Below are 47221 nucleotides of genomic sequence, written 5' to 3' on the forward strand. Positions count from 1 at the left end.
CTCCATGGTCACGGCTTGACCTTGCCGCGACGTCAGGGTTTGTACTGAGCCCATGAGAATCGCCGAGATCGCCGCTCTCGTCGGGGTCACCTCCCGTGCGGTGCGCCACTACCACCATGTCGGGCTGCTGCCCGAGCCCGCGCGCCGTCCCAACGGCTACCGCGACTACTCGGTACGGGACGCCGTTCTCCTGGCCCGGATCCGGCGGCTGACCGAGCTGGGGCTCTCCCTGGACGAGGTACGGGACATCCTCGCCGATGACGCCGGGCGCGAACTCACCGAGGTGCTGGGCGAACTGGACGCCGATCTGGCCCGCCAGGAGGCGGAGATCCGGGCCCGGCGGCGGCGGCTCGCCGAGCTGATGGAGTCGCCGCCGGCCGCCGACGGGCCGCTCTCCCCTGGGCTCGCGCGGTTCCTGCACTCCCTGCCCGCCGTCGACTCACCGGCCGCCGCCACGGACCGCGCGCTGCTCGTACTGCTCGACCGGCAGGACGGCGCGGACGGTACGGGGGACGAGAACGAGCGCGCCGGGCGCTTCTACGACGCGTTGCGTTCCCTGGCCACCGCCCCGGAGACCCTGGACCTCTACCGGCGGCTCGACGAACTCGCCGACGCGCCCGCCGACGATCCCCGGATCGCCCCGCTCGCGGACGACCTGAGCGCGCTCGCCACCGACGAGATCCTGGCCGCGATACCGGACGGGGACAGTCCGTCCCTCGACGGTTTCGGGGGCGCCCTGCTCGCCGAGTACAGCCCGGCCCAGGCCGAGGCCGTACGCCGGACCATGGAGTCGCTGGCGGAGCGGGTACGGGGGCAGGCGTCGTGAAGCGGATGGCCTGGTTCGCCGTGCCCGTGACCGTACGGCGGCTGGCCTCCAACGAGATACGGAGCCTGGGCAGCCTGGCGCGCTGGGCGGCGCGGCGGCCGCACGGGGTGGGCGCGGGCGACCGTCCGGTGCCGTACACCGGCCCGCAGACGGCGATGCTCTACGGGCTGCTGTTCGTCGCCGTGGTCGAGACGGTGGCACTGGCCCTGCTGATCCCCTGGCCGCTGGTGCACCTGATTTTCCTGGTGCTGGACGTGTACACGGTGCTGATGGTGCTGGCGCTCCAGGCGGGCTGTGTGACCCGGCCCCATGTGGTGGGCGCGGACGGCTCGTTGTGGATCCGCTACGGCACGCTCTTCGACCTGCGGATCCCCGCGGACGGCATCGCCTCCGTACGGGTCGACCGGCGGTTCCCGTCCGGCGGGCTCCTCCAGTACGCCCCGGCGGAGGACTGCGATGGGGACGGCGGCGGGGTGCTGGATCTCGTCGTGGGCAGCCAGACGACCGTACGGGTGGAACTGACGGCGCCCGTCCCCTTCGTACGGCCGCTCGGCGCGACGGGCCGGGCCCAGGTGGTCCGCTTCCACGCCGATCATCCGGAGGAGTTGGTGAAGGCGGTCAGGGAGGCGCTGCCGCCGGCCCCGGGCGTACGGGGGTGAGAGCGGGCGGGGCGGAGAGGGGACCCCTCGCGTTCACCTACGCTGACGCGAGGGGCGCTCCTTCGTGGCCGCGTCCCGTCCGTCCCGTCCGTCCTGTTCCGTTCGCGTTCCTCCGAGGAGAACCACCGTGCTCGTGCTGTTGCCGCCGTCGGAAGGAAAGGCCGCTTCCGGGCGCGGCGCTCCGCTGAAGCCGGAGTCGCTGTCGCTGCCCGGTCTGGCCGGGGCGCGCGCCGCCGTACTGGACGAGCTGGTGGAGCTGTGCGCCGCCGACCAGGACAAGGCGCGTGATGTCCTCGGGCTGAGCGAGGGGCTGCGCGGCGAGATCGCCAAGAACGTGGAGTTGCGGACGGCGGGCGCCCGGCCGACCGGGGAGATCTACACCGGTGTGCTCTACGACGCGCTGGGCCTGGCCACGCTCGAATCGGCCGCGCGGCGGCGGGCGGCGAAGTCGCTGCTGGTCTTCTCCGGGCTCTGGGGCGCGGTACGGATCGGCGACCGTATCCCCTCGTACCGCTGTTCTATGGGGGTGAAGCTGCCGGGGCTCGGCGCACTGGGCGCCCACTGGCGTACGCCGATGGAGTCCGTGCTGCCGGAGGCGGCGGAGGAGGCCGGGGGCGGTCTCGTACTGGATCTGCGGTCGTCGGCGTACGCGACGGCATGGAAGCCGAAGGGGGAACTGGCGGGCCGGACGGCGACGGTACGGGTACTGCACGCGCAGACCGATCCGGTGACCGGTGTGGAGAAGCGGTCGGTGGTCAGCCACTTCAACAAGGCGACGAAGGGCCGGCTCGTACGGGATCTGCTGACGGCGGGCGCCCGGCCGAAGGATCCCGCGCGGCTGGTGGAGACGGTGCGGGAGCTGGGGTACATGGTGGAGGCGACGGCTCCGGCGCGGGCGGGGCGCCCCTGGGCGCTGGATGTCGTCGTCACGGAGATCCACTGACGGGGGCTCGATACCCGGGCTCGATACCCGGGCTCGATACCGTCCGTTGCATTCTGCGCAACGGGCATTGCGTATTGTGAGTGCGGACGGCAGGATGACCCCATGACCTCCGTGCTCGACCTCGCGCCCGTGATCCCCGTCGTCGTCCTCGACGACGCCGCCGACGCCGTTCCGCTCGCCCGCGCGCTGGTCGCGGGCGGGCTGCCCGCGATCGAGGTGACCCTGCGCACGCCCGCCGCGCTGGACTCGATCCGCGCGATCGCGGCCGAGGTGCCCGACGCGGTGGTCGGCGCCGGCACGGTCATCACCCCGGGCGCCGTGACCGACGCGGTGAGGGCGGGCGCGCGCTTCCTGGTCAGCCCGGGGTGGACGGAGACGCTGCTGACCGCGATGCGGGACTCCGGCGTGCCGTTCCTGCCGGGGGTGTCGACGACGTCCGAGGTCGTGGCGCTGCTGGAGCGCGGGGTGACGGAGATGAAGTTCTTCCCGGCGGAGGCGGCGGGCGGCAGGCCCTATCTGAAGTCCCTCGCGGGCCCGCTCCCCGGGGCCCGCTTCTGCCCCACGGGCGGCATCACACCCGCCTCGGCGCCGGAGTATCTGGCCCTGCCGAACGTGCGCTGTGTCGGCGGCACGTGGCTGCTTCCCGCGGACGCGCTGGCGTCGAAGGACTGGGGGCGCGTCGAGGCGCTGGCGCGCGAGGCCGCCGCGCTGGGCGGGAAGCGCGGGGCCTGATCCAGCCTGTACGGCGGGCTGTTCAGCCGAGTTCCGCCGTGGCGTACTCCTCCACCGGGCGGTACCCCAGGCGCTGGTACAGTGCGCCGGCCGTCGGGTTGGCGTTGTCGGCGAAGAGCAGCACCTCGTCGGCGCCCGTCCGCAGGGCCGCCTCGCCGACCGCTGCGGTCACCCCGGCCGCGTAGCCCCGTCCTCGGTGGGCGGGCGGTGTGTAGACCGGGGCGACGCGGATCTGCCCGGCGACGAGCGGGGCATGGCCGGCCAGGGAGACCGGGACGCCGTCCACCTCCCAGAGGAGCAGCCGCCGTTCCTCGATCCGGGCGGCCGCCAGGGCCCTGCGGTCGCGGGCCGGCGGGTCCCCGATCTCCTCGGCGAACGCCGTCAGCCACTCCACCGCCAGGGGGATGTCCTGGGCTCCCGCGTACCGCGCGCGGCCCTCGGGCGCGGGGTCCGGCGGGGTGGGTTCGCCCAGCCGGAAGAGCCGCATGCCGTCGGAGAGCCGGTACGGGGGCGTGTCCCCCGCCCCGGTCCGCCGCGCCGTCCACGCGGCGCCGAAGGCCTCGACGTCGGCGACCCGGCCCCGTACGCCCGAGGGCGGGGTGCCGTGGCCCGCCGTGGCGGTGCCCAGCGTCCTGGCCAGTTCGGCGGCGGCCCGCGCGGGCATCGTGCCGAGGAACGGCGGGTGCGGCGGGGTCTCCAGGAAGGCGCCGGTCACCGGGGCGTCCGGGGCCTCCCGCCACCAGCCGAACCGTACGGGCCCGGCGTACGCCACGCCGCCGGTCCGCAGCGATTCGCCGACCGTGAGCAGGATGGTGTGACGCGCGGCATCGGCCGCCAGATACGGGTCCGCCGCGCGGCGGAACTCTTCGACGTCGTGGGTCAGTTGCCAGCTCATGCCGCCATCGTCCTACGGCGGACCCGGTCCGGGCCAAGCCTTTTGGGGCGAGGCTGCGTCAGCGGGTCACCGCAGGTGCGAGGTGTCGTTGAAGAGCCGCACCGACGCGTTGCCGTCCGCGTAGTACGCCACGACCGAGACCGACGCCGCCGACAGCTCCATGCGGAACAGCGACTCCTGCGGGGCGCCGAGGGCCAGCCGTACCAGCTCCTTGACGGGGGTGACATGCGTGACCACCAGGACCGTACGGCCCTGGTACCGGTCGAGCAGCGCGTCTCTGGCCGCCGCGACGCGGCGGCCCACCGTCGCGAAGCTCTCGCCGCCGCCGGTCGGCTCGACGTCGGGCGAGGCGAGCCAGGCGGTCAGATCGTCCGGGTAACGCTCCCGCACCTCGCCGAAGGTCAGGCCCTCCCACGCGCCGAAGTGCGTCTCGCGCAGGCCCTCTTCGACCCGTACGCCGAGACCGAGCCGGTCGGCGACGGCCTGCGCCGTCTCGCGGCAGCGGCGCAGCGGGGACGAGACGATGTCCTGGACGGTGCCGCGCGCGGCCAGCGCGGCGGCGATCGCGTCGGCCTGGCGGCGGCCGATGGCGGACAGCTCCGGGTCCGTGCCGCCGCTGCCGGAGAAGCGCTTGTCGGGGGTGAGGGCGGTCTCGCCGTGCCGCAGCAGGACGAAGGTGGCGGGAGGGCCGAGGTCGGCGGGGCCCCAGCCGACGGACGAGGCGGACTCGGAGGAGAGCGGGACGTCCTCCTCCGACGGGACGTCCTGCGGCGCGACATCCGGCGGGGCTGCGGGGCTTGCGGGACGCCGGCCGGCGAGCGCCGCGCGTGCCCTGGCCGCGCCCGCGGCGGCGTCCCCGGGCGGCCCGGAGGGGAGGTCCACGGAGGCGGCGGCGGCCGAGCGTGCCGCGCCCGCGTCCAGGGCCGCCGTGGAGTCGGACGCCTCCCACCGGCGGCCCTGCTTGCCCGCGTCCATCGCCTCGTTGGCCAGCCGGTCGGCGTGCTTGTTCCGCTCGCGCGGGATCCACTCGTAGGTGACCCGGCCCGGCGGCAGGATCCGGCCCGCCTCGGCGGCCAGGGGCTTCATGTCCGGGTGCTTGATCTTCCAGCGGCCCGACATCTGCTCGACGACGAGCTTGGAGTCCATCCGGACGTGCACCCGTGCCTCCGGGTCCAGCGCCTTGGCGGCCTTCAACCCGGCGACCAGGCCCTTGTACTCGGCGACGTTGTTCGTCGCGACGCCGATGAACTCGGCGGCCTCGGCGAGCGGTTCGCCCGTGGTCTCGTCGAGGACGACGGCGCCGTACCCGGCGGGCCCCGGGTTGCCCCGGGAGCCGCCGTCGGCCTCCACGATGAACGTCCGCATCAGTGCGTCACAGCCCCGAGTCGGCGGTGCGGACCAGGATGCGGCGGCAGTTCTCGCACCGCAGCACCGCGTCCGCGGGCGCCGCCTTGACCTCGTTGACCTCGGTGATGTTCAGCTCCAGCTGGCAGCCCTCGCAGCGCCGCCGGAAGAGCCGGGCCGCGCCCACCCCGCCCTGCTGGCCGCGGAGCTTCTCGTACAGCTTGAGCAGGTCCGCCGGGACGGACCCGGCGACGATGCCGCGCTCCTTGGTGACGGTCGCGGACTCGGCGTCGAACTCCGCGACGGCGGCGTCCCGGCGCGCCGCGGCGTCGTCGGTCTTGGCCTGGACGGCCGAGACCCGCTCCGTCAGCTCGGCGACGCGCTCCTGCGCGGACTCGCGGCGCTCCATGACCTCCAGGACGACGTCCTCCAGATCGCCCTGGCGCTTGGCGAGGGAGACGATCTCGCGCTGGAGGTTCTCCAGGTCCTTGGGCGAGGTGACCGAGCCGGAGTCCAGGCGCTGCTGGTCCCGTACGGCGCGCTGGCGCACCTGGTCGACGTCCTGCTCCGCCTTGGTCTGCTCGCGGGCGGTGTCGCTCTCCTCGGTCGTCGCGGCGACCAGCAGGTCACGGAGCTGGGCGAGGTCCTTGGTGAGCGATTCGATCTCGGCGTGCTCGGGCAGCGCGGTGCGCTTGTGGTCGAGCTGCGACAGCCGTACGTCGAGGGCCTGGACGTCGAGGAGTCGGATCTGGTCTGCGGGCGCGGCGTTCAGTTGGGGGCTCCTGAGGAGTGGTGGGCTGACCAGGGGTCGGTGACCGTCTTCGAGACGTGGACCCGCAGGTCCCAGCCGTGGCGGTCGGAAATCTCGTCGAGCTGGGCGGCGGCCTGCTCGCACCAGGGCCATTCGGTGGCCCAGTGCGCGGCGTCGACCAGCCCGAGCGGGCTGTGCTGCGTGGCCTCGGAGACCGGGTGGTGGCGCAGGTCGGCGGTGAGGAAGGCGTCCACGCCGGCCGCCCTGACCTGGTCGAAGAGGCTGTCGCCCGAGCCGCCGCTGACCGCGACCGTACGCACGAGGGCATCCGGGTCCCCGGCGATCCGGACGCCCTGCGCGGTGGCGGGCAGCCGGTGGGCGACGCGGGCGGCGAAGTCGCGGAGGGTGGCGGGGCGCTCCAGCTCGCAGATCCGGCCGAGGCCGCGCCGTCCGGAGGGGTCGGTGGCGTCCGGGACGAGGGGCCGTACGACCCGCAGGTCGAGGGCGCCCGCGAGGGCGTCGGAGACGCCGGGGTCGGCGCTGTCGGCGTTGGTGTGCGCGACGTGCAGCGCGATGTCGTTCTTGATGAGGGTGTGCACTACGCGGCCCTTGAAGGTGGACGCCGCGACCGTCGTCGTACCGCGCAGATAGAGCGGGTGGTGGGTGACGATCAGATCGGCGCCGAGCCGGACGGCCTCGTCGGCGATGTCCTGGACGGGGTCGACCGCGAACAGCACACGGGTGACCGGGGCGTCGGGATCGCCGCAGACCGTGCCGACGGCATCCCACTGCTCGGCCCGCTCGGGGGGCCAGAGGGCGTCGAGCGCGGCGAGTACGTCGGCGAGACGGGGCGCGGAGGGGACTGGAGGCACGGAGCAAAGGCTACCTGTCCTCGCTGTCGCGCCCACCACGCCTGTGGATACCGCCGGTACTCCCGCGCTCCGCGCTCGGCCGGCTCCGACGGCCGGCCCCCCCCATCCACTGGACGCCCGACCGGCCGTCCGGCCGTCGGAGCCGGCTACGCGACGAGATAGCCGCGCAGGTCGTCCAGGACCAGCTCGGCGGCCGTCACGCCCAGCCCGAGGTACCAGGTCTCGTCGTCGACGTCCTGGGCGTGGCCGTCCTTGACGGCCTTCAGGTTCTTCCACAGCGGGTTGGAGCGTGCGCTGTCGCGCTCGGTCTTCTTCGGGTCGCCGTACACCCCGGTGAAGATCCAGTCGGCGTCCGCGTCGTCGATCTTCTCCGGGCTGATCTCCACGGCCAGATCCTCGATCCGCTGGTTCTCCGGGCGCGGCAGGCCGACGTCGTCGAGGATCGTGCCGATGAAGGACGCCTTCGCGTACAGCCGCAGCCGGTCCGGCATGTAGCGGACCATCGAGACGGTCGGCTTGTCCGGGCCGATGCCCTTGCCGAGGGCCGCCGCCTTCTTGTCGTACGCGGCCAGCGCGGCCTTCGCCCGGGCGGTGCGGTCCAGCGCCTGGGCGTTGAGGAGGTAGTTCTCCTTCCAGGTGAAGCCGGGCCGGATGGAGAAGACCGTGGGGGCGATCGCCGAGAGCGCCTGGTACTTGTCCGCCGCACGGAGCTGGCTGCCGAGGATCAGGTCGGGCTTGAGTGCGGCGACGGCCTCCAGGTTGAGGTTGTTGATCGTGCCGACGTTCTTCGGGCCGCCCGCGCCCTTCTCCAGATAGCCGGGGAGCGAGGCATCGCCCTCGGTCGGGGCGTAGCCGACCGGCTTCACCCCGAGCGACACCACGTTGTCCAGCTCGCCGACGTCGAGCACGACGACGCGCTCGGGTCGCTTCTTCAGCTCCGTGGTGCCCATGGCGTGGGTGATCGTGCGCGGGAACTCGCCCGGCCCGGCGTCGGTACCGTACGAGGCGGTCTTCTTTGCCGCGTCGGCGAAGTCCTTGCCGCCCGTGGCGACGGCCGCCTTCTTCCCGCCTCCGTCACCGGAGCCGGCGTCGCCGGAGGAGGAGTCGCCGCTGCCGCAGGCCGCGAGGGAGAGTGCGGCGGCGAGAGCGACGGCGGCGGCCGTGCCACGGCGTCTTACGGACATCTTCAAGCTCCTGACAAGGTCAGTTAGGGTCGCCTTACCCTAAGCGCCGCTCTCTGTGCCAGCACATCCGGCCCCGCGCTTTCAGTCGAATCATGCGACGGCCACCCTTATGTGTGAAGTGAGAGGTCTCGTGTTGTTCGGCAGGAAGTGCGAAAACTAGCTTCTTCGCCGGAGGTGACGGATCGATGTCTGTCTGTGCTGTCGAGACGGCGGGGCCCATGGAGTTCACGGTCACGGCGGACGGCGCGTACGCCGCGCGGCTGGCCCACAAGGGAGGTGCGGGGGACGCGTGGTTCCCGGAGCGGTGGACCCTCGACGGGCCCGAGCCGTATGCCGTGCCCCTCCCCCTCGACCAGCCGGAGGAGCCCGACACGGAGGTGCTGCCGCTGGCCGACGGGCGGGTGCTGGTGTGCCGCCGGGTCGCGGACCGGCACGATCTCTCGCTGCTCTACCCGACCGGCCCGGGGACGGGTCAGCTCCCGGTGGGCTCGGTGCGGGACCCGGAGCTGACGCTGCTGCCGCCGTCGCCGGACGGCCGGCACGCGTACGCCCTGTCAGTGGGCGCCCGTTCCACCACGGTCTGGCTGGTGGCGGGCGGCGCCTTCGGCCCTGAGCGGGTCGCCGAGGTGCCGGGCAGGTGTACGGGCGGGGTCTGGCTCGACCGTACGGGACGGATGCTGGCGCTCGACCGGGAGACGGACGGTGTGGTCAAGGCCGTCGCCGTGGATCTGGCGCGGGGCGGCGAGGCGACGCCGCTGCTCCAGATCACGGAGGAGAGCAACGACCGTCTGCTGCTGGCGGATCCGGACAGCGGGCTGCTGCTGATCCGCTCCGACGCCCCGGGCCACGACCGGCTGGGCTGGGGGGTGCTGGGGAGCCGCCGTCCCGTGCGCTTCCCCGAGTGCCTGCGCCCCGCCGACCGGGCGGTGACGCCCTTCGCCGTACAGCCGGGCCAGGTGCTGATGCCGGAGAGCTGCGCGGTGGCGCTGCGGATCGACGGCGCTGCGGGGAGCTGGGTGGGAGTGTGGCGCCCGGCGGGCGGCCGGCTCCACGAGTGGCCCGCGCCACGGGGGTGGCTGGCGGGGGCCGGGCTGTGGACCCGCGAGGGGGTGCTGCGGCTGCCGTACGCGACGGACGCGGTGCCGTGCGGGGTGGCGTCCCTCCACGCGCCGGTGGACGAACCGGCGGACGTACGGGCGGACGTACCGGCGCCGGTCGGCCGTCCGCACCAGGACGAGGTCCTGGAACCGGCGCATCCGGATCGAACGGAATCCGCCGACCGGGAACCGTCCGGCGCTCCACGGACTCCTGCCCTGTGCAGGCCGGTGCCGTTGCAACAGGCGCCGCTCACCGGCCGTGGGGCACCTGGATAGACTTTCTCCCGGGCCCTTGTGCCACAGGACAAGAAGCGAACACAACGGGGTGACTTCCCACATGTCTGAAACCCGAACCGACACGACGCAGCAGCGGCCGCGGGGAACGGCGACCGCCGACAGCGGCGACCACGACGGTCTCGGTAAGCACCGCGGAGGCGCGGCACCGGCGGAGGACTCCGCGTCTCCCGCCTACGGCCGCCACCGCCGCCAGGAAGCGGAAAGGAACGCGGCCTGACCCAGGCAGCGTCGCACAACCCGCACGACCCGCACGACCCGCACGACCCGCACGACCCGCACGACCCGCACGACCCGCACACGCAACGTACAGCCGAGAGGCCGCCATGGAACGCCCGTGGCGGCCTCTCGCCGTATCCGCACACCACGCCGGCCGCCGAGCCGCCGGAGAAGACGTCCCTCGGCCAGGATATTTGTACCGGTCGAGTCCGTACATCCGCCTCTGCCGGGCAGCCGCGCCGCTCCGTAGCGTTCTCGGCATGACGCGGACAGCGGAGAAGAGGTTCATGGTGAGGAAGAAACGCTGCACGGGACGGCGCACGGGCAGGCCGGGACCGCCGCCCGGTTACGCCCTGCTGCCCTGGCTGCTGCTGGGGCTCGGCTCCTTCTCCAACATCCTCCAGGGCGAGACACCCGACCCTTGGATCGGCGGTATCGGTCTGCTGGTCTTCAACTCCCTCTACATCTCCGTGGTGTTCCGCGCCTTCGACCGGACCACCCGGGACAGCCCCGCCACCCGGTGGTCGCTCGTCGTGATGGGCGTGATGACCTTCGGGCTGGCCGGGGCCTACGGTGGGAGCTGGCTGCTCTTCCTCCCGCTCTTCGGACTCGCCTGCGGCAGTGTGCTGCGGGGCCGTGCGCTGGCCAGGGTGGGGATCCCGGTGAGCGTCGCCGCGGCGGTCACGGCGGCGTACCACGACGGGTGGGGCGCGGTCGGTGTCGCGTACGGCACGTTCATCTCGACGATGGTGACCGCCGCGCTCCTCACGCTCTCCGAGACGGTGATGGAGCTGCGCGACACCCGGCTGGCGCTGGCCCGTTCCGCCGTGGACCAGGAGCGGCTGCGTTTCTCGCGCGATCTGCACGATCTGCTGGGCCACACGATGTCCGTGATCGTCGTCAAGGCGGAGGCGGCGCGCAGGCTGGCGCCGCGCGATCCGGACGCGGCCCTGGGCCAGGTCGCGGACATCGAGTCGGTCGGCAGACAGGCCCTGGCCGAGATCCGGGAGGCTGTCACCGGCTACCGGGAGGGCAGTCTCGCCACGGACCTGGACCGGGCGCGCTCGGCGCTGAGCGCGGCCGGGATCGCGCCGGCCGTACGGCGGTCGGGGCCGCCGCTGGAGCCCCAGGCGGAGGTGCTGCTGGGCTGGGTCGTACGGGAGGCCGTCACCAACGCCGTACGGCACAGCGGCGCGGCCCACTGCGCGATCACCGTGGACGGCACGGCGGAGCGGGTACGGCTGACGGTCCTGGACGACGGTACGGGCGACGGCACGGGCGGGGCCGGGAAACGGACGGAGTCCGCGCACTCGACGGGCGGCGGCGACGGGGGCGAGCCGGCCGGCGGTACGGGGCTGAAGGGGCTGGCCGAACGTCTCGTGGCGGTCGGCGGGTCGCTGGAGGCGGGCCCGGCACACGGGTCGGGCACGGCACCGGAAGCCGGCACGGCACCAGGGGCGGGGTTCCGTGTCGTCGCGGTGCTGCCGGTGGACCCCCTCTCGGCCACCGGGCGTCCGCTGGACGACGCGCCCGCGCGGCCGTGAACCGGGCCGCGGCCGTGAACCGGGCGGTCGTCCACCGGGCCGCCGCCGTCGCGGCGCCGCGGGGCGGTCACCGCTCTAACCTGTGCTCGTGACGGAGATGCCCCGGGACCAGCGTCCCGCCAAGTGCGTACGTGTCCTCCTCGCCGAGGACCAGGGCATGCTGCGCGGCGCCCTCGCCCTGCTGCTCGGAATGGAGGCGGACCTGGACGTGGTCGCCCAGGTGGCACGGGGCGACGCCATCGTGGACGCGGCGCTCGCCTCGCGTCCCGATGTGGCGCTGCTCGACATCGAACTGCCCGGTCTGAGCGGGCTGGACGCCGCCGCCGCGCTCCGCACCGAGGTGCCGGACTGCCGGGTGCTGATCCTGACGACCTTCGGCCGGCCCGGTTATCTGCGGCGGGCGATGGAGGCGGGCGCGGCGGGGTTCCTCGTCAAGGACGGCCCGGTGGAGGAGCTGGCCGCCGCGATCCGCCGGGTACTGACGGGCGAGACCGTGATCGACCCCGCCCTGGCCGCCGCCGCGCTGAGCGCCGGCCCGAGCCCGCTCACCGCGCGGGAGCGGGACGTGCTCAACGCGTCCGTGGACGGCGCGACGGTCGCGGACATGGCGGAAGCGCTGCGTCTGTCCGAGTCGACGGTACGGAACTACCTGTCGGCGGCGATCGGCAAGACCGGCACCCGTAACCGGATGGAAGCGGTACGGGCGGCCCGCCGCCAGGGCTGGCTCTGACGGGCCGTTCCCGGCCCGCGTCGTCCCGGTCCCGTCACTCGTCGGACGAGGCGCGCGGCAGCCACAGCAGCATCAGCGCCACCGCCCCGAGCAGCACCCCGCACCCGGTCCTGAAGGCGAGCGCGTACCCCTCGGTCAGCGCCTGGGGCCCCGTGCCGCCCGCCGTGCGGGAGGCGGCGACGGTGGAGAGGACGGACAGGCCGAGCGCGCCGCCCATCGTGCGGGAGGTGTTGACCAGCCCGGAGACCAGGCCCGCGTCGCCGGGTGTCGCGCCCGCGGTGGCGAGGGCGGCCAGGGGGGTGGTGGCCAGGCCCAGGCCGGCCATCATCAGGATGCCGGGGCCGAGGATCACCGAGAGGAACGTTCCGTCGGCGGTCATCGTGGACTGCCAGCCGAAGCCGGCCGCCGCCACCAGCGTCCCGGTCACGGCGAGCGCGCGCGCCCCGGTCCGCGGCATCAGCCGCGGCGCGAGCTTCGAGCCGAGCACCACGCTCAGCGAGCTGGGGACGAGCGCGAGCCCGGCCTCCAGCGGCGTGTGGCCCAGGATGTTCTGGGCGTACACCGTCATGAAGAACCACATGCTGAAGGAGGCCGTGCCGCAGACGAACATCGCCGCGTTGGCCGCCGACACGGCCCGGATACGGAACACCCCCAGCGGCATCAGCGCCTCCTTCGTCCGCGCCTCCACCCCCACGAACGCCCCGAGCAGCAGCACCCCGCCCACCAGCGGCAGCAGCGTCGGCACCTGGCCCCAGCCGCGCTCCTCGGTCTGCACGATGCCGTACGCCACCGCCGCGAGCCCGGTCGTGACCAGCACCGCGCCCGGCAGGTCGAGACGGCGACCGGTGGTGTCACGGGACTCGGTCAGCCAGAGCGCGGCGCCCGCCAGGACCAGGACGCCGACCGGCACGTTGATCAGCAGCACCCAGCGCCAGGAGAGCAGATCGGTGAGGAGACCGCCGACCAGGCCGCCCGCCGCGCCGCCGCCCGCGCCGACCGCCGACCAGGTGCCGATCGCGCGGGTCCTGGCGGCGCCCGCGGGCACCGCCGAGGTGAGGATGGTGAGGGTCGCCGGGGCGAGTACGGCCGCGCCCAGCCCCTGTACCGCGCGGGCGGCGATCAACTGCCACCCCTCCTGGGCGAATCCGCCGGCCGCGGACGCGAGCGTGAAGACCGCGAGCCCGGCCAGGAAGGTCCGCTTCCGGCCGAAGAGATCGGCCGCGCGCCCGCCGAGCAGCATGAAACCGGCGAACGCGATGGCGTAGGCGTTGAGGACCCATTGGAGCCCGGGGGCGGAGAGCCCGAGGTCCGCGCGCATGGACGGCAGGGCGACATTGACCACGGAGACGTCGAGGACGACGAGGAACTGCCCGGCGCAGGCGGCCAGGATCACGGCCCAGGTGCGGGCCCCCGGTCCGGTGCGTCCGGGAGGGGCGGATATGGAGTCGGCATCGGTTTTCGCATCGCGTCGTGACTCTGAGGAGGCTCGGACCATGGCCGTCATGGTCGCAGTCGACGAGTGCCCCGTACATGGATATTTCGCCGGGCGGGAGTCTCCGGGCGGCCGGGGCCGGCCCGTTCACCCACCGTTCACCGGAAGATGGCCGCCGCGGCCGGAATACGGCGGCGGCGCCCCGGGTTGGACTGAGAAGCTTTCATGGTGCACGCACTTGACGGCCGGCCGGGTCGTGTCAAGGGCCGCACCGGGCCCGCACCCCGGCGCACACCGCGTCACACACGCCTGACGCACGCACACCCGACCCTCGTACGCCTGACGCACGCACGCCCGACGCACACATGCCCGACCCGCGCGTACGCACCCCGCACGCCCAGCTACACACACATACGTACATACCGTTACTTTCTTCTGCCCCGGAGGCCGCACATATGCCGCAGACGACGACCGATCAGCACGCCGGGGATCTCCCGGATCCGCGCCCCCGCACCCCCGGCGGCATCGTCCCCGTCCTCGCCTTCGCGGGCATCACCGTCGCGGTGATGCAGACCCTGCTCGTTCCGGTCATCAAGGACCTGCCCACCCTGCTGGGCACCGCGCCCGCCAACGCCACCTGGGTCATGACGGCGACCCTCCTCGCGGGCGCCGTCTCCACCCCGATCATGGGGCGGCTCGGCGATCTCTTCGGCAAGCGGCGCATGCTGCTCGCCAGCCTCGCCGTCATGGTGGTCGGCTCGCTGATCTGCGGTGTCACCGACGACCTGGTGATCATGATCGTCGGCAGGGCGCTCCAGGGCTTCGCCATGGGCGCGATACCCCTCGGCATCGGCATCATGCGCGACGAGCTGCCGCGCGAGAAGCTCGGCTCGGCCATGGCGCTGATGAGTTCGTCCATCGGCGTGGGCGGCGGACTCGCCATGCCCGTCGCCGCGGTGATCGCCCAGAACGCCGACTGGCACGCGCTGTTCTTCGCCGCCGCCGGTCTCGGCGCGCTGTCGATCGGGCTCACCGTCGCCTTCGTACCGGAGTCGTCCGTCCGCGCCCCCGGCAGCTTCGACTGGCTCGGCGCGATCGGGCTCTCCGCCGGGCTGGTCTCCCTGCTGCTGCCGGTCACCAAGGGCAGCGACTGGGGCTGGACCTCCGGCACCACGCTCGGGCTCTTCGGTCTGGCCCTCGTCATCCTGCTGCTGTGGGGCGTGATGGAGCTGCGCAGCGCCGCCCCGCTGGTCGACCTGCGCACCAGCGCGCGCCGCGAGGTGCTGCTCACCAACCTCGCCTCGATCATGATCGGGGTGGCCTTCTACGCGGTCACCCTCGTCCTGCCGCAGCTTCTCCAGCTCCCCGCCTCGACCGGGTACGGCCTGGGTCAGTCGATGGTGGTCGCGGGCCTGTGCGTGGCCCCGCTCGGCCTGACGATGATGCTCACCGCTCCCCTGTACGCGCGGATATCGGCCCGTCGCGGCCCGAAGGTCACGTTGATCATCGGCATGCTGATCATCGCGCTGGGGTACGGGGCGGGCCTCGGCCTGATGAACGCCGCCTGGCAGACCGTGATCATCTCGGTCGTCCTCGGCGCGGGCATCGGACTCGCGTACTCCTCGCTCCCCGCCCTGATCATCGGCGCCGTCGACCCCTCGGAGACCGGCGCGGCCAACGGTCTGAACACCCTGATGCGCTCCATCGGTACGTCGATGTCGAGCGCGGTGATCGGCATGGTGCTGGCCCACACCTCCGTCCAGGCGGGCGGGGTGGCGCTGCCGTCCATGCACGGCTTCCGTATCTCGTTCCTGATCGCCACCGGCGCGGTGCTGGTCGGGCTGGTGCTCGCGGTGTTCCTGCCCGGGCAGCGGCCCGCCGCCCGGCCGGAGCCGGCGGCCGCCGGCGAGGAGACCGGGTACGGGGCGGCCGAGCACCGGACGACCCTGGTCGCGGGCTCCGGCGGCTTCACGGGGCGGGTGCTCGACGCCGACGGTACGCCGGTCGCGCGGGCGAACGTCACGCTGATCGACCGGCGCGGCCGGCAGGCGGGCCGCGCCACGGCCGACGCGGAGGGCCGCTACACACTGCTGCCGCCGGGCGCCGGGCCCTATGTCCTGGCGGGTACGGCTTCGGGGTACGCGTCACACGCCTGCCCGGCGGAGTACCGGGGCGACGGGATCCCGGTCGCGGTCGACCTGGTCCTGGGCCAGGGTCAGGGCGCGCAGGAGCACAGCTCCGCCGTCACCACCTGACGGCTCCCGGGCGCGGGCGTGGTACGGCAAGGAGGGGGCCGGGGCGCGCGGCCCCGGCCCCCGCTCCTGGCCGGCCCCCGCTCCGGCCCCGGCCCCGGAACGGGCACGGCGGTACGGCACGATGGACGCGCCCGGCGTCCCGTCCGGCGGACCGCCGGATCGTCCGAGGAGAGAGCCCCATGACCGAAGCGGCCGCCCCGTCCGCAGCGACCGAAGCGCCCGTGCCGGGCCCGGCGCCGGGACCCGCGCCTGACGTCCTCGCCGCCTTCGAGGCGGCGAAGGGCTTCATGCCCGTCCACGAAGGGCTCGCCCTGTACGCGGCGGCCACCGAGGCCGGTGCGCTCGGCCTGCCGCTCCTGGAGATCGGCAGCTACTGCGGGCGCTCCACCCTGCTGCTGGCCGCGGCGGCGCGCGCGGCGGACACCGTCGTCGTCACCGTGGACCACCACCGGGGCAGCGAGGAGCAGCAGGAGGGCTGGGAGTACCACGACCCGGAGCTGGTCGACCCCGCCTCCGGTCTGATGGACACGCTCCCCGTCCTCCGCTCCGTACTCCACCGGGCCGGTCTCGAAGACCAGGTGATCGCGGTCGTCGGCCGCTCGCCGAAGGTGGCACGCGCCTGGGGCGACGGGCGGTTCGGCCTTGTCTTCATCGACGGCGGCCACACCGACGAGCACGCGGCCGGTGACTACGAGGGCTGGGCCCCGCGGGTCGCCGAGGGCGGGCTGCTCGTCATCCACGACGTCTTCCCCGACCCGGCGGACGGCGGCCAGGCCCCGTACCGCGTCTGGCTCCGGGCGCTCGCGTCCGGCGACTTCACCGAGGTGTCGGTGACCGACACGCTGCGCGTCCTGCGCCGTACGGCACGGGGCGCCGACGGTCCCGGCGACTGACGACGGGCCCGGCGACGGAGGAACACCGGAACCCCCGACGGGCTTCTCGGCGGCCCGCCAGGCCCCCGTCCGCACCTGGGGCGGTCCGGCCCGTCCACGGGGTTCGCCCCCGGCTCTGACCCGTCGGAGGGGTCCCCGACCCCTCCGTGGGCCCGCCCTGACCCCGATCGGCCTGTGGGGCGTCTAGCATCGCGACGTGTCGTACGACGAGAGCCCGCAGCCCGCACGCCGCCGCTTCGGCCGGCGCCCTCTCACCGTCGCGGTCGCCGCGCTGGTGCCGACCGGTCTGGCGGGGTGGCTCGTGTGGCAGGGGCTGGGCGGATCCGACGGCGCCGGCGCCTCCGCCGCGACCGCCGGGTCCGCCCCCGCCGCCTCCGCGCCCGCCTCCCCCACCGCCCCGGGCGACGGTGCCCCCGGCGGCGCCGGTCCGGCCGGGCCGCTGGCCGGCAAGGTCGTGGTGATCGACCCGGGCCACAACCCCCGTAACCGGGACCACACCGCCGAGATCAACGAGACGGTCGACATCGGTACGGCCACCAAGGAGTGCGACACCACCGGCACCGCCACCCGGTCCGGTTACGCGGAGGCCGACTTCACCCTCGACGTCTCCCGGCGGCTGCGTACGCTGCTCACCCGGGAGGGCGCCACGGTCACCTTCACGCAGGACGACGACCGCCCGTACGGCCCGTGCGTGGACGAGCGCGCCCGGATCGGCAACAAGGCGAAGGCCGACGCCGTGGTCTCCGTGCACGCCGACGGCTCCGCGGCCGGCAACCGCGGCTTCCATGTCATCCTGCCCGCCCTGGTCAAGGGCGGCGCCGCGGACACCGCCGCGATCGTCGGCCCCTCCCGGGCGCTCGGCGAGCGCATCGTCGCGGACTTCCGCCGGGAGACCGGCACCGCCCCGGCCAACTACCTGGGCGGCGGAACGGGGTTGGACGTCCGTGACGATCTCGGCGGTCTCAACCTTTCGACCGTCCCGAAAGTCTTCCTGGAGTGCGGCAATATGCAGGATTCGGCCGACGCCGCACTGCTGTCCGACGCGGAATGGCGAGAGAAAGCGGCGCGGGGACTGGCGGCCGGCATCAGCGGTTTCCTGGAGAAGTAAAGAAGAAGAAGTGAATCGCTGTGAGACCGCTGTGAGGAAGTCGCCGAAGGAGTCATGAAGAAGTCCGCGCGGCGGTCGGTGGGGCGGTTGGTGCGCACGTCAACGCAGGGGGCGGGAGCGGGGCCTGTGACGGTCCTTCGATGTCGTGGAACCGCATAACGGACCCTCGTAACGGCCCGGTACCAGGCCGGATACCCGGCAGACGACCCGATCGGGCAGACGATAGATTCATCCGTACGATAGGGAGCCGCCCCCGAGCTTCGCACCGTGCACCGCATCCTGAGCGGCCCGCGACGACCGCCCCGACGAGACGACTGACGAAGGATTCTTCACGTGAACATCCGCTCCCTCACTAGAGGCGACGGCGTGGTGATCGGAGCAGCGGTGTTGCTGTTCATCGCCTCGTTCCTCAATTTCTACGACTCGACGAGCTTCAGCAGCGGGCCGAAGGCATGGGACATCCTCGGCGTCGTGATGAGTGTCCACATCGCCGGTCTCATCGCCGCGGCCCTGATCGTCGTCTCGCGCGCGCTCCCGCAGTCCCCGAAGAAGATCGCGGGTCTGGACCTCGGCCAGTTCGGGGTCGCGCTCGCCATCTTCGTCGCCTGGACGTCCCTCTGGTACCTGCTCGGTGACGGCCGGGCCGGCGGCGGCCAGATCCTCGGCTTCTTCAGCGCCCTGGCCCTCGCGGGCGCCGCCGTGGCGGGCCCGCTGGTCCCCGCGCTGAAGGTCGCCCTCGTCGGGCCCCCGAAGCCGCAGACGCCGCAGCCGTACGGCGGCACTCCGGGCGCCCCGGGCGACCCCGGGCAGGGGTACGGCTACCCGGGCGGCCAGCAGCCGTACGGGACGCAGGGCCAGCCGCAGCCGTTCGGCGGCGCCCAGCCGGCCGCGCAGCAGTCCCAGCCCTCGCAGGGCGGGGCGGCCCCGGCGGGCGACTTCGCGCCGTTCTGGTTCGCCGTACCGGTGGCGCGTCCGCTCTTCGGCGAGGACGGCTCGCCGTCCCCGATCGCCGAACTGGCGCCGGGCACCTGGTACTTGGCCGTCGAGCAGCGCGGCCCCAGCCTGGTGGCGCAGACCCAGGACGGCCGCCGCGGCGTCCTCCAGGACACCTCGGGCATCCAGCGCGGCTGACCGCTCACGCCGTCAGGCGTACGGAAGAGGCCCCGGCTCCGGAACATCTCGTTCCGGACCGGGGCCTTCCGCGTAGGTGCCGCCGGTCGCAGCCGGCGTCGCCGGTCAGCCGGCGCCGCTGGTGAGCTGCGACAGTGAGGGCACCTTGTCCTTCACCGGCGCGCCCGCGCTCTCGCCGGCGCTCTTGATGCCCGTGATGGACTTCTCGAAGCTGCTGATGTCCGTGCCGCTCGCGTCGCCCTTGCGGAGCTTCGTCGCCATCCCCTTCAGCGAGGCGATCCCGGCCGTCAGCGGTGCCACGGCCTTCGACAGCAGCGGATCCCCCTTGGCGTTCTTCGTCGCCGCCTTGAGCCTGTTGTACGTGAAGGCACCGGCGAGCGCCGCCTTGACCAGGGCGAACTTCCGCCCCTTCGCACCCTTCTTGAACTTGCCCGCCTTGTACGGCTTGATGATCCACTGGTACGTCGCCCCGGCCGCGAGACCGGCGTTGGCGACGAAGCGGGTCTTGGCGAACTTCTGCTTCTCGGCGGAGCCGGTGGGCGAGGCCGCCGCCATCTCGGCGGCCGAGGTCACCTGGGCGGCCCCGGCGGCCTTCCCGGCCTTGGGCGACGAGGCGCCCCCGCACGCGGCCGTCGTCAGCAGCAGGGCGCAGGAGAGCAGCAGGGCCAGTGCGGCCCGGCGTACCGTGACGCGGGGTGCGCCCGGTATGTGAGGGGTGTCGGACATGGGAACCTCCCTGGCAGACTGCCTGTAGCCTCACCGGCGCCGGGTCCCGCCGCCACGCGGACTGGGCCGTTCGGGTCAGGCGGTCACGGGCGGTGGGCGCGGGCGGTCACGGCAGGTCTGCGCAGGCCGGCGCAGGCCGGCGCAGGCCGGGTCAGACGGTCACGGCAGGCCGGCGCGGGCTCAGCGGCAGCAGTCCGGTTCCAGGCCGTGCGGCAGCCGCTCGCCGCCGAAGACGGCGGTCGTCGCCTCGTCGCCGCCCAGAGCGGCCACCGCCAGCAGCAGCGAGCCCGCCGTCCAAGTGGTCAGCTCCGCGGGCCACATGCCGCGTTCGGCGCCCTCGAAGACGTACCCCGTCCAGTACATCCCGCCGTCCGCGCGCAGATGCTGGATGGACTGGAGCACGTCCAGCGCGCGGTCGGACTCCCCCATCACCCAGAGCGCCAGGGCGAGTTCACAGCTCTCGCCGCCGGTCACCCAGGGGTTGGGCAGCACGCAGCGCACCCCGAGCCCCGGCACCACGAAGCGCTCCCAACCCGCCTCGATCCGGGCGGTGGCCGGCGCTCCGGTCACCGCGCCGCCGAGCACGGGGTAGTACCAGTCCATCGAGTAGCGGCTCTTGTCGAGGAACCGCTCGGGGTGGTCGCGGATCGCGTGCGCGAGCGCACCGGCCGCCAACTCCCAGTCGGGCTGCGGTTCTTCGCGCTCCTCGGCGATGGCGAGCGCGCAGCGCAGCGCCTGGTGCACCGATGAACTGCCGGTCAGCAGCGCGTCGTCGAGCGGGGTGCCGTCCGCCTCGCGCTTCCAGCCGATCTGCCCGCCGGGCCGCTGGAGTTCGAGGACGAACTCGACCGCCGCGTGGACGACGGGCCACATCCGGTCGAGGAACGCGTCGTCGCCGGTGGCCAGGTAGTGGTGCCAGATACCGACGGCCGGATAGGCGCAGAAGTTGGTCTCCCGGCCCGCGTCGGCGGGGCGGCTCACCCCGGTGTCCGCGTCGGCGTAGGCCGCGTACCAGGAACCGTCCTCGTTCTGGTGCCGGGCCAGCCAGTCGTAGGCCCGCGCCGCCGCCTCGTGCTCGCCCGCCGCGTCGAGCGCCATGGCCGCCTCGGTGTGGTCCCACGGGTCGAGGTGGTGGCCGCGGAACCAGGGGATCGCGCCGTCGGGCCGCTGCACGGCGAGGATCCCGGCCACGGTCTGCGCGGCCTCTTCGGCGGTGAGCACACCGGGCAGGACGAGGTGTTCCGTGGCGCCGGGGCCAGGGCCGCGGCTGGGCAAGGTCACTTGACGGCCGCCGCTGAGGCGTCCGCCGAGGCCGCCGGCGCGCCGGGCGCGGGCAGGTGCGGTTTGGTCGCGTACGCCACGAAGCTCTTGCCGACGACGGGGTTGAGGAGCTGCTCGGCGACCCGGGTGGCCAGCGGCTTCTTCATGATGTCCCAGACCAGCAGCTTGTGGTACGCGCGGACCGGCAGCGCCTGGTCGTTGTCGACCCCGAAGGCGCACTTGAGCCACCAGTACGGTGCGTGCAGCGCGTGCGCGTGGTGGGTGCCGTACGGCTTGAGCCCGGCCTCCCGCATCCTGCCGAGCAGTTCGTCCGCCTTGTAGATGCGGATGTGGCCGCCCTCGACCTCGTGGTACGCGTCGGAGAGCGCCCAGCACACCTTCTCGGGGCCGTAGCGCGGCACGGTGACGGCGATCCGGCCGCCGGGGCGCAGGACCCGGACCATCTCGGCGAGCACGCCCTTGTCGTCGGGGATGTGCTCCATCACCTCGGAGATGATCACGACGTCGAACGACGCGTCGGGGAACGGCAGGTTGAGCGCGTCGCCCTCCATGGCGGTGGCCGTGGCGCCTTCCGGGGCCTCGCCCTCCGCCTTCATCGCGGCGAACCACCTGGCCACCTCGCGGATCTCCGCGCCGTTCCGGTCGAGGGCCACGACCTGTGCGCCGCGCCGGTAGCACTCGAAGGCGTGCCGGCCCGCGCCGCACCCCAGATCGAGCACACGGTCGCCCGCGGCGAGCGGGAAGCGGGTGAAGTCGACGGTCAGCACAGGGTCGTCCTGCTTTCGCGGTCGAGGGGGCGGTGGGAGCGGAGGAGGCGCGGGCGGCTACGGAGGAACGGGCCGGCCATCAGCGGTGACCCCCGCCGGGGGCGGGTCGGTCCGTACCGGGGCGGCGGGCGCGGACGCGGCGGCGGCCCGGGGGCCCCGTCTCCCGTGCTCCTGCCGGGCGATGGCCTCGCGGTACAGCTCCGCCGTCCCCTGTGCGGCCCTGGCCCAGGTGAAGCGCGCGAGGACCCGCTCGCGGCCCGCCGCGCCGAGCCGGGCGCGCAGCTCCGCGTCGTCGAGCAGCCGTCCGAGGGCGGCGGCGAGCGCGCCCGCGTCGCCCGGCGGTACGGCGAGGCAGGTCTCCCCGTCGGCGCCGGCGACCTCGGGGATCGCCCCGCCGGTGGTGGCGACGAGCGGGGTACCGGTGGCCATGGCCTCGGCGGCGGGCAGCGAGAAGCCCTCGTACAGCGACGGTACGCACGCGATCCGCGCGCCGCGCACCAGATCGACCAGTTCGGCGTCGGAGATGCCCTTGACGAACTCGACGGCGCCTTCGAGCCCGTACCGTTCGATGGCCTGCGCGACCGGGCCGTCCTCGGCGCGTCTGCCGACCACGACGAGGTGCGCGTCGGGGTGCTCGGTACGGAGCTTGGCCAGCGCCTCGACAAGATGGACGAGGCCCTTGAGCGGGACGTCGGCGCTGGAGGTGGTGACGATCCGGCCGGGGATCTCCCGGACGGCCGGGTCCGGCGAGAACAGCTCCGTGTCGGCGCCGATGTGCACGACCCGGATGCGGTCGGCCCGTACCCCGAGATGGTCGGTGATCTCCTGCCGGGAGGAGCCGGAGACGGTGAGGACGGACGGCAGCCGTCGCGCGACACGTTTCTGCATGCGGGTGAAGCCGTACCAGCGGCGTACTGAGGCCCGGCGGCGCCAGTTCTCGGCGGCGTCCAGATCGAGCCGCCGGTCGACGGTGATGGGGTGGTGGATGGTGGTGACCAGCGGCGCGCCGAGGTCGCCGAGCAGCCCGTACCCGAGGGTCTGGTTGTCGTGGACGACGTCGAACTGCCCGGCGCGGGCGGCGAGATGGCGCCGGGCGCGGAGCGAGAAGGTCAGCGGCTCGGGGAAGCCGCCGGTCCACATGGTGGCGACCTCGACGGCGTCGATCCAGTCACGGAACTCGTCGCGGCGCGGGGTGCGGAACGGGTCGGGCTGCCGGTAGAGGTCGAGGCTGGCCAGCTCGGTGAGCGGGATGCCCTCGTCGAGTACGGGGTAGGGCTGGGCGCCGATGACCTCGACATGGTGGCCGAGGCGGGCGAGTTCGCGGGAGAGGTGGCGTACGTAGACGCCCTGGCCGCCGCAGAAGGGGTTGCCCTTGTAGCTGAGGAGCGCGATACGCAGCGGCCGGTCGCCGTCGCCTGTGTCGGCTCTGCCGCCTTCGCCCCGGTCGTCCTGGGATTCCGGCCCGGTGCCCGCCGCCATGGCCTCAGCGGTCACACTCGGCCCCCTTCATCACTGCGCTCATCCTTGTCGGGCAGGTTCGCCGGAGCGTAACCGCTGTCGACAATCTGGAACAAGTTCCAGACCCGGCCGCCCACAGCCCTCGAATCTACCGGCAGGTAGCGTCGGCGCACGAGCTGGAACAGGTGATTCGCGCCACGGCGGGCGTCTGCCATGCTGTGCGCCCGGAGAGTTTCGAAGGGAGCGGCACCGATGGCAACGGCCTCGCGTCCCTGTCCGGCCGCGCTGACGGAACGCCAGGAGGCCCGGCGGCGGCGCATCCTGGACGCCACGGCGCGGCTCGCCTGCCGGGGCGGGTTCGACGCCGTGCAGATGCGCGGGGTCGCCGAGGAGGCGGGGGTGGCGCTCGGCACGCTCTACCGCTACTTCCCGTCCAAGGTCCATCTGCTGGTCGCGACGATGCAGGACCGGCTCGACCGCCTCCACACCACGCTCCGCAAGCGGCCGCCGGCCGGTGACAGCCCGTCGGAACGGGTCGCCGGGACGCTGCTGCGGGCGTTCCGCTCGCTCCAGCGCGATCCGCAGCTCGCGGACGCGATGGTCAGGGCGCTGACCTTCGCGGACCGGGGGGTCAGTGCCGAGGTGGAGACGGTGTCGCGGCAGACGACGGCGATCATCCTGGACGCGATGGCGCCCCAGGCCGCCTCCCGGACCCCCACCGCCCGGACGCGGCGGCGGACGCCCGGGGAGCCGGCACCGGAGTTACTCTCCGCGGTCCGGGTCGTCGAGCACACCTGGCACGCCACCCTCATCGCCTGGCTGTCGGGCCGCGCCTCGGTCGCGCAGGTAAGGACGGACATCGAGACGGCCAGCCGGCTGCTCGACCCGCCGGCGCGGGGCGGCCAGGAGCCGGCGCGGGGCCCGTCCGGCACGTAGTTCCGCCCGGCCCACGGTTCCGTCCCGCACACAGTCCGTCCGGCCCATAGTCGGTCGGTGGCCGGAAAGTGGCCGTAACCGGGGCATGAGGGGTGCGTCCGGGTGAGGAGACGTCAACTCCACGTAGCGGGCGGTGTACCGTGCTCGGTCGTTGTTGCGTCCGCCCGTTCACCGGAGGAGTGAGGTCCCCCATCACTGCTGTGCCGCCGTACGCCCCTCTCAGCGTCGAGATCGTCAACGGCCCGGACCGCGTTCTGGTGCAGGTCAGCGGCGAACTGGACTGCGACACGGGCCCCGACCTCTTCGCCGCCCTGGCCCCGCTCGCGCACCGGTATGTCGAAGTGGACTTCAGCCAGGTGCCCTTCATGGACTCCACGGGCCTCAGCCTCCTTCTCAGCCAGCGCCGCGCGAGCCGCAGGGCGGGCGGTGACCTGTCCCTGCTCCGCTGCTCGCCCCCGGTACGGCGGGTCCTCGACGTCACCCGCACCTTCGCGCATCTGACGGCCCCGTGCGACACCGCATCCGACCCCACGGGACCCGACCCCTTCTGATTCCGGCCGGTCACGACCCGTCATCATCCGTCACCCGGATCGTATGACTGTTCAATTGGCGCATGTTCACAGCAAATGCGCCGGGATCCGGAGCCGTCACCCCGCGCCGTTCCGTCACCGTCTGGCTGATCCCGATGCTCTGGACCCACTGCCTCGGTCTGTGGGGGCTGTCCCGGCAGAACAGTGTGTGGCGGGACGAGGCCGCGACCTGGCAGGTGGCCCGGCGCTCCACCGCGGAGACGGTCCATCTGCTGGAGAACGTCGATGTCGTGCACGGGTGCTACTACCTGCTGATGCACGGGCTGTTCACCTGCTTCGGGCCCGGGACGACGACGCTGCGGCTGCCCTCGGTGCTGGCCATGGGGGTGGCGGCGGCCTGTGTGGCGGTCATCGGGCGCCGGCTGGCCGGTTCGGGTGCGGGCCTGGCGGGAGGGCTGGCGTTCGGGCTGCTGCCGGCCGTGCAGTTCCATCTCCAGGAGGGCCGGCCGTACGCCCTGGTCACGGCCGGGGCCGGGATCGCGACGCTGCTGCTGGTGACCGTGGTCCAGGGGCGGGCCCGGACGGTGCACTGGGCCGGCTACGGCTCCACGGTCCTGGTGTGCGGGCTGCTCAACTGGCTCTCGCTGCTGATACTGCCGGCCCATCTGGTGACGCTGGTCCTGACGCGGGCCGGACGCGGGGTCTGGATCCGCTGGGCGATTGCTTCGGCGGTCGCGGTGGCGGGGGTGGCGCCGCTGGTCCTATTCAGCCGGAGCCAGGCCGCGCAGGTGTCCTGGATCCCGCCGCTGACCTGGCACATGATGATCGGCCCCGCGGTCCTGCTGCTGATCGGTGGCGCCGGCGCCGTACTGGACCGGCCCCGGGCGGGCCGGCCGTCGGTGGCGGCCGTCGGACTGCCGCTGCTGGCGGTGCCGCAACTCGGCCTCCTCGGCGCTTCCCTGGTCCAGCCGCTCTTCCTGGACCGGTACATCCTCTTCAGCATGCTGGGGCTGGCGCTGCTGATCGGTACGGCCGCCGGCTCGGCGGTACGGGCGGCGCGGCCCCGCCTCCCGGAGGTGTCCCGGTGGCTCCTGCCCGCGATGGTCGCCGTGGCGACGGTGGCGCTGCTCCCGCAGTCGCTGGCCAAACGCTCCCCCGAGAGCCGGGTGGACGATGTCCTGGCCATAGCGTCGGATGTGCGCCGGCTGAAGAAGAGGACCGGCGGCGCGGTGCTCTTCGTACCGGCGGCGCGCCGGGACACCGCGTCCGTCTCCCCCGGCGCCTTCACCGGTCTGCGGGACATAGCGCTGGCGCGGAGCCCGGAGAAGTCCGGGACGCTGAAAGGTGTGGAGGCGGCCCCGGACCGGATACGTGAGGCGATGCTCGCGCAGCGACGGATCCTGCTGGTGACGGACGCGCCCGCAGTGGCGACGCCGGTGACGGCCGAGCGGGACCGGGTGAAGGTCTCCGTGCTGCGGCAGCACTTCACGCCGGTCGCCGACGAGCAGGTCCGCGGCCGGCGGGTCACGGTGTACGAACGGCTCGTACCGGCCCGCTGACCCGCCGGCCTCCGTACGGGATGTGGCGTGCGGGGGCCCCACGCACGGGGCCTCCGCACGCCACCGGCGCAGGCGGGTCAGCGGATGCGGACCACCTGCGGGTCGTGGTCGCTCGCCTGGTCGGCGAACTCGGCATTGATGTGGACGACCTCGTAGTCGGGCTTCTTGACGCCCGCGCTGACCAGGATGTGGTCCAGCGTCTGCGAGTTGCCGTCGTACACGTAGCTGTAGCGCTCGTTCTTCGGGAGCTTGTCCATCAGGTCGGTGAGGACCTTGCCCTTGGTGAGGGCGGCGACGGGCGCGGAGAACGGGTAGTCGTTCAGGTCACCGAGGACGACGACCTTGGCCTTCTTCTCCTGGGCGAGCAGACCGGTGACGAAGGTGTTGACCTCCTTGGCCTGCGCCAGGCGCTGGGTCTCGGAGCCGAGGACCGGCGGCTGGAAGCGGCTGTGCAGCGACTGGTCGCCGCCCTTGGAGTTGAAGTGGTTGCCGATGACGAAGACCTGCTCGCCCCGGAAGGTGAACTCGCCGACGAGCGGCTTGCGGCTGCTCTTCCACGCGTCGGAGGTGGGGTTGATCCGGCCCGGGGAGACGGACAGGGTGATGCCGTCCTTGCCGCCCTTGCCCGTCCTGGGGGCCTTGACGACCTTCGTGGCGGTCGTGGCGTCGCCGCCAGGACGGTCCACGAAGCTGACGCGCTTGGGGTTGAAGAGGAAGACGTTACGGATGTTGCCGCCGGGCTCGCCGCCGTCGACCTTGTCCTGCGGGTCGACCGAGCGCCAGTCGTACGTGGGGCCGCCCTGGGCCTTGATCGCCGCGATGAACTGCGCGAGGGTCTTGTCGGCGGCGACCGTGCCGTCGTCCTTGGCGCCGTTGTTGTCCTGGATCTCCTCCAGGCTCACGACGTCGGGCGAGGAGAGGTTCTTGACGACGCCCTCGGCCAGCCGGTCGAACTTCGCCTGCGGGTCGGTCGGGTCGAGGTTCTCCACGTTGTACGTGGCCACCGCCAGCTCGTCGGCCTTCGCCTTCTTCGCCACCTCGGGCTTGAGGCCGCCGGACGTCACCGTGCCGAGCGTGGTGGCCTGGAGGCCGTAACCGCCGTAGTTGGAGTAGTCCAGCACTCCGGTCGTCGCGCCGGTGAGCGTGTCGCCCACGTTGGCGGCGGCCTTCTCGCCGGTGAGCGAGGCGACCAGCAGACGGCCCGAGTTGGGCTGGGCGTAGGAGCCGTAGAGCGTGCCGCCGCGCGCGGTGGCGTTCTGCTGGGGCTTGGTGGTGACCCACGTCTCGCCGTACGCGTTGGAGGCGCCGACCACCCTGGTGTTCTTGACCTGGAGGAGCATGCCCTCGCGGGACTCCAGCCAGTCCAGGGCGAACGTGCCGGGCTTCAGGGCCAGCGGCTCGATGTTCGCGCCCTTCGCGTCGGGCGCGTAGGCCTCGGGCAGTGTCTTCGCGTCGATGACCTCGGCGGCGGGCAGCGCGTTGCCCGAGGACAGGACAGTGGAGGTGGGGCCGGTCAGCTCCGTGACGGACTGGTTGCCGCTCGCGGCGCCGCCCGGGTAGTACTCGGTGACCTTGCCGCTGACCAGGACCGAGTCGCCGACCTTGACCTGCGGGGTGGCGGAGCCGGTGAAGACGAACACGGCCTCGCTGGTCGCCGGGTCCTTGTCCGGATTCGGATCCTGGAGCCAGTAGCCGCGCGAGGAGCCGGTGGCGCGTACGGCGGTGACGATGCCGGGCACGTCGGTGACGGTGGCCCCGGCGTGCGGGGAGATCCGGGTGGCGCCCTGGATGTCGTGGACGCGCAGCTCGCCGGGGGTGGTGCTGGTGGGCGAGGGGGTCGGGGAGGGCTCCGAACCACCGCCGCCCTCGCCCGCGCTGTTGCGGGGGGAGGGCGTGGCGCCGGTGAAGTCGGCGGAGTTGTTGTCCGTGTCGGTGAGCGCCGCGTTCCTGGCCACCGAGGTGGTGTTGCCCGCGCCGGTGGCCGGGGTGGTCTCCCGTACGACGGCGGTGCCGAAGCCGACCACGTCCTTGACCGTGGCGTCGGCCGTGCAGTCGGCGGCGGTCAGGCAGGTCAGCGCGGTGGTGGAGTGGACGAGTGCGACGGTGCCGCTGCTCGCCGACATCGCGATCGTGCCGGCCGCGTCCGGGGTGGGCAGGGCGGTGTCGCCGCCCGCGCCCTTGCCCTCCTCGACGAGATAGCTGCCGCCGGCGGGGATGGCCCCGGTCAGCGGGGTGACCTGCCACTTGGAGGTGGCGGTGGGCGAGCCGCTGAGGTACTGCACGGACCAGCCGGTGAGGTCGAAGGCGCCGTCGCCCGCGTTGCCCAGCTCGATGAAGTCGTTGGTGAGGGTGGCTCCGGAGTTGCCGCCGCCACCGAAGACCTCGGCGATCACGGCGTCCGGGGACGGGGTCGCCTGGGCGGTGAAGGGCAGGACGACGAGGGAACCGGCGAGACCTACGGGGAGCGCCAGCGCGACGATCTTCGCGCGTCGGCCCCGGAAGGCCGGGGGTATGGAGGAAGGCACGAGTGACTCTTTCTGTTACTTGGGCTGCGACTTCCGGCGGGCCCCCCGTGGGTTCCTTCGGTGACGTCGCGGATGAGCGTGATGGCGGAAAAGTCGGCTCAAGATACGCGCGTAGATCCTGCCCGAACAAGAGGTACCGCACACCAAGAGGCAAGTGTTTCCCGAGTGTTCGCCGGATTTAACCTGGTTGTCGGGAAGGAGCGCTCCGGGGCGCCGCACCGGCCGGCCCGGCGACGGGGAGTACGGCGGGCCGGGGCCGGGGAGGCCGGCGGGAGCGGGCCGGTAGAGTGGGCGGGTCGTCATCATGCCCGTATGGAGGGAAGCCGGTGCGAATCCGGCACTGACCCGCAGCCGTGAGCCGTCGTCACCGGCGGCGAGTCGGAATGCTTCGTACGCGGTCGTGACCGGCTCATGCCACCGGCAACCGCCGGGGCAGGCATCGTCGAGGTACACGAGGCCGGAGTCTGGTGCCTGAGTGTGCCTGGTGTCCGGCTCGCGCAGGAGAGGCCCAGCAGCCCATGACCACCGTTCGCCGCTGCACCGCGGCGCTCGCCGTATCCGCCGTGCTCTGCGTGGTGTTCGCCCCGGCCGCCTTCGCGGGCGGCGACGTCCCTCCCGCCTCCGGCTCCTCGTCCGCCCCCTCCGCTTCTCCTTCGGCGTCCGCGCCCGCGCCGGCGCCGGCGGTGAAGGTGCCGCACGGGCTGTACGGGGAGAAGGACCCCACGTACGACGGTGTCTGGCGGCAGTCCCTCGCCCTGCTGGGCCAGGCCGCGGCGGGTGTCAGGCCCTCCGACGACGCCGTGCGCTGGCTGAAGAGGCAGCGGTGCGCGAACGGCGGGTTCGCGGCGTTCCGCGCCGACCCGGCCGCGCCCTGCGACGCGGGCACCCTCGTCGACTCCAACTCCACGGCGGTCGCCGTCCAGGCGCTCTCCTCCCTCGGCGACCAGCGGCCCTTCATGGCGGCGAGCGTGGCCTGGCTGCGCTCCACCCAGAACAAGGACGGCGGCTGGGGCTACACCCCGGGCACGCCGAGCGACGCCAACTCCACCTCCCTGGCGATCGGCGCGCTGACCTCCGCCGGTGTCCGGCCCACCTCGATGCGTGTGCCGCAGAGCGACCCGGACGGCAAGCACGCCTACGACGCGCTCGTGGATCTCTCGATCCCGTGCGACGCCGGATCGGGCGCGGACGCCGGGGCCTTCGCGTACCAGCGGGACAAGAGCGGCAAGCTGACCGCGAACGACGACGCCACGGCGGCGGCCGTACTCGCCGGGCTCGGCAAGCGGCTGGTCAGCGCGCCCGTCACGGCGGGCCCCGCACCCACCTGCGTACCGGCCACCGGCTCGAAGCGGCCCTCCCCCGAGCGTGCCGCCCGTAACGGCGCCGCCTATCTGGCCGGGGTGCTCTCGGCCACCGGACATCTCGACCAGCCGCCGCTGCCCGGTACCGAGGGCGGCGAGGCCGCGCCGACGCCGGACATCGGGAACACGGCGGACGCGGTGGTCGCGCTGACGGCGGCCGGTTACGGGGACCAGGCGACCGGCGCCCTGGAGTGGCTGAAGAAGAACTCCGGGACCTGGGCCCAGCAGCAGGGGCCCGCCGCGTACGCCCAGTTGATCTTCGCCGCGTACGCGACCGACACCGATCCGCGCAACTTCGGCGGGATCGATCTCGTGGAGCGGCTGAACGCGACCGGCCCCACCCCCAAGTCCGTGGCGCCTACCGAGCCGCGCCCCGGTAACGCGGCGGAGAGCGCGATCGCCGACAGCGGCGCCTCGGTGCTCCTGTGGGTCGCCGGGATCGGCCTGGCCGCGGCGCTCGGGACGGGGTTCCTGCTCAGCCGCAGGAAGACCCGGCAGCCGTGATACGCGTACGGTGCGCCCTCGCTCCGGTGGTGGCGCTGGGGCTCGTGCTCGGTTCCGGGGCGGGCGGCGCGCAGGCCGCCGGTTACCGCTACTGGTCGTTCTGGCAGACCACCGGCGGGAGTTGGGCGTACGCCACTCAAGGACCCGCCGTGCTCAGGCCCGCCGACGGCACCGTCACCGGCTTCCGCTTCGCGGTGAGCGCGGACAGCGGGGACGCGGCCCGGCCGCGCACCGCGCCGGACTTCGCCGCGGTCTGCGCCGCCACCCCGGCACGGGACGGCGCCAAGCGGATCGCCGTCGTCGTCGACGCCGGTACGGCGGCGGACGCCCCGGCCGGGGAGGAGCCGCCCGCGCCCCGCGCGCGGTGTGCCCGGGTCGGCACGGACGCCACCGCCGCCGACGCGCTCGCCGCGGTGGCGAAGCCGTTGCGGTACAACAGCGCCGCGCTGCTCTGCGCGATCTCCGGCTACCCGGAGTCGGGCTGCGGGGAGCAGGTGCCGACCCCGGGAGACACGCCGTCCTCTGGAAACTCGCCGTCCTCGGGGGACACGCCGTCCTCGGGGAACCCGCCCTCCCCCGGAGCGTCCTCCCCCACGTCCGGCGCCGACCGTACGGGTGCCGCCGGCCCTGAGCGGGACGGCGGCGGTCCGTCGCTCGGCCTCTTCGCGGGCCTCGCCGCCGTGGCCGTGCTCGCCGCCGCCGGGGTGTGGCAGGCGCGCCGCCGGCGCGGCTGAACCGCCCCATGGACCGCACGACACACCGCCCCGCGGACTCCGCCCCGCCCCGCCGTACGGCGCGGGCGCCCGAGGCGAACCGGTTCAACGCCCTGCACGCCGGGGCCTGGTGGCTCTGGGCGCTCGGGCTGGCGGCGGCGGCCTCCCGTACCACCAACCCCCTACTGCTCGGAGTGCTCGTCGGGGTGGCCGGCTATGTGGTGGCGGCCCGCCGTACGGACGCGCCCTGGGCCCGTTCGTACGGGGCCTTCGTCAAGCTGGGGCTGGCCGTGCTCGCCGTCCGGCTGCTCTTCTCGGTCTTCCTCGGCTCGCCGGTGCCCGGCTCGCACGTCCTGTTCACGCTGCCCGAGGCGGCGCTGCCCGGCTGGGCGGCGGGGGTGCGGATCGGCGGCCGGGTGACGGCCGAGCAGGTCGTGTTCGCGCTGTACGACGGCGCGAAGCTGGCCACGCTGCTGATCTGCGTGGGCGCCGCCAACGCCCTCGCCAACCCGGTCAGGCTGCTCAAGTCGCTGCCGGGCGCGCTCTACGAGGTGGGCGTCGCCGTCGTCGTGGCGATGACCTTCGCGCCGAACATGGTCGCCGACGTCGCGCGACTGCGCACCGCCCGCAGGCTGCGCGGCCGGTCCAGCGGCGGGATCGGGGCGGTGCTGCGGATCGGACTGCCGGTGCTGGAGGGCGCGCTGGAGCGTTCGGTGGCGCTCGCCGCCTCGATGGACGCCCGGGGGTACGGCCGTACCGCGCAGGTCCCGCCCGCCGTACGGCACACCACCACCGCGCTCACCCTCGGCGGGCTGCTGGGCGTCTGCGCGGGGGTGTACGGGCTGCTCTCCACGGCGGGCGGCGGATACGGCATCCCCCTGCTGGCGGCCGGGGCCGTCGCCGCGGCGGCCGGGCTGCGGCTCGGCGGGCGGCGCTCGGTCCGTACCCGCTACCGGCCGGACCGCTGGGGCCCCCGCGCCTGGCTGGTCGCGGGGTCGGGCGCGGCCGTGGCCGCCGTGCTGATCGCGGCGGGCGCCGCCGATCCGGCGGCGCTGCACCCCGGCGTCGTACCGCTGGAGGCCCCGACGCTGCCGCTGTGGCCGGCGGCGGGGATGCTGATCGGGCTGCTGCCCGCGTTCGTCGCGCCCGCCCCAGAGCCACCGCTGTCCGAGGAGCCGACACCGTGATCCGATTCGAGCAGGTCTCGGTGGAGTACGCCGACGCCACCGACAGCGGCCGGCCACCGGCGATCGGCGGGGTCGACCTGACCGTGCCCGAGGGTGAACTGGTGCTGCTCGTCGGCCCGTCGGGGGCCGGCAAGTCGACCCTGCTGGGGACGGTCTCCGGCCTCGTCCCGCACTTCACGGGCGGCACGCTGCGCGGCCGGGTCACCGTCGGCGGCCGGGACACCCGTACCCACAAGCCGCGCGAACTCGCCGATCTCGTCGGCACCGTCGGCCAGGACCCGCTCGCCCACTTCGTCACCGACACCGTCGAGGACGAACTGGCGTACGGCATGGAGTCGCTGGGCCTGGCGCCCGACGTGATGCGGCGCCGCGTCGAGGAGACGCTCGACCTGCTGAGCCTGGCCGAGCTGCGCGGCCGGCCGATCGCCACGCTCTCCGGCGGGCAGCGGCAGCGGGTCGCGATCGGCTCCGTACTGACCCCGCACCCCAAGGTGCTGGTGCTGGACGAACCGACGTCGGCGCTGGACCCCGCGGCGGCCGAGGAGGTGCTCGCGGTGCTGCAACGGCTGGTGCACGACCTCGGCACGACGGTCCTGCTCGCCGAACACCGGCTGGAACGGGTGGTGCACTACGCGGACCAGGTCATCCTGCTGCCGGGCCCCGGTCTGCCCCCGGAGATCGGCGCGCCGGAGCGGATCCTGGCCGTGTCACCGGTGTATCCGCCGGTGGTGGCGCTCGGCAGGCTGAACGGCTGGGATCCGCTGCCCCTCTCCGTACGGGACGCGCGGCGCCGGGCGGCGGGGCTGCGCGCACGGCTGGCCGGGGCGGCGCCGGTGGCGGTCCCTCCCGTACGGACGCGGCCGGACCCCGGCGCTCCGCGACCGGCGGTACGGCGCGGGCTGGGGGATCTGCTCCACCGGCGCCCCGCGCGGGCCGGGGAGGAACGCGGCGCCGGCGCTGTCGTGGCGGTCGACGGACTGCGGGTACGGCACGGGCGGACCGAGGCGCTGCGCGCCGTGTCGCTGACCGTCGCGCCCGGCGAGACGGTGGCCCTGATGGGCCGTAACGGTGCGGGCAAGTCCACGCTGCTCTCCGCCCTGGTGGGGACGGTCGTGCCGACCGCCGGGACGGTACGCGTCGGGGGCCGCGCCCCGCACCGTACGCCGCCGCGCGAGATGGTCCGGCACGTCGGTCTGGTGCCGCAGGAGCCACGCGATCTGCTGTACGCCGAGACGGTCGCCGCCGAGTGCGCGGCGGCCGACGAGGACGCGGGCGCGCCGCCCGGCCGCTGTCTGGCCCTGGTCGGGGAGCTCCTGCCGGACATCGCGGGCACCACGCATCCGCGCGATCTCTCCGAGGGGCAGCGGCTGGCGCTGGCGCTCGCCGTGGTCCTGACGGCACGGCCGCCGCTGCTGCTCCTGGACGAGCCGACGCGCGGTCTCGACTACGCGGCGAAGGCCCGGCTGGTCGCGGTGGTGCGCACGCTGGCGGCCGAGGGGCACGCGGTCGTCCTGGCGACGCACGACGTGGAACTCGCCGCCGAACTGGCCCACCGGGTGGTGATCCTGGCCGACGGCGAGATCGTGGCGGACGGCCCGACGCCCCGGGTGGTGATGGCGTCGCCCGCGTTCGCGCCGCAGGTCGCCAAGGTCATGGCGCCGCAGGAGTGGCTGACGGTGGCACAGGTGCGTACAGCGCTCGACACGACGGCGGAGACCCCGTGACCGGCCGGGCCGCACCGGCGGCGGCCCCCGGGCGGGTACGGGCGGTACGGGCGAGGCGTGCGGTGCGCGCGGTGCGGCTGGGGCCGCGCGCGGTCTGCGCCCTCGCCCTGACCGGCGCGACCGGGGTGGCCGCCTTCGGCTGGCCGCTGCTCGCGGCGCCCGGCTCCGGACTCGCGCACTCCGGCGACGCCCCGTGGCTCTTCGCCGCGCTGCTCCCGCTGCTCGTGGGGGTGGTCGTGGCGACCATCGCCGACTCCGGTCTGGACGCCAAGGCGGTGGCGATGCTGGGGGTGCTGGCCGCCGTGGGCGCCGCGCTGCGGCCCCTGGGCGCGGGGACGGCCGGGCTGGAACCGATGTTCTTCCTGATGGTGCTGAGCGGCCGGGTCCTGGGGCCCGGATTCGGTTTCGTGCTCGGCTCGGTGACGATGTTCGCGTCCGCGCTGCTGACCGGCGGGGTCGGTCCCTGGCTGCCGTTCCAGATGCTGGCGATGGGCTGGTTCACGATGGGCGCCGGGCTGCTGCCGGGCCACGGGCGGCTGCGCGGCCGGGCCGAAGGGGCGATGCTCGCGCTGTACGGGGCGGGCGCGGCGTTCGCGTACGGCACGGTGATGAACCTCCAGGGGTGGACGTACCTCGGCGGACTGTCCTCGGGCATCTCCTTCCACCCGGGCGACCCGCTCCAGACCAACCTGGCGCGCTTCCTCGCGTACTGCGCGGCGACGTCCTTCGGCTGGGACCTGGGCCGGGCCGTACTGACGGTCGTGCTGACGCTGACGGTCGGCCCGGCGCTGCTCAGGGCGCTGCGCCGGGCCACGCGCCGGGCGGCGTTCGACACGGAGGCGGTCTTCGAGGGCGAGGCGGTCCCCGAGGAGGAGGGGGCGGGAAAACGGGCGGAGAGGCGCGCGGCGGACGGGGACGCCTCCGTCCGTCCCTGAGCCCCTCCCCCTCCCCCGCCGTCCCTCACTCCCGCGCCGCGCCCGCGGTCCTCACCGTCACCCCGGAACCGGGGCCCGCGCCGTCCGGGGCCGGGGTCGCGTCGTCGGCGGCCTCCCGGCTCCTCGGGAACGGGTCGGCCTTCGGCACCGCCCGGGGCAGCAGCCGCCGCGGCCCCGCCAGCAGATACGTCAGTGCGAAGCCCGCGCCCACGACCGCGGCGCCGCCCACCGCGTCCAGCACCCAGTGGTTGGCGGTGGCGACGATGGCGCACACCGTGAAGAGCGGGTGGAGCAGCCCGAGGAGCTTCATCCACATCCTGGGCGCGAGGACCACGATCACCACGCCGCACCACAGCGACCAGCCGAAGTGCAGCGACGGCATCGCCGCGTACTGGTTGGTGAGCGCCGTCAGCGCGCCGTAGTCCGGGTTGGTGAGGTCCTGCGGGCCGTGCACGGTGTCGATGAACCCCATGCCCGGCATCAGCCGCGGCGGCGCCAGCGGGTAGAACCAGAAGCCGACGAGCGCCAGGACGGTGGCGAAGGCGAGGGAGGTACGGGCCCAGCGGTAGTCGGCGGGACGGCGCACGTACAGGACACCGAGGATCGTCAGCGGCACCACGAAGTGGAACGACGTGTAGTAGAAGTTGAAGAAGCTCTCGGCCCACTTGATGTCCACGACCGCGTGGTTGACCCAGTGCTCGATGTCGATCCCGAGCGCGCGCTCCACCCCGTGGATCTGGCGGCCGTGCTCCTCCGCCGCCTCCCGGCCGCCCGTCGCGGCGAGCCGGATGTGCGAGTACACCGAGTAGCCGACGCGGATGGCCAGCAGTTCGAGCAGCAGGTTGGGGCGGCTGACCAGCCGCTTCCAGAACGGGACCAGCGGGACGCGGCTCCAGCGGGCCGGCTCGGCGCGCGCGTACTCGGTCGGGACCGGCCGGTCGAAGTAGGGCGAGGCGCGCGTCAGGAACGGCACCGCGCAGGCCGCCGCGAGCGCCGCGATCAGTGGCACGTTCTCCCGGAGCGGGGCGAGCACGGCCATGTTCGGCAGCATCATCCGGCCCGGCAGCGTCATCACCAGCACCACCACCGCGGGCCACACCAGCCGGTCCCCGGCCCGGGTGCCGACCCGGCCGACCAGCGCCAGCAGCACCCACAGGAGCTGGTGCTGCCAGGCCGTCGGGGAGACCGCGATCGCGACGCAGCCGGTCAGCGCGACGGCCAGCAGGAGCTGTCCGTCCCGCGCGTAGTGGGCCGCCCTGCGCAGCCCGAGCACGGTGACGGCGGCCGCGAGGACGATGACGAGCACGACCTCCAGCGGCCCTTCGAGACCGAGCCTGAGCAGCGCGCCGTGCAGGGACTGGTTGGCGAGGCTGTCGGCGCGCTCGCCGAGCCCCGCGCCGGCCACGTGGTGCACCCAGTACGCCCACGAGTCGTTCGGCATCGCCGCCCACGCCAGCGCCGTCAGCGCCGCGAAACTCCCCGCCGAGGTGAGCGCGGCCTTCTTGCGCCCCGTCAGCCACAGCAGCGGCGTGAAGAGCAGAACGGCCGGTTGCAGCGCCGCGCCGAGGCCGATGAGCACGCCGGACGCGCGTTCGCCGCGTACCGCGAAGCAGCCGAGAAGCACCAGCAGGACGGGGATGATGCTGGTCTGCCCGAGGGAGAAGCTGTTGCGCACCGGCAGCGAGAGCATGAGCAGGCTGATCGCGACGGGCGCGGCGAGCAGCCCCGTACGGCGCGTCAGCTCCCCCGGCAGCGCGCGGCGTGCCACCACCAGGCCGAGGGCCACGACCAGCAGCAGGGTGCCGAGGGTCCAGGCGACACCGAGGCTCTGCTCGGCCGACCTGGCCAGGGGTTTGAGGGCCAGCCCGGCGAACGGCGTCCCGGTGAACCTGCCGGTGTCGTAGAGCGATCCCGTCACATGGAGGACGCCGTTGTCCCCGATCCAGGTCTCCAGATCCGTGAGCCGTTCACCGGGCGGCTGTCTGAGCACCACCGCCGCCTGCCGTACCGCCAGCACCGCGGCGAGCAGCCAGAGCACGATGCGGGCCGTACCGAAACCGGTCCCCGCCGTACCTGCCGCCACCCCGCCGTGCACGCTGTGTTCTGCATTCACCACGCCGCGCCGACCCTCCGTCCGAAAACCCCGTCCTTGGGGCATAGAGCGTCGCACTGCCCCGTGGAGAAGACCACGGCAACCCCCTCTTCACCTGACCGTCATCCCTGTTTCCGTACGACGCACGGGACATCGGAGGTCGTGGGAGATGCGTGGGAGGTACGAGCGGGATCAAGATGAGGCCGCACGTACATCACACCTACCGCCCGCCTACCGCCCACCTCACGTACACCACGCACATCACACCCACCGCACACCTCACGCATCTCCGAAACGATTGAGAGGCCCGTATGTCACAGGGAGACCAGGGAGTACAGGGAAACCAGGGACAGCAGAGCCGGTGGAACGCGGTCGACCACTACTTCACCGACCAGCTCGCCCCCGCCGACGAGGCGCTTTCCGCCGCGCTCGCCGCGAGTGAGGCGGCCGGTCTGCCCGCCATCAACGTCGCCCCGAACCAGGGCAAACTGCTCCAGCTCCTGGCCCGGACGCAGGGCGCCAGGACGATCCTGGAGATCGGCACGCTCGGCGGCTACAGCACCATCTGGCTGGCCCGCGCGCTGCCCGAGGACGGCCGGCTGGTCTCCCTGGAGTACGACCCCGCCCACGCCGAGGTGGCCAGGGCCAATCTGGCGCACGCCGGTCTCGGCGGGATCGCCGAGGTACGGACCGGGGCCGCCCTGGACACCCTGCCGGTCCTGCTGGCCGAGGGCGCGGGCCCGTTCGACTTCGTCTTCGTCGACGCGGACAAGCGCAACAACCCGCTGTATGTGGAGTGGGCGCTGAAGCTCACCCGGCCGGGCAGCGTCATCGTCGTCGACAACGTAGTACGGAGCGGGGCGGTCGCCGACCCGGACGCCACGGACCCCTCGGTGCTGGGAACCCGGCGGATGATCGAGGAGATGGCGGGCAACCCCCGGCTGTCGGCGACGGCGGTGCAGACGGTCGGCACCAAGGGGTACGACGGGTTCGCGCTCGCCCGCGTCCTGGGCTGACGGGGTCACGGCGCCGCCCGCCCGGACACGGGTGGAGGCGGCGGGCCGTCCCTTGCCCGCCGCCTCCCGTTCTCCGTACGGGTGGGTCAGACCCGTAGCAGCCGCTGCGTCATCTCGCGGTAGCTCTGGAGGGCGAGCCGCAGCTCCTCCGTGTCGGAACCCTCCGCCGCGCGGGCGTCGCGGTCGCCGTCCCAGCCGGCGCGCAGCGAACGCGGCCGCTCCGCGAGCGCGGTCGTGAGCTGCCGCGCGGCCTCTTCGAGCACGCCCGCCGCCTCCTCGACCGAGCGGCGCGGCCCGTCGACGAAGGAGTTCAGGGCCTCCTGAAGACGCTCGGAGAGCCGGTCGCTCTCGGCCCGGGGGAACAGCCGCCCCTCCCCTTCCAGGGCCACGGCCGCCCGCCCGGCCTTCGCCGGGGGCGCGGCGGACGCCTGCGTGGACGGAGCCTGCGCGGGAGAGGCCGAGGGGGCGTGCGCCGGGTCCTGGGTGGGCGGGGGCTGCGGGGTCCTGGGGGTCCGGGTGGCGCCGGCCGCCGCGTCGGGCGCGTGGAGCGGCTTCACCGGGGTCACCGACGTCGCCGCGGGCCGCGGTGTCACCGGGGGCGCCGGGGGCGACTGCGTGTGGGGCTCGGGTGTCTCGGGTGTCTCGCGTGTCTCGCGTGTCTCGTGGTCCTTCGTGTCACTCTTCCGCTGGTCGTTCATCACGCACCACTCCCTTTGGGCCGCAGTGAGAAGTTCCGGTTCCGCCCGGTGCCCCGGGACGCGCGGCCGTCGCCGCCGTCATCGTCCGGGTGGGCGAGGATCAGTCGTTCGAAGAGCTCCCGCGCGCCGACCATCGCCTCGCGCAGCTCCTCCGTACTCGTACCGCGGCCCTCGTCCGAGACCGCGTGGTGCACCCTGCGGTAGCCGTCGACCGCGTGCGCGTGGTGGACGGAGAGGGCGTCGATCTGGGCGTCGTGGTCCGTCTCCGCGGGGTAGCCGCGCTCCTGCGCCAGCCGGGCCACCAGACGCTCGGCCTGGGCCACCGCCTCCTGCGGCGCGTCGACGAACCGCTCCTGGAGACCGGCCCACTCGGCCACGTACTGTTCGCGCTTCTCGTCCGGGAGAGGCTGGTGCCGCAGCCGGCCGTGGCGCTCGACCCGCTCGACCAGCTCACGCTCGGCGGCCTTGGCGTCGCCGTCGTGCCGGGCCAGGACACGGTCGTACTCCGGGCCGAACCGCCGCTTCAGGGCGCCGCGTCCGCCTGCCTTGCCAGGTCCCGTGTAGAGGACCGCGGCGACGATCGCCACGAATCCCACGATCAGAGCGACGACGATCAGAACAGTGGACATGTGTGCCTTCCTGGTTCCCGGCCGGCTCGTGCCGCGCCGTGTCGTGTCGGCTCTTGCTCGTGGAGTCGGGTTGCCCGTAATCCACTGGCCAAACGGCGCCGGACGCCGGTAGGAAGACGACCATGAACTGGTCGGTCCGCCCCGAACCCTTCGCCACACCCGACGCCACCCGGCTGCGCCGGGACTACTACGCCGAGGTCGCGGGCCGGTACTGGCGGCGGCCCGCGACGGAGGCGGAGATCGACGAGGGGCTGGCGGACGACCCGCCCGACCACCTCGCCCCGCCCACCGGGGAGTTCGTGGTCGGACGGTACGGCGACGGGGGCGTGGCCGCGTCCTGCGGCGGGGTACGGCTGCTCGACGCGGCGACCGCCGAGCTGACCCGCGTGTACGTGAGCCCCGCCGCGCGGCGGACGGGCGGCGGGGCGGCGCTGCTGGCCGCCCTGGAGGACGCCGCGCGGCGGTTCGGGGCACACCGGCTCGTCCTCGACACACGGCTCGACCTGGTCGAGGCGCGGGGGCTGTACGCGAAGCGGGACTTCCGGGAGATCCCGGCGTACAGCTCGGGACCGTACAGCGAGATCTGGTACGGCAAGGAGCTGACGGTGCCCTCCGGGCGGTAGAAAGACGCCGACCGTGCCCTCCTGCGGGTGGACCGGCTCAGGCGGCGTGGTCCCTGGGCGGCGGGGCCAGGGGCTGTTCGCCGTCGGAGCCGCACAGTTCGCCGTTCAGCTCCTTCACCAGGGCCACCAGATCGGTCGGCCGGTCGGCCCCCCACCAGTCCCCCAGCAGTTCGGCGAGCGATTCCTCCCGGGCCGCGGCCAGCGCCTCGGCCGTCTCCGCGCCCCGCTCCGTGAGCGTCAGTTCCACGCCCCGGCGGCGGGTCAGCCCGCGCTCCTCCAGCTGCCGGGACGCGTCGGTGACGGTCCGCAGCGACACGGTGGCGCGCTCGGCCAGCGCGGAGGGCTGCACGACACCCTCGCGCCGGACCCGCAGCAGCAGCCAACTGGCGGCCGGGAGCAGGTCGTACCCCGCCTTCTCGGTGATCGTCTCGTAGACGCGGCGGCGGCCCTCGCGCGTACCCAGGACGGACAGGGCGCGGGCCACCTCGTCGCGCGAGGAGCGTTCGACGGGGTTGGACGCCAGGGTCTCGGTGATCTCCGGGGCCGTCACGGAGCCGCGCAGCGTGTCCTCCTTCAGGAACCAGGCGATACCGAAGGCGAGGAGCGCGACCGGCACGCCGTACAGGAAGACATCGGTGATGGAGGTCGCGTACGCGTGCAGTACGGGGCCGCGCAGCGCGGCGGGGAGCCGGCCGAGGGAGTTCGGGTCGGCGGCGAGCTGTCCGGTCCCGGCGCCGGGCGGCAGGGATTTGCCGGCGAGCGCGGCGGCGAGCTTGTCCCGGAGCAGGTTGCTGAAGATCGTGCCGAAGACGGCGACGCCGAAGGAGGCGCCGATGGAACGGAAGAAGGTCGCGCCTGAGGTGGCCACGCCGAGGTCCCGGTAGCTGACGGCGTTCTGCACCACCAGGACGAGGACCTGCATGACGAGCCCGAGCCCGGCGCCGAAGACGAAGAGGTAGGCGCTCATCTCCCAGGTACCGGTGAACTCGGTGAGCTGGTGGAGCAGGAGCAGCCCGACGGCGGTGACACCGGTGCCGAGGATCGGGAACACCTTCCAGCGGCCGGTACGGCTGACGATCTGGCCGGAGACGGTGGAGGTGATCAGCAGGCCGAGGACCATGGGCAGCAGGTGGACGCCCGACAGGGTGGGGCTGATGCCGTGGACGATCTGGAGGAACGTCGGCAGGTAGGTCATCGCGCCGAACATCGCGAAGCCGACGATGAAGCTGATGCAGGCGACGAGCGTGAAGGTCCTGAGGCCGAAGAGGCGCAGGGGCAGTACGGGCTCGGCCGCGCGCCGTTCGACCCGGATGAAGACGGCGAGCAGCACCAGGCCGAGGACGGCGAGCCCGATGGTCTCGGCGGAGCCCCAGGCCCAGGTGGTGCCGCCGAGGGAGGCGACGAGGACGAGACAGACGGCGACGGACGCGATGAGGAAGGTGCCGAGGTAGTCGATGGTGTGGCGGGTCCGGTCCACCGGGATGTGCAGGGCGGCGGCGATGACGAGCAGCGCGACGACACCGAGGGGCAGGTTGATGTAGAAGACCCAGCGCCAGCTCAGATGCTGGGTGAAGAAGCCGCCGAGCAGCGGTCCGAGGACGCTGGTCGCGCCGAAGACAGCGCCGAACAGGCCCTGGTACCGGCCGCGTTCGCGGGGTGTGACGAGGTCGCCGACGATCGCCATCGAGAGCACGATCAGACCGCCGCCGCCCAGCCCCTGGAGCGCGCGGAAGGCGATGAGCTGCGTCATGTTCTGCGCGATGCCGCAGAGCGCGGAGCCGACCAGGAAGATGACAACGGCCGTCTGGAAGAGCTTCTTCCGGCCGTACTGGTCACCGAGCTTGCCCCAGAGGGGGGTGGCGGCGGTCGAGGCCAGCAGATACGCGGTGACGACCCAGGAGAGGTGTTCCAGACCGCCGAGGTCGCTGACGATGGTCGGCAGTGCGGTGGAGACGATGGTCTGGTCGAGCGAGGCGAGCAGCAGGCCCATGAGCAGCGCGCCTATCGCGAGAAGGACGGTGCGCGGGCTCCGCCCCGGGGCAGGGGCCGCACTGACGGCCGGGGCGGTCACTTCCTGAGCCATGGGGACAACAACTCCTCGGGTCCACGGGGTCGCCAGGACCGGCTGGGCCGGTCGGGTCGGCCGGATAGGGCTGGGTCCGCGCGCCGCGTCGCGGGGCGGCGGTGTCGATACGTCGTCGGGGGCGCCGACGGACCGGCGCCGGGCCGTTGTCCGTACGCCGTCGGTCCACTGGATATCCATCCTGGCCGCTCTGTCCCGTTATGGCCTGCCGAGCGGCGGCCGATGCCGTTCGGGCGCGCGTACGTCCGTCATGTGGGGGCTGCATAATCGGCGGCAGTTCAAGGGGAGGGGAACCCAAGGTGTCAGGACAGCTCTGTCCCGGATGCGGTACGCCGCCGGGCGCGGGGGGCAGACCCGGCTGCGGCTGCGGCTGCGGCTGCGGGGAGTCGGGGGCGGCGGAATCCACGGTGCCGGAGGCGGCGGCGTCGAGACCGCCGGCGTCGGAGCCCCACGTGCGCGCGTCGGCGCCACCGACATCCACGCCGGACTCCGGCGCGCCGGAGTCCACGGTGCCGGGATCCACCACACCGGATTCCACCGCGTCGGGATCCGCACCGGATTCCGCCGCGTCGGCCGAACAGGGCGCCCGGTCGGCGCAGGACGCGGAGATCGCCGAGTCCGAGGACTTCCATCCGCTGCGCGTACGGCCGTACGTGAAGCTCGGCGACCAGGAGACGGGCGCGGCGCCGACGTCCTTCCGTACGGCGGGCCCGCTGCCGCCGCTCAGCCCCACCGCCGTACCCGCACCGGCAACGGCCTCCGCCGGACCGCCGGCCGCGCCGTTCCCGCCCACCCGGCCGCCGAGGGGGCGCCGTACCGCGCTGCGGCTCCTCGCGGCCGGCACGGTGGCGGTCGCCGTGGTCGGTACGGCGGCCTTCGCCGGGGGGCTGTTCGCGGGGGCCGACCGGGACGAACACGCGGTGCCGGACACGATCAGCACCTGGCTGCCGTCGGCCAACGACGGGACGACGGAGGAGGCGTCCGCGCCGGCCTCTCCCTCGCCCACCGCGTCGGCACGGCCCCCGGACGTGGCGCGGTCACCGTCGGCGGAGGTCACACCGTCCGCGCCGCCGTCCTCCCGCGCGCCGGAGCCGTCCGCGTCCAGGAAGCCGCCGGCCACGGCCTCGCCGAGCGGGCCCGCCGAGACCTCGGCCGCCGCGCAGCCGGGCGGGACGGCGGGCTCCACGCTGGCCCCCGGCGACTCCGGCGACGAGGTCGTGGAGCTACAGCTCAGGCTGGCGGGGGTCGGACTGTTCTACGCGCAGCCGAACGGCCAGTACGACCGGACCGTCGAGGACGCCGTACGCCGCTTCCAGGAGACGCGGAACCTCCAGGAGGACGCCCAGGGCGTGTACGGCCCCCGGACCCGGCTCACCCTGGAGACCGAGACCCAGGGGTACGGCCAGGGGTACGGGAAGGGCTACGGACAGGGGTACGGCGCGCGGGGCTGAAGGCTCTTTGTATAATGACGAAACAAAGTGGCTTCGCCCGTTCACCTGACCGACGGGTGGAGTCACTTTGTCCCGGCCACGTCCGCCCGTACGGTCGTACGGCCCACGGTCGTACGGCCCGCCGACGATCTGCCCCGCCCCGCCCAGCCCGGAGACGCCCGTGAAGCTCGACGCCGTCAAGGCCCTGCTCCTCGACATGGACGGCACCCTCGTCAACTCCGACGCCTCCGTCGAGCGCTGCTGGACCCGCTGGGCGCGGGCCCACGCACTGGACCCGCACGAGATCATGAAGGTGGTCCACGGCCGCCAGGGGTACGCCACCATGGCCGTCCTCCTGCCGGACCGCCCGATGGAGCAGAACCTCGCCGACAACCGCGCGATGCTCGCCGAGGAGATCGCGGACACGGAGGGCGTGGTCCCCGTACCGGGCGCCCCGGAGTTCATGGCTGCACTCACCGCCCTGCCGCACGCCCTGGTGACCTCGGCGAACGTTCCGCTGGCCGAGGCCAGGATGACCGCCGCCGGGCTCCCGATGCCGAAGATCCGCGTCACGGCCGAGGACGTCGCGGCGAGCAAGCCCGCCCCGGAGGGCTTCCTCCTGGGCGCGGCCACGCTCGGCGTACCCCCGGAGGAGTGCGTGGTCTTCGAGGACTCCGAGGCGGGCATCGCGGCGGCGCGGGCGGCGGGCATGCGCGTGGTGGGCGTGGGACCGCGCGCGGCGGCGATGGCCCCGGACGCCCATGTCGAGGACCTGACCCAGCTACGCGTGGAACTGCTGCCGGACGGCGCACTGGCCCTGCACATCGGCGCGCGCTAGCCGACCTGGTGTCTGCATGAGCACGCGGCGCCGGGCCATAGCCTGACGGCACCCCCTCAGGCTCGGAGAGTTGGTCACCGTGGCTCAGTACCTCGTCGGCTCGCGCGCGAGCAACCTCGCCAAAGCTCAAGTACGCGAATATCTGCGCCCGCTGCGCAAGCGGTTCCCGGACACCACTTTCACGCATCGGGCGATCCTGGAAGGGGGCGACAGGGACCGCAGGTCGCCGCTGTCGAACGTGTCCGCCGTCAGCGGCGGCTCGGCGTTCAGCAGCCAGCAGGAAGCGGCACTGGCCCGCAGCGACGTGGACGTGGTCGTCCATTCGCTGAAAGACCTTCCCACGGCCAATCCTCGCGGCCTCATGTTGTTGCCCCCGCCGGGACGCGAGGACGTACGCGACGCGCTATGCGGCTCGACCCTCGCCGCGTTACGGAAGGGGGCGCGTGTCGGAACGGGTGCCCCTCGGCGCATTGCTCAACTCCTCGCGGTACGCCCCGACCTTGAGATCGTTGCCATCCGGGGGAACGTCCCGCCTCGCCTCAAGAAGATCGAAACCGAAGGGCTTGACGCGGTGGTCCTCGCGGTGGCGGGGCTTCACCGGCTCGGCCTCGACGACGCGATCGGCGAGTTGCTGCCGCTCGACCTTTTCCCGCCGAGCCCCGGGCAAGGCGCGTTGGGCATTCAAGTCCGTACGGATGAACGCTCGGCCCCGCTCCGCGAGATCCTGTCCACGGTGGGAAACTTGGCGGTCGACGCGGAAACCAGGGCGGAGCGCGCGTTGCTCGCCGAACTCCACGGCGGGTGCGGTGTGCCCGTGGGCGCGTACGGCGAGATCCTGCGGGACGGAACACTCAAGCTGTTCGGGCAGGTCAGTTCCCTGGATGGAACGGCGCAGATTTCAGGGACACTGACCGGTCCGGCAGCCGAACCGGAAAAGCTCGGTGCGACCCTGGCCGCAGACCTCGCCGGCCGGGGCGCACGTTCGATCCTTGACGCGGCGCGGGCCGCCTTCGCGGCCGGCTAGTACTCCAGTGCGGTTTCGTGATCTATCCAGCGGGCATGACCTGGTCGAACATCGCCCGCCAACGGGCAGGGTCTACGCTATGGCCCGCGGCCACCGCACGATCTTCAGGAGTCCACACAACCCCCGATGATCACGCGGTGGCCGTACCCGTTCCCAGCCGGGTCCGCGACAAGATCGCGAAGTCAGACTGGAGTACTAGATGACGCCGGACCCGAGGAAGCTGCCACCTGCCGGATGTGCGGAGCCGGTCAGTCCGCCTGTCCGGACTGCGAAGGGGACAGGGACGTCCGGTGCACCATATGCCGCGGTCGCGGGATACAGTCCTGCGCGGACTGTGCGGGGGCGGGAATCAGACAGGACGCACACTGCGGAGGCGCAGGGGTGACCACCACCTGGACCGAGGCGGTGATCGAGCACACCCACCACTGCGATGCCGTCCGCCATCCCCAGTGGGGCCAGGCTCCGTTCCTTCCCATCCGGTTGTGGGCGGCTCTCACCGGGCGCTGGAAGCCGGAGATAACCCTGACCGACGATGAGGCCCTGCCTGAGGACCTCTACTCCGAGCACTGCGCAGCACTCGAACCAATGCCTCCAACCCGTCCAAGGCGAGATCACCCGGCGCGTGACGCTGCGCTGGCTGCCCGTGGCCAGAGTCACCGTCACGGCCATCCCATCGCGCGTCTTCTACGTCTTCCCCGGAAAGCGCCGCACGCAGGTGATCGGGGTGCCCTCTCCCGACCGTGCCGGCCGCATCACAGCCGTCACCTCGGCACTGCTGGTCGGCCTAGTCATCCTCACCAGTGTCATCCGATTCGTCCTCACGCACTGACCATCCCTCCCGGCAGCTTGGTGCCCCGCCAGGCGAGGCCGACCCCTGCATGCAGTACACCCGCGGCCGGAAACCAGGTGCCGGAGCAAGAACACGGCGGTAGCGTCGGCCGCGCCCCGGGCACTGTCGTTCCCAAGGGCTGACAGCGCCACCCACACGCGGTCAGGCACGTGCCGCGATGTACACCTCAACGAGATTGCGCTGAAGGCGTCAACGAGCTCCGGCGCATGAGCGCCCCCTCTTTTGGGGCGCACTCTGAGTGTTCCGGTCCGTACCGCGATAGGCGCGTCCGGATGGTCGCGGCTGGTGTCTGCGCTGCAGGAGAGGGCGTCGGGGAAGCTGTGGGGCGGCGCCCTTGACGCGCAGCACGCCTTCGGTGACCTCGATGGGCACAGGCCCGTCCTTTTACTCGTCCACGACGCCGTCGACGACGGCACTGCCTACTGGGCGAAGCTGTCGGCCAACGTCGGCCCAACTGGTCCTGTCGCAGGACCGGGCCCTTCCGCACGAACCTGCCCCCATGAAGTCACCCTCGACGATCGCGTGAGGGATCTCCGCGGCACGTAACAGTGCCGAAGCTTCCCACCTCACCGTCGTCTTGCTAACACCGGCTCGCCCTCCGATGAGCAGCACTTCCGCGTGATCCATGAAGGCGGCGTGCCAGCGGGCAAGCACCTCACGCGATCCGATATCGATCCGGACACCTGATCGCAGCCCTGCCAGCAAGATCACGATCTACAGCTGCAGTACTAAGAAGTCATCTCATTTGGTGAGTCTGCGGTAGCAGATGAGGGTGCAGGCGATGCTGGTGAAGGCCAGAAAGTGGTCGGCCTTGCGTTCGTAG

General features: G+C 73.3%; 41 protein-coding genes and 1 riboswitch. Of the genes, 26 read left to right on the plus strand and 15 right to left on the minus strand.

Features of this window, described 5'->3' with window-relative positions; genetic code table 11:
- Window positions 1-52 precede the first annotated feature (52 nt).
- The 4 genes from ACIQ7D_RS27585 to eda all read left to right on the plus strand — a co-directional run bounded on the left by ACIQ7D_RS27585 (window position 53) and on the right by eda (window position 3160).
- A complete protein-coding gene (locus tag ACIQ7D_RS27585) occupies window positions 53-826 on the plus strand; it encodes a MerR family transcriptional regulator (RefSeq protein ID WP_403941861.1) in 774 nt (257 codons plus the stop codon).
- A 5-nt stretch (window positions 827-831) separates the two neighbouring features.
- Complete coding sequence (locus ACIQ7D_RS27590; RefSeq protein ID WP_403941958.1) at window positions 832-1485, plus strand: hypothetical protein; 654 nt, start codon at window positions 832-834, stop codon at window positions 1483-1485.
- Between the two features lie 127 nt (window positions 1486-1612).
- Complete coding sequence (gene yaaA, locus ACIQ7D_RS27595; RefSeq protein ID WP_403941863.1) at window positions 1613-2428, plus strand: peroxide stress protein YaaA; 816 nt, start codon at window positions 1613-1615, stop codon at window positions 2426-2428.
- A 102-nt stretch (window positions 2429-2530) separates the two neighbouring features.
- Complete coding sequence (eda, locus tag ACIQ7D_RS27600) at window positions 2531-3160, plus strand: bifunctional 4-hydroxy-2-oxoglutarate aldolase/2-dehydro-3-deoxy-phosphogluconate aldolase (RefSeq protein ID WP_403941865.1); 630 nt, start codon at window positions 2531-2533, stop codon at window positions 3158-3160.
- 22 nt (window positions 3161-3182) lie between these two features.
- Here eda and ACIQ7D_RS27605 read toward each other — a convergent pair whose 3' ends face one another.
- The 5 genes from ACIQ7D_RS27605 to ACIQ7D_RS27625 all read right to left on the minus strand — a co-directional run bounded on the left by ACIQ7D_RS27605 (window position 3183) and on the right by ACIQ7D_RS27625 (window position 8206).
- Window positions 3183-4055, minus strand: a complete 873-nt coding sequence (locus ACIQ7D_RS27605) for a GNAT family N-acetyltransferase (protein ID WP_403941868.1) — start codon at window positions 4053-4055, stop codon at window positions 3183-3185.
- A 66-nt stretch (window positions 4056-4121) separates the two neighbouring features.
- Window positions 4122-5420, minus strand: a complete 1299-nt coding sequence (locus ACIQ7D_RS27610) for a bifunctional RNase H/acid phosphatase (protein WP_403941871.1) — start codon at window positions 5418-5420, stop codon at window positions 4122-4124.
- A 7-nt stretch (window positions 5421-5427) separates the two neighbouring features.
- Window positions 5428-6171, minus strand: a complete 744-nt coding sequence (locus tag ACIQ7D_RS27615; protein ID WP_384992197.1) for a zinc ribbon domain-containing protein — start codon at window positions 6169-6171, stop codon at window positions 5428-5430.
- Window positions 6168-7022 (minus strand): Nif3-like dinuclear metal center hexameric protein, encoded by an 855-nt coding sequence (locus ACIQ7D_RS27620; RefSeq protein WP_403941873.1) that lies wholly within the window; start codon window positions 7020-7022, stop codon window positions 6168-6170. Before ACIQ7D_RS27620 ends, ACIQ7D_RS27615 begins: the two co-directional genes overlap by 4 nt.
- Before the next feature lie 146 nt (window positions 7023-7168).
- Window positions 7169-8206, minus strand: coding sequence for an ABC transporter substrate-binding protein (locus ACIQ7D_RS27625; RefSeq protein ID WP_403941875.1), 1038 nt, complete (start codon window positions 8204-8206; stop codon window positions 7169-7171).
- A 185-nt stretch (window positions 8207-8391) separates the two neighbouring features.
- Between ACIQ7D_RS27625 and ACIQ7D_RS27630 the strand changes: the two genes are divergently transcribed.
- The 4 genes from ACIQ7D_RS27630 (at window position 8392) to ACIQ7D_RS27645 (ending at window position 12090) form a co-directional block, all read left to right on the plus strand.
- Complete coding sequence (locus ACIQ7D_RS27630; protein WP_403941877.1) at window positions 8392-9579, plus strand: hypothetical protein; 1188 nt, start codon at window positions 8392-8394, stop codon at window positions 9577-9579.
- A gap of 61 nt (window positions 9580-9640) precedes the next feature.
- On the plus strand, window positions 9641-9817 hold the full coding sequence (locus ACIQ7D_RS27635; protein WP_403941879.1) for a hypothetical protein: 177 nt from the start codon (window positions 9641-9643) through the stop codon (window positions 9815-9817).
- Window positions 9818-10076: 259 nt separating this feature from the next.
- Window positions 10077-11360: a sensor histidine kinase gene (locus ACIQ7D_RS27640; RefSeq protein ID WP_403941881.1), complete on the plus strand. Its 1284-nt coding sequence runs from the start codon at window positions 10077-10079 to the stop codon at window positions 11358-11360.
- Window positions 11361-11457: 97 nt separating this feature from the next.
- Complete coding sequence (locus tag ACIQ7D_RS27645; protein ID WP_403941960.1) at window positions 11458-12090, plus strand: response regulator; 633 nt, start codon at window positions 11458-11460, stop codon at window positions 12088-12090.
- A 34-nt stretch (window positions 12091-12124) separates the two neighbouring features.
- On the opposite strand, the gene ACIQ7D_RS27650 is transcribed toward ACIQ7D_RS27645, so the two are convergent.
- Window positions 12125-13594, minus strand: a complete 1470-nt coding sequence (locus ACIQ7D_RS27650) for an MFS transporter (RefSeq protein WP_403941883.1) — start codon at window positions 13592-13594, stop codon at window positions 12125-12127.
- A 383-nt stretch (window positions 13595-13977) separates the two neighbouring features.
- Here ACIQ7D_RS27650 and ACIQ7D_RS27655 point away from each other — a divergent pair, with 383 nt between their 5' ends.
- From ACIQ7D_RS27655 to ACIQ7D_RS27670, 4 genes are all read left to right on the plus strand, one after another.
- Window positions 13978-15777, plus strand: coding sequence for an MFS transporter (locus ACIQ7D_RS27655; RefSeq protein WP_403941885.1), 1800 nt, complete (start codon window positions 13978-13980; stop codon window positions 15775-15777).
- Window positions 15778-15956: 179 nt separating this feature from the next.
- Window positions 15957-16670: a class I SAM-dependent methyltransferase gene (locus ACIQ7D_RS27660; protein ID WP_403941887.1), complete on the plus strand. Its 714-nt coding sequence runs from the start codon at window positions 15957-15959 to the stop codon at window positions 16668-16670.
- 196 nt (window positions 16671-16866) lie between these two features.
- Entirely contained in the window at window positions 16867-17778 is a 912-nt protein-coding gene (locus ACIQ7D_RS27665) for an N-acetylmuramoyl-L-alanine amidase (RefSeq protein WP_403941889.1), read from the plus strand.
- Window positions 17779-18111: 333 nt separating this feature from the next.
- Complete coding sequence (locus tag ACIQ7D_RS27670; RefSeq protein ID WP_403941891.1) at window positions 18112-18909, plus strand: hypothetical protein; 798 nt, start codon at window positions 18112-18114, stop codon at window positions 18907-18909.
- Between the two features lie 105 nt (window positions 18910-19014).
- On the opposite strand, the gene ACIQ7D_RS27675 is transcribed toward ACIQ7D_RS27670, so the two are convergent.
- The 4 genes from ACIQ7D_RS27675 to ACIQ7D_RS27690 all read right to left on the minus strand — a co-directional run bounded on the left by ACIQ7D_RS27675 (window position 19015) and on the right by ACIQ7D_RS27690 (window position 23177).
- On the minus strand, window positions 19015-19635 hold the full coding sequence (locus tag ACIQ7D_RS27675) for a hypothetical protein (protein ID WP_403941892.1): 621 nt from the start codon (window positions 19633-19635) through the stop codon (window positions 19015-19017).
- Between the two features lie 180 nt (window positions 19636-19815).
- On the minus strand, window positions 19816-20910 hold the full coding sequence (locus tag ACIQ7D_RS27680; RefSeq protein WP_403941963.1) for a prenyltransferase: 1095 nt from the start codon (window positions 20908-20910) through the stop codon (window positions 19816-19818).
- 2 nt (window positions 20911-20912) lie between these two features.
- Window positions 20913-21683 carry a methyltransferase domain-containing protein gene (locus ACIQ7D_RS27685; RefSeq protein ID WP_403941894.1) on the minus strand — a complete coding sequence of 257 codons (771 nt, stop codon included), beginning with the start codon at window positions 21681-21683 and terminating at the stop codon, window positions 20913-20915.
- A 57-nt stretch (window positions 21684-21740) separates the two neighbouring features.
- Window positions 21741-23177, minus strand: coding sequence for a glycosyltransferase family 4 protein (locus ACIQ7D_RS27690; protein ID WP_403941896.1), 1437 nt, complete (start codon window positions 23175-23177; stop codon window positions 21741-21743).
- Between the two features lie 216 nt (window positions 23178-23393).
- Between ACIQ7D_RS27690 and ACIQ7D_RS27695 the strand changes: the two genes are divergently transcribed.
- The 3 genes from ACIQ7D_RS27695 (at window position 23394) to ACIQ7D_RS27705 (ending at window position 26166) form a co-directional block, all read left to right on the plus strand.
- On the plus strand, window positions 23394-24077 hold the full coding sequence (locus ACIQ7D_RS27695; protein WP_403941898.1) for a TetR family transcriptional regulator: 684 nt from the start codon (window positions 23394-23396) through the stop codon (window positions 24075-24077).
- A gap of 200 nt (window positions 24078-24277) precedes the next feature.
- On the plus strand, window positions 24278-24628 hold the full coding sequence (locus ACIQ7D_RS27700; protein ID WP_403941901.1) for an STAS domain-containing protein: 351 nt from the start codon (window positions 24278-24280) through the stop codon (window positions 24626-24628).
- A 62-nt stretch (window positions 24629-24690) separates the two neighbouring features.
- A complete protein-coding gene (locus ACIQ7D_RS27705; protein WP_403941903.1) occupies window positions 24691-26166 on the plus strand; it encodes a hypothetical protein in 1476 nt (491 codons plus the stop codon).
- Between the two features lie 77 nt (window positions 26167-26243).
- Here the strand turns inward: ACIQ7D_RS27705 and ACIQ7D_RS27710 are convergent, their stop codons facing one another.
- Complete coding sequence (locus ACIQ7D_RS27710) at window positions 26244-28691, minus strand: endonuclease/exonuclease/phosphatase family protein (RefSeq protein WP_403941906.1); 2448 nt, start codon at window positions 28689-28691, stop codon at window positions 26244-26246.
- A gap of 316 nt (window positions 28692-29007) precedes the next feature.
- A riboswitch (cobalamin riboswitch) is annotated at window positions 29008-29080 on the plus strand.
- A 129-nt stretch (window positions 29081-29209) separates the two neighbouring features.
- Between ACIQ7D_RS27710 and ACIQ7D_RS27715 the strand changes: the two genes are divergently transcribed.
- The 5 genes from ACIQ7D_RS27715 to ACIQ7D_RS27735 are packed head-to-tail and all read left to right on the plus strand — an operon-like array spanning window position 29210 to window position 35115.
- On the plus strand, window positions 29210-30556 hold the full coding sequence (locus tag ACIQ7D_RS27715; RefSeq protein ID WP_403941908.1) for a prenyltransferase/squalene oxidase repeat-containing protein: 1347 nt from the start codon (window positions 29210-29212) through the stop codon (window positions 30554-30556).
- A complete protein-coding gene (locus ACIQ7D_RS27720) occupies window positions 30556-31290 on the plus strand; it encodes an SCO2322 family protein (protein WP_403941966.1) in 735 nt (244 codons plus the stop codon). Before ACIQ7D_RS27715 ends, ACIQ7D_RS27720 begins: the two co-directional genes overlap by 1 nt.
- A gap of 8 nt (window positions 31291-31298) precedes the next feature.
- A complete protein-coding gene (locus ACIQ7D_RS27725) occupies window positions 31299-32456 on the plus strand; it encodes an energy-coupling factor transporter transmembrane protein EcfT (protein WP_403941910.1) in 1158 nt (385 codons plus the stop codon).
- The gene (locus ACIQ7D_RS27730) at window positions 32453-34180 is read left to right on the plus strand and encodes an ABC transporter ATP-binding protein (protein WP_403941912.1); all 1728 of its coding nucleotides are present in this window, start codon (window positions 32453-32455) and stop codon (window positions 34178-34180) included. Before ACIQ7D_RS27725 ends, ACIQ7D_RS27730 begins: the two co-directional genes overlap by 4 nt.
- Window positions 34177-35115 carry an ECF transporter S component gene (locus tag ACIQ7D_RS27735; RefSeq protein WP_403941914.1) on the plus strand — a complete coding sequence of 313 codons (939 nt, stop codon included), beginning with the start codon at window positions 34177-34179 and terminating at the stop codon, window positions 35113-35115. Before ACIQ7D_RS27730 ends, ACIQ7D_RS27735 begins: the two co-directional genes overlap by 4 nt.
- Before the next feature lie 25 nt (window positions 35116-35140).
- Here the strand turns inward: ACIQ7D_RS27735 and ACIQ7D_RS27740 are convergent, their stop codons facing one another.
- Window positions 35141-37273: a bifunctional glycosyltransferase 87/phosphatase PAP2 family protein gene (locus ACIQ7D_RS27740; RefSeq protein WP_403941917.1), complete on the minus strand. Its 2133-nt coding sequence runs from the start codon at window positions 37271-37273 to the stop codon at window positions 35141-35143.
- A gap of 245 nt (window positions 37274-37518) precedes the next feature.
- Between ACIQ7D_RS27740 and ACIQ7D_RS27745 the strand changes: the two genes are divergently transcribed.
- Window positions 37519-38223, plus strand: a complete 705-nt coding sequence (locus tag ACIQ7D_RS27745; protein ID WP_403941920.1) for an O-methyltransferase — start codon at window positions 37519-37521, stop codon at window positions 38221-38223.
- A gap of 86 nt (window positions 38224-38309) precedes the next feature.
- On the opposite strand, the gene ACIQ7D_RS27750 is transcribed toward ACIQ7D_RS27745, so the two are convergent.
- A complete protein-coding gene (locus tag ACIQ7D_RS27750) occupies window positions 38310-38921 on the minus strand; it encodes a hypothetical protein (protein WP_403941923.1) in 612 nt (203 codons plus the stop codon).
- A complete protein-coding gene (locus ACIQ7D_RS27755) occupies window positions 38921-39550 on the minus strand; it encodes a hypothetical protein (protein WP_403941925.1) in 630 nt (209 codons plus the stop codon). The genes ACIQ7D_RS27750 and ACIQ7D_RS27755 overlap by 1 nt, the downstream gene beginning before the upstream one ends.
- A 122-nt stretch (window positions 39551-39672) precedes the next feature.
- Between ACIQ7D_RS27755 and ACIQ7D_RS27760 the strand changes: the two genes are divergently transcribed.
- Window positions 39673-40173 (plus strand): GNAT family N-acetyltransferase, encoded by a 501-nt coding sequence (locus ACIQ7D_RS27760; RefSeq protein WP_403941927.1) that lies wholly within the window; start codon window positions 39673-39675, stop codon window positions 40171-40173.
- 37 nt (window positions 40174-40210) lie between these two features.
- Here ACIQ7D_RS27760 and ACIQ7D_RS27765 read toward each other — a convergent pair whose 3' ends face one another.
- The gene (locus ACIQ7D_RS27765; RefSeq protein WP_403941929.1) at window positions 40211-42256 is read right to left on the minus strand and encodes a DHA2 family efflux MFS transporter permease subunit; all 2046 of its coding nucleotides are present in this window, start codon (window positions 42254-42256) and stop codon (window positions 40211-40213) included.
- A 509-nt stretch (window positions 42257-42765) separates the two neighbouring features.
- On the opposite strand from ACIQ7D_RS27765, the gene ACIQ7D_RS27770 reads away from it, so the two are divergent.
- The 4 genes from ACIQ7D_RS27770 (at window position 42766) to ACIQ7D_RS27785 (ending at window position 46377) form a co-directional block, all read left to right on the plus strand.
- The gene (locus tag ACIQ7D_RS27770; protein ID WP_403941930.1) at window positions 42766-43707 is read left to right on the plus strand and encodes a peptidoglycan-binding protein; all 942 of its coding nucleotides are present in this window, start codon (window positions 42766-42768) and stop codon (window positions 43705-43707) included.
- A 160-nt stretch (window positions 43708-43867) separates the two neighbouring features.
- Window positions 43868-44524: an HAD-IA family hydrolase gene (locus ACIQ7D_RS27775; RefSeq protein WP_403941933.1), complete on the plus strand. Its 657-nt coding sequence runs from the start codon at window positions 43868-43870 to the stop codon at window positions 44522-44524.
- A gap of 79 nt (window positions 44525-44603) precedes the next feature.
- The gene (hemC, locus tag ACIQ7D_RS27780) at window positions 44604-45548 is read left to right on the plus strand and encodes a hydroxymethylbilane synthase (protein WP_403941936.1); all 945 of its coding nucleotides are present in this window, start codon (window positions 44604-44606) and stop codon (window positions 45546-45548) included.
- A 622-nt stretch (window positions 45549-46170) separates the two neighbouring features.
- Window positions 46171-46377, plus strand: coding sequence for a hypothetical protein (locus tag ACIQ7D_RS27785; protein ID WP_403941938.1), 207 nt, complete (start codon window positions 46171-46173; stop codon window positions 46375-46377).
- Window positions 46378-47221 lie beyond the last annotated feature (844 nt).

Source organism: Streptomyces sp. NPDC096310 (assembly GCF_044763125.1).
GTDB lineage: Bacteria > Actinomycetota > Actinomycetes > Streptomycetales > Streptomycetaceae > Streptomyces.

Excerpts from the sequence above, each read along its gene's own strand:
- ACIQ7D_RS27760 (WP_403941927.1), top strand. The coding sequence starts at position 39,673 with ATGAACTGGTCGGTCCGCCCCGAACCCTTCGCCACACCCGACGCCACC.
- ACIQ7D_RS27740 (WP_403941917.1), bottom strand. The coding sequence starts at position 37,273 with ATGCCCCAAGGACGGGGTTTTCGGACGGAGGGTCGGCGCGGCGTGGTG.
- ACIQ7D_RS27745 (WP_403941920.1), top strand. The coding sequence starts at position 37,519 with ATGTCACAGGGAGACCAGGGAGTACAGGGAAACCAGGGACAGCAGAGC.
- ACIQ7D_RS27650 (WP_403941883.1), bottom strand. The coding sequence starts at position 13,594 with ATGACGGCCATGGTCCGAGCCTCCTCAGAGTCACGACGCGATGCGAAA.
- ACIQ7D_RS27590 (WP_403941958.1), top strand. The coding sequence starts at position 832 with ATGGCCTGGTTCGCCGTGCCCGTGACCGTACGGCGGCTGGCCTCCAAC.
- ACIQ7D_RS27725 (WP_403941910.1), top strand. The coding sequence starts at position 31,299 with ATGGACCGCACGACACACCGCCCCGCGGACTCCGCCCCGCCCCGCCGT.
- ACIQ7D_RS27640 (WP_403941881.1), top strand. The coding sequence starts at position 10,077 with ATGACGCGGACAGCGGAGAAGAGGTTCATGGTGAGGAAGAAACGCTGC.
- ACIQ7D_RS27610 (WP_403941871.1), bottom strand. The coding sequence starts at position 5,420 with ATGCGGACGTTCATCGTGGAGGCCGACGGCGGCTCCCGGGGCAACCCG.
- ACIQ7D_RS27705 (WP_403941903.1), top strand. The coding sequence starts at position 24,691 with ATGTTCACAGCAAATGCGCCGGGATCCGGAGCCGTCACCCCGCGCCGT.
- ACIQ7D_RS27660 (WP_403941887.1), top strand. The coding sequence starts at position 15,957 with ATGACCGAAGCGGCCGCCCCGTCCGCAGCGACCGAAGCGCCCGTGCCG.
- ACIQ7D_RS27765 (WP_403941929.1), bottom strand. The coding sequence starts at position 42,256 with ATGGCTCAGGAAGTGACCGCCCCGGCCGTCAGTGCGGCCCCTGCCCCG.
- ACIQ7D_RS27630 (WP_403941877.1), top strand. The coding sequence starts at position 8,392 with ATGTCTGTCTGTGCTGTCGAGACGGCGGGGCCCATGGAGTTCACGGTC.
- ACIQ7D_RS27585 (WP_403941861.1), top strand. The coding sequence starts at position 53 with ATGAGAATCGCCGAGATCGCCGCTCTCGTCGGGGTCACCTCCCGTGCG.
- ACIQ7D_RS27675 (WP_403941892.1), bottom strand. The coding sequence starts at position 19,635 with ATGTCCGACACCCCTCACATACCGGGCGCACCCCGCGTCACGGTACGC.
- ACIQ7D_RS27605 (WP_403941868.1), bottom strand. The coding sequence starts at position 4,055 with ATGAGCTGGCAACTGACCCACGACGTCGAAGAGTTCCGCCGCGCGGCG.
- ACIQ7D_RS27625 (WP_403941875.1), bottom strand. The coding sequence starts at position 8,206 with ATGTCCGTAAGACGCCGTGGCACGGCCGCCGCCGTCGCTCTCGCCGCC.
- ACIQ7D_RS27655 (WP_403941885.1), top strand. The coding sequence starts at position 13,978 with ATGCCGCAGACGACGACCGATCAGCACGCCGGGGATCTCCCGGATCCG.
- ACIQ7D_RS27695 (WP_403941898.1), top strand. The coding sequence starts at position 23,394 with ATGGCAACGGCCTCGCGTCCCTGTCCGGCCGCGCTGACGGAACGCCAG.
- eda (WP_403941865.1), top strand. The coding sequence starts at position 2,531 with ATGACCTCCGTGCTCGACCTCGCGCCCGTGATCCCCGTCGTCGTCCTC.
- ACIQ7D_RS27755 (WP_403941925.1), bottom strand. The coding sequence starts at position 39,550 with ATGTCCACTGTTCTGATCGTCGTCGCTCTGATCGTGGGATTCGTGGCG.
- ACIQ7D_RS27750 (WP_403941923.1), bottom strand. The coding sequence starts at position 38,921 with ATGAACGACCAGCGGAAGAGTGACACGAAGGACCACGAGACACGCGAG.
- ACIQ7D_RS27635 (WP_403941879.1), top strand. The coding sequence starts at position 9,641 with ATGTCTGAAACCCGAACCGACACGACGCAGCAGCGGCCGCGGGGAACG.
- ACIQ7D_RS27645 (WP_403941960.1), top strand. The coding sequence starts at position 11,458 with ATGCCCCGGGACCAGCGTCCCGCCAAGTGCGTACGTGTCCTCCTCGCC.
- ACIQ7D_RS27715 (WP_403941908.1), top strand. The coding sequence starts at position 29,210 with ATGACCACCGTTCGCCGCTGCACCGCGGCGCTCGCCGTATCCGCCGTG.